Genomic DNA, 57671 nt, shown 5'->3' on the forward strand with positions numbered 1-57671 from the left:
CCTCGTCCGGCGTGGCGTTGTCCACGTCTTTGGTGACCGCGAGATCCGCCGACTGATCATCGTTGGTAATGCTACAGGTAGCCACATCGCCAGCCACTAAATCTACAGAGCCGGCATTAAATGCACTATTAGTTACCGTCCCTATATCACAAGACCAGCTACCTTCGGCGTAGTTGGTAACATCGTCTTCAACCAAGCTGTAGCTGCCAGCTGATACATTGAGAGTATTCGAGGTATAGGTTGTAGTATCACCCGCAACAACGCCCGCTCCGAAAGTCAAAGCACCGGCATTAGTGGTGATATTAAAGTCGGCTACAACTGCTGAGCCGCCATCATCATTAATAACATTTTTAACTATGGTTAAGGAGACGTCGTCATCACTGATGTTGACTGTGCCTTGATCCGTTGCGGTTCCTGAGATGCTGACCGCAGGGTTGTCTGTGCTGGTTAAATCAATGACTACAGTTTCAGAGCTTTCCACAATGCTGTCGTCAATAACATTGACATCAACTAGGACTGAATTTTGTCCAGCTAAGATCGTGGCGGTTCCAGTTAGGGCCGTATAGTCGCTTCCAGCAGTCGCAGTGGACGCTGCATTCACGGTGTAGCTAACGACCGTGTCGGTATTAACTACGTCAGTGCTGGTAATGGTGAAACTACCGTTAGTCGAGGGCTCGCTGGCATCAACCGTTGCAGTGATAGTTACTGTGGCGCCGGTTACGGTAATGGTGGCGATACCGCCTGAAGTTTCATCATCGCAGTTTTCGCCGTCATCCAAGTAAGGGTTTGGCGTGTTGAGGTTTTCACAGATCTTATAAGGGTATGTGTAGACACCTGGAGTGGTGCCTGGAGCGACTGTCACTACCCCAGTCGCAGGGTTCATAGTGATGCTGCCGCTGGCTGGTGTGGGCGCCGTGCCAGGGGTTAAGGTGACCTCACCAATAGCGCCGCCAAGAATTAAGTTTGCGGTAGCGTTATTTAAGGTGTCGTTTAGGGTAACTGGGGCAGTAGAGTCGCCACCAGTAGCGCCGCTAATGGTAAACTTAGCTTCATGCACAGTGCCTGTATCTCCGATTGGCAAAGCGTTGATAAAGGCTTCGGCAACAAACACGGTGGCAATTGCGGAGTCACAGTTTGTAGGATTAGCGACTTCACAAATCGTATAAGGATAAGAGTATTGACCCGCTGTCGTCTGGGCTGAGGCGGTAATGGTGCCATCAGGATTCATAGTGATGGTGCCATTAGCAGGAACAGGTGCCGTGCCAGGCGTTAGAGTTACGTCAGCCGGATCTAAAATAGCGCCATTTAAAGTATCATTTTCAAGTACGCTTTGCGCCGGATCATTTATATCTTGATGGAACACACCGCCTTCATAACCATTAATCGGCGCTGGATTATTGGCTTCATCATTAGCAACAATCGCGTTATCGAAAGTAATGTCTGCCGAAGCAGGATCACTTTGCCCCATACCGGTATCTAAAGCGCCGGCGGGCAATTGGTTAGTATAGGTTCCCGCGGTTGGGCTGGTGACATCGACAGTTATAGTACAAGAACCACCAGGAATGGGTGGTTGTCCACTGGGGATAGTTGCGCCTGCGGCTAAAGTTATACTATTAGCACCACTAGTTGCAGTTAAGGTTGCATTACCACAAGTGGTTGTAGCGTTGGCTGGAGTCGCTACCACCACTGGGGCTGGTAAGTTATCAACAAAATCAGCCTGTAAAGTAGCAACAAAAAAATTATTATTGGTTAGAGTTATTGTTAATTGCGAAGCCTCACCAACGGCCAGGGTTGCTGGGGCAAAGGCTTTGGTCGGTTGGGCAATATTAACATTTAAGTCGTTGGTATCGGTGGCACAAGCATTCTCGTCATCGCTCTCTGCGGCAGTACATTCTTCGCCTGCGGCCGGAGTTCCGTCGGCACTGGCGTTATTGCCAGTATTAGGATCAGTAACCCCACTAGGTAAAGCCACAGTAACCTTATTCGTGACCTTAGCCGGATAGTCAGCTGCCCAAGCTCCTGCACTACACAAAGTTATAAGTACCGCGAAAAGTGGCTTTGCAAATCCCAGTTTAAATCTTGTCATAATCTCTCTACTGCCCAATAAAAGAGTTCAATTGCCTTGCGCCATGACTAACAGGCTTATCGTAATTACATTCTTCTTTTGATGATACCTGTTTGTGTGTACTTACCAACAATAGAACAATCCACAAACAGTGACATTCATCACAACACCTTACATTATATTTCAATTGAACTTATTTACCATAGGTGGTTGATACTATTGGAAAAATGTAAAATCGAAAAAATTAATGCAAATTTGCATTAACTTAATAAAAACAAGGAGTTAAGTCAAATTTGTGACATGAGTCACACTGTTAAAAATTTTACAATTGCTAAAGCCAAAAGCTGGAAAGACAAGAATAGCTGGTCAAACCCCAGTTTTGTTGTAAAGAAAAATGACACTTATTGTCAGTTTTACTAGGAAATACTAAAGAAAAGTTAAAAATTGGTCGGAGCGAGAGGATTTGAACCTCCGACCCCTTGCACCCCATGCAAGTGCGCTACCAAGCTGCGCCACGCTCCGACATTTGAAACTCAGGAATGAGTTTGTGATAGGCATTAAAAATGCGGTGCCAATAGTACCGCATCTTTAAACATTTGCAATAGCTGAAGAGGCTTTAAGCGACTAATAATTCCTTTATTTTTTCCAGCTCTTCGATCAGCTCATCAATTTGGGCTTTGGAAGGGCCGCCGGTTTGCTCGTCCGCTTCGCCATCCAATAGACACTGACGAGCGCCGCCAATGGTATAGCCGTGTTCGTATAAAAGCGAGCGGATCTGGCGCACCACCAACACATCGTCGCGCTGGTAGTAGCGGCGATTGCCGCGCCTTACCGGATCAAGCTGCTCAAACTCCTGCTCCCAGTAGCGCAAAACGTGCGGTTTTACCGCGCACAAATCACTCACTTCACCAATGGTAAAGTAACGTTTCGCCGGGATCGGCGGCAGTTCGTTATTATTGGTCGGTTCCAACATAGTGAGTTACTTTTCCTCGCAGTTTTTGTCCGGGCTTGAAAGTCACTACGCGCCGAGCGCTGATCGCTACTTCTTCGCCAGTTTTGGGATTTCGGCCTGGCCGCGAAGCCTTATCGCGCAATTCAAAATTGCCAAAACCCGAAAGTTTTACATTGTAACCATCTTCCAAGGCATCGCGGATCTCTTCGAAAAAGGCTTCCACAATCTCTTTAGATTCGCGCTTATTTAAGCCCAGCTCTTCGTATAAGCGCTCGGCCATATCAGCTTTGGTTAATGCCATAATTTGCTCCTCTCCTTCGTATCAGCATCTGATCACGAGCGCTAGGCTCGTAATGTCGCTGAGAAGCTTTGCGCTAAGCCATTGATAATTTGGTCAATTAACTGACCGATCTCCGCATCTTCCAAAGTTTTATTGGGGTGCTGAATGGTCATGGCCAAAGCAACGCTTTTCTTGCCAGCTTCTAGGTGCTCACCCTTGTATATATCAAAAATCCGCACATCTGTCACCAAGCCTTGGCCATTTTTTACAATAAAATCAAGTAATTCGCCACCTTTTACCCGATCTTCGACCACTAGAGCCAAATCACGACGAATTGATGGGAACTTTGACAAAGGCGCAAATTTTGGCAACTTTCGGCTGGAAATCGCGTCCAAATCCAACTGGAAGACAAAAGTATCCAACTCCAAGTCCAATTCTTGCTGTAGCGCAGGGTGGAGCTTACCGATATAACCAATGGTTTTGTCCGCAACTTTAACTTGTGCCGACTGGCCAGGGTGTAATATATCCATCTGCACTGTGTCGAACTGGAAATTGGTTTTGGTTAAGGACAAGAGAGCTTCTAAATCGCCCTTTAAATCGTAAAAATCGACCTTTTCGGACTCATTATTCCACTGCTCAGGCAAACGAGAGCCGCAAATCAAGCCGGCGATGGTTGGGATCTGCTGTAATGCTTCACCAGAATTATCAAACCTTAAGCCTAATTCAAACAAGCGAACCCGATTTTGCTGACGGTTAGTGTTGAATTTAGCCGCCTGCACCAACCCTGCTAATAAATTGGTGCGCATCACGCCCAATTCACTAGAAATAGGGTTCATCAATGGCAATGGCTCTTGACCAGGCTGCAATTTCTTTTGCAGTTGTGGCTCGACGAACGAATAGGTAATGGCTTCTTGGTAACCACGCGCCACCAGCAGCTCGCGCATCTGGTTTTTCCAAACGCGATCTTCTGGCTGACGGTACATGGTCATTTCGGCGATAGGCTTGCGCATGGGCAAGTTGTTGTAGCCATAAACCCGCACGAGCTCTTCAATCAACGACTCTTCGTTATCAATATCAAAGCGGAAAGACGGAACCACCAGATCCCAACCTTCATGGTTCGCAGTAAGCTGCAAACCAAGACGAGTTAGAATATCTTCAACTTGCGCATCATCAAAGGCAAAACCCACTAAGCGCTCGATACGTTTACGGCGCAAAACCAAATGGCGCTTGCTTGGCAAATGCTCTTTATTAACGGCCTCGATAATCTCGCCCGCTTCGCCGCCAACAATCTCAAGCATTAATTCTGTCGCCCGTTCCATAGCGGTACGTTGTAATTCAAAATCCACCCCGCGTTCATACCGGTGCGAAGCGTCGGTGTGCAAACCGTATTGACGAGCACGACCAGCAATCGTCACCTGATCAAAATAAGCGGACTCTAAAAAAACGTCTTGTGTATTGGCATTAATTCCTGAAAATTCGCCGCCCATGACTCCTGCAATAGCCAATGGTTTTTTATGATCGGCAATCATCAAGGTGTTATCGGAAAGCTCTACTTCTTGGCCGTCCAGCAGTGTTAACTTTTCGCCTTGCTTGGCCATGCGCACATCAATTCCGCCGTCGATATTATGCAAATCAAAAGCGTGCATAGGGTGTCCCAATTCCAGCAACACATAGTTGGTAATATCCACGACCGGATCGATCGAACGAACACCTGATCGTTCAATTTTTCTAACCATCCAATCTGGAGTTTTAACTTGCGGATTAATGCCTTTAATCACACGACCTAAATACCGCGGGCAAGCTTGCGGCGCTGACAGTTCAATCGGTAAAACATCTGAAATAGTAGCCTTAATCGCGCTCGGAGAAATCTCATTCACTTCTGTTTGAGTTAAGACGCCAACTTCTCGCGCAATACCTCGAATACCTAAACAGTCGCCACGATTCGGCGTTAAATCCACTTCAATTTCGGTATCGTTAAGCTGCATAAACTCAACAAAATCTTGCCCTAGTGGCGCATCAGCTGCTAACTCCATAATGCCATCGTGATCATCGCCTAAATTGAGCTCTTGGGTTGAACACAACATGCCGTAAGATTCTACGCCACGAAGTTTTGCTTTCTTAATTTTAAAATCGCCTGGCAATACCGCGCCAATCATGGCAACCGCAACTTTAATGCCTTGGCGAGCATTTGGCGCACCACAAATAATTTGCAAATCCTGCTCAGATTTGTCGCCAACATTGACGGTGCAAACTTGCAGTTTATCGGCATCAGGATGCTGCTTTGCGGCAAGAATTTCACCAACAACAATGCCGCTAAAGTTGTCACCCAAATAATCAAAGGCATCAACTTCCAAACCGGCCATGGTTAACTTCTCTACCAATTCTTCCGTAGAAATATTTGGATTAACCCACTCTCTCAACCAATTTTCACTAAATTTCATAGCTTATTTCCAATCATAAATTTGGTTATTGCTTCATCATTTTTTGCACATATTAATAGCATTATGTGCGACGAAAACGTGAGGCAAAATCGTTTCAGAAGCGGAGCTTACCTTGTGGTAAGTGAGCAAGCTGAAAATGGTTTTAACAATACAGTTTCTAGCTAAATAACTATTAATTGAACTGACGCAAAAAATTAATATCATTTTCAAAGAAAAGACGTAAATCATTCACCCCATAACGCAACATGGTTAAACGCTCAACGCCCATACCAAAGGCAAATCCGGTGTATTTTTCGCTATCAATTCCCACCGCTTTTAATACGTTTGGATGGACCATGCCGCAACCTAACACCTCTAACCAACCCGTTTTAGAACAAACACGACAACCTTCGCCACCACAGCTGACACACTCTACATCAACTTCTGCAGACGGCTCAGTAAAAGGGAAATAAGAAGGACGGAAACGGGTCTTAACGTCTTTTTCAAAGAATTGCTTTAAAAATTCGTCCAAAATACCTTTTAAGTCGATAAAAGTCGTACTTTCATCAACAAGTAAGCCCTCTACTTGATGGAACATTGGAGTGTGCGTTAAATCAGAATCGCAGCGGTAAACGCGGCCTGGCGCGATAATTCGTAAGGGCGGTTTTTGCTCTTCCATCACCCGAATTTGCACTGGCGAGGTATGAGTTCTTAACAGTCTTTCCGAATCAATATAAAAAGTATCGTGCATGGCACGCGCAGGATGATGATCGGGAATGTTTAGCGCCGTAAAGTTATGGAAGTCATCTTCAATTTCAGGCCCTTCGGAAACCTCAAAACCCATTTGTGAAAAGTAGTTTTCAATTCGCTGCATGGTGCGATTAACAGGGTGGATACCGCCACGCGCCACATTGCGCCCAGCTAGGGTCACATCAATCGTTTCACTGGCCAATTTAGCTGCAATCTGCGCATCTTTGAGTGCTTTTTGCTTGGCTTCAATAATTTTAAACACCGCTTGCTTAGCCTGATTCACCTTAGCGCCAAACTGAGGCTTTTCTTCTGGCGGCAGCTTTGCCATCTGCTGCATTTGCGAGGTAATTAAGCCTTTTTTACCGACAAATCGCGCTTTAACCTGATCGAGCTCAGGTAACTTTTCGATTGCCCCAATTTCTTGTTCCGCTTGCGCAATAATTGCTTCTAAGCTTGTCTCTTGATCAGCCATGGTAGTTCTCAATAGGTTTATAAAACAGTAATTTCTGGTATCAACTAGTATCGAATAAAAAAAAGGAAGGACATCACTGCCCTTCCTTTTTTAAGAACCTAAATTTCAGTATTAAAAATCTAAAACTAAATTAGGATTAAGCTTCTAGGGCAGATTTTGCTTGTTCTGCAAAAGCAGCAAAGGCCACTTTATCAAACACTGCCAACTCAGCTAGCATCTTACGGTCAACTTCAATGTTTGATTTTTTCAAACCATTGATGAACTTGCTATACGACAAGCCGTTTACACGCGCTTCAGCGTTGATACGTGCAATCCACAAAGCGCGGAATTGACGTTTGCGCTGACGACGATCACGGTAGGCATATTGACCAGCTTTGATTACCGCTTGCTTAGCTACACGATAGACGCGCGAACGAGCACCGTAATAACCTTTAGCTTGCTTTAATACTTTTTTGTGACGAGCGTGTGCTGTCACACCACGTTTAACTCTTGGCATCTCTTAAACCCTCACTATTAACCGTTAGGAAGCATACGATCGATTTGCTTTGTATCCGCGGCATCAACTAGCTTGCCGTGGCGCAAATGACGCTTACGCTTAGTGGATTTCTTGGTCAAGATATGACGCAAGTGCGATTGTTTGTGTTTGTAACGGCCTGAAGCTGTTTTTTTGAAACGCTTCGAAGCACCGCTATCGGTTTTCATTTTTGGCATAGTAAAATACTCGCATTAGTTACCCGCTATGGCCATTGCTCGAACCCTCTTTCTACAAGAACGAACTCAATCGTTAGAAGCCATAACTAGTTACAAAAACGGATGTTCCGGCTACAACACCTTTCCATCCAACCTAAATCAAGAAAAAATAATTAAAAACTCTTTTTAGCGTCACGAGCGACTTGATTAGTAGGCAAATGACGTGAAAAATCGCGATTTTACAAGTGTAAATGAGCTATTTTTCGCGCCATTTAACGCCCTAATCAAGAGCGCAGTAGCTAAAAAGTTATTTTTTCTTTTTGGGACCAATCATCATCGTCATCTGACGACCTTCCATTGAAGGACGACTCTCAACAGTACCGTATTCTTCCAAGTCTTTTTCGACCCGCTTCAAAAGCTCCATTCCGAGCTCTTGATGCGCCATCTCACGACCGCGGAAGCGAACTGTGATCTTCGCCTTGTCCCCATCTTCTAGGAAACGTATCAGGTTGCGTAGTTTTACCTGATAATCCCCTACATCCGTCCCTGGGCGAAACTTAATTTCTTTAACGTGGGTTACTTTTTGTTTCTTTTTAGCAGCAGCCTTGGCTTTTTTCTGCTCAAAAAGATACTTACCGAAATCCATAACTTTACAGACTGGCGGTTGGGCTTCGGGTGATATTTCAACCAAATCCAATTTTGAATCTTGCGCCGATTTTAAAGCTTCATCTAAGGAAACAATACCTACGTTTTCACCTTCGGCATTAATCAAACGCACTTCCCGTGCTGTAATCGCGTCATTTATGCGCTGCCTGTTTTTAAAACCGCCGCGCTTGTCGTTATGTCTAATGGTAGTTACCCTCTGTTATTTAATACTTAGCCTTTCTTATGTCTGCTGTTTGCGCCCTTTTAGGGCAATTGCTTTCTCTAGCAGCTCAGCAAAGGCCTCTATGCTCATGCTGCCTAGGTCTTCACCCTCTCGAGTGCGCACCGCAACATGGCCATTCTCGACTTCTCGATCACCCACGACCAAGAGATATGGCACACGTGCCAAAGTCTGACCGCGAATTTTAAAGCCGATCTTCTCATTTCTCAAGTCTAAATTGACTCTAAATCCTTTATTTTTCAATGTTTCGGCTGTTTTTTGGCAAAATTCGGCCTGATTGTCGGTAATATTCATAATTACCGCCTGAGTCGGGGCTAACCAAGCAGGGAATTTACCCGCATATTCTTCAATCAAAATACCGATAAAACGCTCTAATGAACCCAAAATGGCACGGTGCAACATCACAGGCACAGCTTTTTCACCATTTTCCGCTACATATTCAGCGCCTAGTCGGCCTGGCATCGAAAAATCCACCTGCATGGTGCCACATTGCCAATGACGACCAAGACAATCTTTTAGGGTAAATTCGATTTTAGGGCCATAAAAAGCACCTTCACCAGGCAAATATTCAAATTCAATATTACTGGCTTTTAAGGATTCCGCTAAAGCAGCTTCCGCTTTGTCCCAAACTTCGTCGGAGCCTACTCGCTGCTCAGGACGAGTTGACAGCTTAACGATGACGTCGGTAAAACCAAAATCCGCATAAACGTCATACAGTAACTCGATAAATTTCGAGACTTCAGCTTGCACCTGATCTTCGGTACAGAAAATATGGGCATCATCCTGCACGAAATTCCTAAGGCGCATAATCCCATGCAAAGCACCGGAAGGCTCATTGCGGTGACAAGAACCAAATTCCGCCATCCGCAATGGCAAATCTCGATAGGACTTGAGCCCTACATTAAAGATCTGCACGTGGCACGGGCAGTTCATCGGCTTAATCGCATAGTCACGACTGTCCGACTCAAGGGTAAACATGTCATCGCCAAATTTATCCCAGTGGCCGGATTTTTCCCAAAGGGTTCTATCGACAATTTGCGGTGTTCTGACTTCTTGATAATCGTGCTCTTTGAGTCGATCGCGAATGTACTGTTCAAGATTTTTGTAGATACTCCAACCCTTGTCATGCCAGAAGATCATGCCTGGCGCTTCTTCTTGGATATGGAAGAGATCTTGCGCTTTACCAATTTTACGGTGATCGCGTTTTTCCGCTTCTTCTAAGCGATGCAAGTAGTCTTTTAAGTCTTGTTTGTTAGTCCAAGCAGTGCCATAAATCCTTGATAACATGGCATTATTAGAATCACCACGCCAATAAGCTCCCGCCACTTTCATCAGCTTAAAAGCTTTGAGCTTAGCGGTCGAAGGTACGTGCGGACCGCGACATAAATCAATAAAATCGCCTTGCTTGTACAAAGAAAGTTCTTCGCCAGCAGGAATATCTTGGATAATCTCGGCCTTGTATTCTTCGCCCATATTGCGAAAGAAAGCCACCGCTTCATCGCGTCCCATCAGAGTACGCTCAACCTTGATGTTTTCTTTGACGATCTTAGCCATTTCCTTTTCGATCGCTTTTAGATCTTCTTCGGTAAAGGGCTTATCGGTAGCAAAGTCATAGTAAAAACCATCTTCGATTACCGGCCCGATGGTCACCTGAACGCCTTTGTGCAAACGCTGAACTGCCTGCGCTAGTAAGTGTGCGGTTGAATGACGAATAACTTCCAGTCCCTCTTCGTCACGGTCAGTAATAATGGCAAGACTCGAATCTTTATCCATCACGAAGCTGGTGTCCACCATGTCGCCATCGACCTTACCCGCTAAGGCGGCTTTGGCTAAACCGGGGCTAATATTATGGGCAACATCGTATACCGACACGGCATCGTCAAACTCACGTTTGCTACCATCAGGTAAAGTAATGACTGGCATTTTATGTTCTCTCTGTTCTCAATAGCCCTTACCAACGGGCTACATAAAGTTTTGGTAATGATTGCCAAAGGTGCTGACTAAGAATGTCGCCCCTTCTTGAGCAATAGATAGGCCAATTCTAAAGGATCTAGCGCTAGACTCAAGAGTTAATTATCACAACTAGCTAACTGAGCTTACAAAAGCAGCTACGGTCTCGATTTAAACTGGCAATAAGCTGAGTTTTTTGTAACACTTTGATTGTCGATAACCAATGGAGCATGGTCATGAAAATTTCTACCCTTATTATTACTACAATTGTTTTACTGGCTTCGGGAAAGGTGAGCAACGACCCGCTGGCGGAAAAATTTGATGCCTATTGCAAGAAAGTGACGGTCTGTGCCTTAGAAGTAGTTAAAGATCGCGATATTCCCAATGAGTACCGGAAGCTCTTAATGGACGGCATTAAAAACAAATGTGAAGCCGTTAGATTGAGATTTCAGCCTTACGCCCAAGATCCCAATCTGGTCAAAGGCGCAGAAGCTTGCGTCGACAGCTTAAACGCACTGAATTGTGAGCAATTGATGCACATGACCGAAGACACTAAGGAATGCGAAGACGTCAGCCAATTGGTCGAAGGTCCAAAATAATCGGCTGCTTTATCAGACTTAACTAAAAGCGTAAATCCTTAAAACTGATACGAACTTCTTCGTCGGCCATGCGCTTGCTACGGTCGATAAACAGTTGGCTCGGATAACCAAATTGTGGATCGTATTTGACCTCAATCTGCTCGGCTTTATCTAGCGCCTTTTCGATCATAGCAAACACCTGACTCACGGTTTTCGTTGACTGCGCTACTTGCTCCCCAACAGCTTCGGACTTGCTATCCATAACCGTCGTTACCTTACCGTCAGCAATCGTGAGTTTTAGCGGTTGAACAAATTCTCGCGGACAAAAACAACTGCGCTGAAAGTTAACGGAGTAATTTTGTAGAGCATGAGCCTGCCATTTTTGCTGATTGGCAAAAAACGCCTGCCGTGTGGCAGTTCGATCATCGACAAATTTAACACCTGACGCTATGCCTTCAGCTCGACTTTCTTGCTCAGAAGCCTCTTGCGAAACGTTGCTAGCATCAGTTTGTTGCTCTTTCGACGACTGCTCTGTATCGCTTTTAGAGGCTTGGCAGCCACTAAAGCCTACAAAGCTAAAAATTACTAAGCTCAGTGCTAGGCATAACGAGTTATAGCCTATCGTTTTGTTACTACTCAAAATAACGACTCCCTCAATTCTACGGTTTGCGGTAACTAGCGGTTTTAGCAATGCCAAAAATCGACATTAAGACTAGCATTAGCAAAGGAATAGCTCCGCCACCACCGCCACCAGAATCGTCTCCTGTGGCTGGCGGAGGAGTCACAGGCGCCGCTAAACTAATATCCACTTGGTTAGAGGCGGCCGCTTCACCGCCATTATTGTAGGCAATAACTTGGTAACTGTAATCGTTGCCAGCACTGACATTGCTATCGGTATAACTGGTTTGATTGGCGGCTAAGTCGGCTACTTGGCTAAAAGCGCCACCATTGTCACTGCGCTGAACCAAGAAACCGCTCTCATTATCAGAATTATCTTGCCAATTTAGAGCTACATTTGAGCCGCTTTCACTGGCGGTTAAATTACTGACCGCAGCCGGTATGCTTATTTGCGTGACATTAAATTGAGATTGTAAGCTGTTGTTGGATAAGTCAATATCCACTAAATCAGCAGGAGCAAGCACTTCTTGTTCCAGTTCAAAGCCGTTAGTTAAAGGCGTTACATTCAGTTGAAGACTAAAATTGTTTGCGGGATTGTTAACCTGACAGGCGTAAGACTCCGTCGAAGCAGCAATAGAACAAGCAACACCTGCAGCTACTACCGAGTTCAAACGTCCACTATTGCTAGGAATTGAACCATTAACACTCACTTGATTGAGACTAGCGCTGGAAGACACTTGGCTAGCCACACTGAAATTTAAATCGCTGGATTCATCAATAATAAGTTCGCTAGGATTAGCGTTATCCGCACTTAACGATAATTCAACCGGATAATCAAAGCAGGCATTAGGAGTGGTAAGCGAATTAACCGCAGCGTTCATGTCATCCTTTGAACAACTCGAAAATTCCGTGGCAGTACCATTAGAAGTAGCCGCCATAATAAAGCCAGAGCTGGCGCAACTATTACCGTCACCATCATGCTCAGCACCGAAGTTATGGCCGATCTCATGCGCGGCAATTAATGAGGTCGAAGCAAGGTTAGGATTACCATTGCTCGGTAACAACATGGTAGTGCCGGAACTAAAACCACCGCCATTACAAAGAACATCAAGATAAGCCACTCCCGCAGTATTACCATCAAAGTCACGCCCCGTTATAAAATGAAACAAACTTCGATTATTTTTAATAAAGCCGAGCTGCCCCGCGCCCTTTTTACTACGAATATCCGACAGTAAATCTCCTGCATCGGTAGTCGTATCAAAAACCGTAGTTTGTAAGAACTCAACCGTAATCGCATTAAAACGAATATTGAAATCGTTTTCGTAAAAGCCTTCGATCATGTTGATGAGAGCCGTAGTTTGCGCAGCTAGCTGATCATTGGCAAATCGGTTTTGATAGAGTTGATCAAAGGCGAATTCAATTTCCGCAAAAGAGCAAACTCCATTTAGCGGATCATTACAAACCATCTTCTGATTTTTTTGATAATCAATATTACTCGGTTCTGATCTAACTTCTGTTCTCAATTCTGAGTTAATCTCTGTCGCTGCCAGCACTTGAGTCAAGGCGTCTTTTGCAGATGCGATTTCATGAGTTGCGCATTGGTAAGCCACAATAGTTTGATTGACTGGAACCAACTTCAAGCGAACCGTATCAGCTTTGCCTGACACCACCTTTTCCACTTGATAGAGTTGATGATCAATAGATGCAATACCCAACCAGTCTTCACCAATATGGGATAGCCGGACCCAATCAGCCGAGTTTTGCTTAAAATGAGCTTTATAGTGACTCCAGTCGCCAGCTTTAGCCAAAATAGTTTTATTTAATTTAGAGCGCAGCGCCTGGTTTTGCTCCAGAGTCAAGTCGAGGGTTGCGTGTTCAGTTTGTAGCTGTATTGCTTGTGAAAATACTGGACTTGAAACCAAAGCTAGCGCAAAAAAGTTTATAATTATTAGTAAGCGAACATCCATATTGTCAGAGTATGCAGGAAAATGAGCGCTCAATATAGCGAAAATAGCAATTTAAATCATGCAGATCTGACCACAGAGTTCACATCTGTTGGCAAAAAAACTGGGACATAACTAGCAATTTAACGACTTTTTTGCAAAACTGGAGTGAGGATGGATTACCACAAAAACTGGAGTTTTCAATGAAAAAAGCGGTTCTCATGACAATTGCCCTCGGCTGTTCAATGGCTGGCGGATCTGCGCAAAGCTTTGATTTAGATAAGAAATTACTCGATTATTGCGAGAAAGCTAAAGCCTGCACGCTCAAACAAATCGAAACTGAGCAAATTCCTGAACAGTATCGCGATATGGTGATGGCGAATATGAACACCATGTGCGCCGGTGTTAAAGAGCAATTTACACCCTACCTTAAGCAAGAACCGGCAATGCTGGAAAGCGCAGAGCAATGCATCGACAGTTTAAATAAAATGAGCTGTGATGAATTGATGAGCGCTGAAAGGGAAACTAAAGAGTGCAAAACTTTTAACAAAATGCTCGAAGAGAAAGAGCAGCAACCTTAACTTTTGGCAGCTTAACTTTCAGTAACTTAACTGGACGCTAGAAACAGACGGATAATAAAGCCTAGGATCCCCAATGCCAATACTCCAGCTAACCAAAGCCCTACAAACCATAGGGCTTTATGCCAACGATTATGTTTTTCCTTAACCACTAATGGTACGCCTCATTTGGTTTGACCTTGCCGCGGAACACCCAATAAGCGTAGCTGGTATAAGCGATAATGATAGGCAACAAAAAGGCTGAACCCGCTAACAAAAACTTTAAGCTATTTTCTGGCGCAGCGGCCTGCCAAATGCTGATCGAAGGCGGTATTAAATAGGGGAAAAAACTCGCGCATAAACCCACATAACTTAAAATGAATAAACCAATGGAAATTAAAAAGGGGCTGAGCTCTTTTCCTCGAAATATATCGCGAACTAGCCATGCTCCCAAGGTCAGTACTAACAATGGAATCACCATTAATCCGTAAATGGCCGGAGCATTAAACCAGCGCTCAAGGTACTGCTGCTCTATCAGCAACATCCATAAGCTGATCACGCCAATGGCAGCAAGAGTAGCAAAAGCCGCTACACGAGCAATGGCTCTGGCTTGTTGTTGCAAGCGTTCGGTGGTTTTCAAATTCAACCAGGTCGCGCCCAACAAAACGTAACCAACCACCAAGGCAATTCCAGTGGTAATACTAAATGGGGTTAGCCAATCCCACCAACCACCAGTATAAACACGATTTTCGACTGAGATACCCTGCACTAAAGCGCCTAGGGCAATACCTTGGCATAAGGCAGCGATTAGCGAGCCTAAGAAAAACCCACGATCCCATAGGGACTGTAATTTCGTAGCACGCCAGTGAAACTCGAATGCGACACCACGAAAAATCAAACCAATCAGCATCAAGATAATCGGCATATACAGAGCGGGCAGAATTACGGAATAGGCCAATGGAAACACGGCAAATAAACCACCACCACCCAGTACTAACCAGGTTTCATTACCATCCCAAATGGGCGCAATGGTATTCATTGCCGTTTCACGATCCGTTTTGTCTTTGATCAAGGGGAAAAGAATCCCAATGCCTAAATCAAAGCCATCTAAGATGATGTAAGCCAGTACCGCAAAAGCAATCAAACCCGCCCAAATAAGTGCATAATCAATCATCTGTTTGCTCCTTGCTTAAGCTGTTTTGTTGGTTCGGCTTTACCGCCGCTGAAGGTTTTTTATGCGAACGCTGGTAACTGCTATCCATGCGGTTGGATAAGGACACTTTAGCAGTGCTCTTGGGTTCATCAGTAACCGTGTCTTTTGGCGTCACCTTCATCAGCCGTAAGGTGTAAAAAATTCCCGTACCAAACACCAATAAATAAGCCAACACAAAGATTGCCAACGAGGCGGCTACTGCCGGCGCATCCAATGGCGAGGCGGAATCATACGTACGTAGCAGGCCATATACCGTGTAAGGTTGGCGCCCTACTTCCGTCACAGTCCAACCCGCAATAGTCGCGATCACACCCGCTGGCGCAAAAGCCACAGCAACCCTCTTCAGCCCACGGCCCTGATAGAGTTTTTTGCGTAGCCGTGAATACAGCGCCCAGAAGCCTATTGCGATCATTCCAAAACCAATTCCAACCATAATTCTAAATGCCCAAAAGACTATCGGGACATTGGGCCAATCCTCTTTTGGAAATTGATCCAAACCAATCAACTCGCCATCGGGATCATGAGTCAAAATCAAACTTGCTCCGTGTGGAATTTTAATCGCGTAATCGACTTGTTGCGTATCGCTGTTAGGAAAACCAAAAAGGTACAGCGGAGCACCTTTTTGGGTATGGTAATTTGCTTCCATAGCAGCAACCTTTGCTGGCTGATGTTCTAGAGTGTTTAGGCCGTGTAGATCCCCGACAAAAGCTTGTAGTGGCGCAACCAACAAGGCCATCCACATTGCCATTGAAAACATTAAGCGAGCGCCGGCGTTACCGCTATCCTTAAGCAGGTGCCAAGCTGCGACACCGCCAACCAAAAAAGCGGTACTCAAAAAAGCGGCTATAACCATGTGCGCTAAACGGTAGGGAAACGAAGGATTAAAAATCACCTCGAACCAATCCTTGACGATAAATTGTCCGGCCTCATTGATGGCATAACCTACTGGCGTTTGCATCCAGCTATTAACACTTAAAATCCAAAAAGCTGACATCAAAGTTCCAACAGCAACCATCAAGGTCGCAAAGAAATGTAACTTCTTTCCCACCTTATTCATGCCAAATAACATCACGCCCAAAAAGCCCGCTTCAAGGAAAAACGCGGACAAGACCTCATAGCCCATCAATGGCCCTAACACCGGCCCAGTTTTATCTGAAAAAACACTCCAGTTAGTTCCAAACTGGTAGCTCATCACGATCCCAGAGACGACGCCCATACCAAAAATAATGGAGAAAATTTTCAACCAATACTTATAAGTTGCAAGATAAACGGATTTGTTAGTTTTTAGCCAAAGCGCTTCAAGCACCGTGAGATAGGCTGCTAGACCAATGGATAGACCGGGGAAAATAATGTGGAAGGCTATCGTAAAAGCAAACTGAATACGCGCCAGCAGAACAGCATCAAGAAACTCCATCTAGCGACTCCTAACTTTAGGGTTTAGAAAACTTGATTAAGATCTGTTAGTTATACTACTCCTCTGACCAATTTTGGCAATGGATATTTAATAAAGTAAAGCTTAACAAAGGATTACTATTTTTTATGCAAAACAACCTCAAAATCCCTTCTGATTAATACCGCATAACTATTTTTCGATCAGGGTAAAAAGCTTTACTAAGAAGCTACCCAATTCACAAATTTAGTAGCCGCTTTTTGCTAGCATGAAACTATCGAGTAAGAACCTACAAAGACAACAAAATAATGTCAGAAATACTGTTGAGGTAGATATGGCTGCAGCAAACATCAATCAACACGGCTTGCATGGACTCGAGGTCACTATGCACGCCCAGCAAGGCAAAGGACACATCTTAGCTGAACTTATGGTTTTGGCCTCCAAGCGAGTCAAACAACTTACGGGCTGTCGGCTCTACTTGGTACAACAATCTTCTGAAAATACCGATCTAATTTTCGTCAGCGAGGTTTGGGATAATCAAGAGTCCCACCAAGTCTCCTTAACCGATGAAAGGATTGGTGAAATTATTTCACAGGCTCGCCCTTTAATTGTTAATATGGAGTTTACTCCTACTATTCCCGTTTCAGAATAACCAACTTAAGGAATCTTAATGTCCATTACTGCCAGTTGCTTATGCCAAAAGTCGCAACTCCAAGTCGAAACCCTTGCCAAAGAATTTCATGCATGTGATTGCAATATCTGCCGCAAATGGTCAGGGGGACCTTTTATGTCTATGGGTTGCGGTACAAAAGTAAAGCTCACCAAAAAAGACTCTATTCGTATCTATGATTCCTCAGAATGGGCTGAGCGGGCTTTTTGTGGCAACTGCGGAACCCAACTCTTCTACCGTTTAAAGCAAAATCAGGAATACTATATCCCAGTGGATTTATTTGATAAGCCGGTTTCGCCGAGTTTTACCACGCAATATTTTGTGGATCAAAAACCTTCAACCTATGCCTTTGCTGATTCAACCCATAATATGACCAGCGAACAGTTTTATGCACTTTTCGCAAAAGAAGAGTAAGCTTGGTGAAAAAATATAATCGTTGCGGGACGCAGAAAGATAAAACTAACAAAATCCCGCTTTTGTTTTTGATCTATTGAGAACTAGGCTTTAGCTTTAATAAAAATAGATACTGTAAAGATTGCGCGGGCTTAGCCAATTTTTATACCGTTTTAACTCGCGTAGGTCTGGTGTTATTATTATTCTTTTCATTAATTGTAGGCTTATCTAGATGAATAAAAATATTGCTGTAATATTATCCGGCTGCGGTTTTCAAGATGGTGCTGAGATTCAAGAGTCGGTGATGACCTTATTAGCACTCGATCAACAAGCCGCTAGTTATCAATGCTTCGCCCCTGATGTGGAACAATTTAAAGTGCAAAACCACTTAACCGGCGTGCAGGTTTCCGAAAGTCGCAACGTCTTGGTAGAGTCAGCGCGAATTGCACGTGGCGAGATTAAAGCCATGTCAGAGTTTAAGGTGGATGATTTTGATGCTTTGGTGATGCCGGGCGGTTTTGGCGCAGCGTTAAATCTTTCTAGCTTTGCGGTCGATGGTCCAGCTTGTAGCATCAATCCCGAAGTGGAAACTGCCGTTCGAGCTACTTTTGAGGCACAAAAGCCGATTGGCGCCTTATGTATTGCGCCAGTTATTTTGGCCAAGTTGATTCCAAGTGTGAATCTAACCATTGGCGACGATGCCGGAGTTGCCGAGGCGCTAGAATCGCTTGGTGCAAAGCACTCCAACACCAGTCACGGCGAAGTGGTAGTCGATCCCCTTAATAAAGTGGTAACCACACCTTGCTATATGCTTGATGCCAAGGTTTCGGATATTTATAAAGGCGCTGATGCTTTGGTAAGAGAAGTGTTAACTTTAGCCTAACTGCTTAACGGGCTAAGCCACATTCTCGCCAACAACTGCCAGGGATGGCATGAGCGGCGAGCCAAGAAGTGTAGCTTTGTCTGTCTAAGCTTTTGAAAATCGTCCTTGCAAATCGTTTTTTTAAATAATCCTGTCAAAAAGTGCTGCCAAACTGTCACCTTAAATAATCTAAAAATTCTTTAGCATTCAAATAACCGCGCAGTCCAATAAGATACAAAACGAGTAACAAGGATCCTAGGCATTTTAAGAAGCCCGCCAAAGTGAACAAGTCCGCCAGCGAAGCAACCAAGAACAAAGCCACCAATAACGCCAAAATATAGAGAATGGCTCTTAGCATATTCCACAGTTTTCGCCCTTTATACATGATCACCAGCTGGCATAAAAATAGCCCCCCGATAATGGCCGCACTTAAATAGGCCATAAAATATTCGCTTTGCCAATTCATGTACACTTGAAACGCTAAAATTAGCAAGCCAATCATAAGTATGGAGTTAATGGTTAAGACGATTTTGGCACTTTTGGGCATTGTTCTTCTCAGCTTACGATTATGAGATTAGTTCGCTTCGCTCTTAATGACGAGCGTTATTGATTATGTCTATCTTCAAGTAGTTCGATTTTATAACCATCCGGATCTTCCACAAACGCCAACACCGTAGTGCCATGCTTCATGGGCCCCGGCTCACGCGTTACTTTACCACCAGCGGCGCGAATTTTATCACAGGCTTTATAAACATCATCCACCGCAATTGCCAAATGCCCAAAACCCTCACCCAGATTATATGCTTGGGTATCCCAATTATGAGTTAGCTCTAAAACGGTCGCATCTTTTTCTTCGCCATAGCCGACAAAAGCTAGAGTAAAGCGGCCTGATTCGTAATCATGTTTACGAATCAGCTGCATCCCCAAAACGTCGGTATAAAATGCAATCGAACGTTCTAAATCGCCCACTCGGAGCATGGTATGTAATAAACGCATAAATACAGTTCCTAAAATAAAAAGCCCGTCAAAGACGGGCTTAATATACCAAGTTAAAGGCTTAATTATAAGCTAATAACTTGAGTTTGTTTGTTGGCACGATTTTGTTGGAACATCCAAACCATATCACCATTATTAGCCGAAGTTTTGTTAATGGTAATTTTCTCACCACTTTCGATGGTGAAAGCATTGTTATCCACTGTAACTTCATTCGCTAAATCAATCGCTCCTGTTTGTACTGTCGAAATACCAGTAAAAAAGTTTTGAAGTGTCAATTGATAATTAAAGGTGGTATCACCAACTGGCATAAAACCTATCCCCGGGAAATCAGGACCAAGCCCATCAACATCTCTTACAAAAGCACCAATAGCAACGGTGTCATTGTAGTCGTAATCGGCTTGGCCTAAAACCCAGCCAGCAGGGAAGATTTTACGCTCGACAATGCCATCCCAGAAGGCTTGGCCACCGATAAAGCCCAAATCTTCCATGATCACAATGCTTTCATAAATACCATCTTCATCGGCATCCACATCAAGACGCACACGATAAGGCCCTAAAGTGGTCCATGGCTGAGTAGTGCTGACCGCAAATTCTACCGCATCGGTGCCGAAAAGCTGATTACTTCTCCAACCGAAAGACAAAATTGCAGGCTCATCCAATTCCGGATCAACAACACTCGTTCCAGCTAGGGTAAAGCCTTCAACATAACCATCGCTAGCGCCTTTGTTTTTAAAGACGATATCGCCATTGCCTTTTTGACGAACTTTGATGTCCGAAGCTGGATCGGGCACTGCCATATAGCCAACACGCAAGGTTTCATCGCTAAACAAATCTTGCAACTCGAACCAGCCATCCACTTCCGACTGACTGTTGTTAACGCTATCAAATGGAGCTTCATTCGGATTCATTTTAAGCTTCACTTTAATTTTGCGCTTAGATTTGCCCGGAACAAAAACGAACGGCTGCGAAATGTTCACCATCACCCCATCCATAATTTGATTGGGCTCATGATTGATCCAATAGAATTTCGGATAGTAGGACAAGTTTTTAATGGTCAAAGTACGCTTAACTTGCTTACTTTTGTTGGCTTCGATACGACCAAAAGAAATACCGCCAGGTTTAGCAACTGCGCTTAACTGCGCCGCCACATCAGCTTGCACACGCCCCACCCCTTGTAGTGACAATGGGTAAGGTTGGCTCGCGCCACCAGCACCATCTTGATAGGTGGGTGTTGTCGAGTTTTGAATCATCGCCTTAATATCTGCTGATGGTAAATCAGGCCATTTTTGGAGTAACAAAGCAGCCAAGCCCGCAACGTGCGGTGCGGCCATCGAAGTACCACTTTTGGTATTCGGCTCAGTTCCAGTACCAGAACCAGCAGAAACGATGGATTGACCTGGTGCTGCCACATCCGGTTTAAAGGTGTTAGCATCGCCAGGGCCACGCGAAGTAAAGCCGGATAAGGTATCGTCAACACTTGGATCGGTTGGCACTTGAATGGTTGAATCGGCCAGTACAGAAACCGCCGTTGCACCTTCCAAAGCCGCTCGAATATTGTCACCATTATCAAAGCTAATCATCACCCCAGAAATATTTCTATCTCCACTGATCCCGCCCATAACTATAGGCTGAATTCTATCGGCTGCAGTGCCGTCGTTGTAAACCACTAAACCTGTAGCGCCAGCGGCTTCTGCATTGGCATATTTAGCATCGAAGCTACAACCACCGCGAATGATTAAAGCAACCTTGCCATCAAGATCGGTAGGGTTATTTAGAGCGGTACAACCGTTCGCTGGGTCGGCCACCGCCAAATCGCCACTAATCGAATAACCATCACGGAATAAGTTGGCATGGGCGCCTTCTAAGGCTAAAAAAGTACCATCAGCATTAGCATCGTCAGAACTGAAAGTAGCCCCCTGAACAAAGCCACCAGCAACCGAGCTGGCTACCGAAATCGCGCCTTTTGCTACCGCTGGGCCACCATGAATATAAGGCACATTGCCATCGTTGCCCGCCGAAATAACCACAACCGAACCTTCCGCTGCCGCTACATCAGCCGCCATAGCACTGGTTGATTTTAAGGAGCCAAAATTAGAGCCAAGGCTTAAATTCAAAACGTCAGCTCGATCAGATAGATCGCCGTCTTGGTTTGGATCCAATCCCCATAAAATCCCGAGATGGGATACGGTGGTTGAACCGCCATTATCGGCAAACACCTTAATACCATAAAGCTCAGCACCTGGCGCAACGCCAGCGCCAACAGAACCAGGAACGCCATTACCACCAGCGGTACCAGCTACGTGGGTACCGTGTCCATTGATACCGCCTTGGCGCGGATCATCATCTTGAACAAAGCTGCCACTGTTGGCACCCGCAAAATCAATTCCGCCAATGACCTTAGCGGTAGGGAAACTGCCCGCTTCGACCACATTTGGATCGTCATCAGCAAAATCACTGGCGACTCCCGCACCGCCAAAATTCGCATGATAATAATCAATACCGCTGTCAATAACACCAATGGTCACCGGATCCGAACCATAATTTAAAGCGTTATCGCCATTGCCAATCAGACCCCACGCAGTTGGCGCTCCAATCCAAGGAACACTGTTATCATGGTTTAGCGCCTCCTCAACGATATAGGTTACGCTTTTCACGCCTGCCATTTTTTTGATACGAGCAATATCGTCCGTACGAACTTTCCAAGCCGCACCCTTACGGTTAGACAGGGCTTTGAGTTGATGGCCGTGCAAGCCGCTGAGCATACTCTTGACTTGCTGACCTTGAGCACCGACGGAGCTAGCCGCAGATTTTTGAACCAGATTATTGGGGCTCGCCCCTTGTTCGTATTCAATAAACACATCCACTAACGCTTCTTTTTCAAATAGTTGGCTTTGTGTTTTTTGAACATTGAGTTGAGGTTTGGGCTTAACCTGACTGGCAGAGCTGGTGTTGGTCGTTGCGATTGCTAAGGAAGCAGCAATAACAACGGACTTGAGTTTGAAATGATGCATCTAGTACGACTCCTTGATATTCCTTGTTGACTATATTTTCCGACACAGAAAGAACTTTTTACACTGATGTGAGAAGGAGTTCTAGCAAGTGAGGCTTTGAATGTGAACCGTGACGCAGGTGTCAATTTTACTGACAATAGATAAATGGAGCCAAAAGCACTTGAAAAGCATTTTTAATCTGCGCGAATGACCAGTATAATCCCTGCAATTTACAGCTTTAGAATAAGCTTATTGACGGCATTTCTATGACTTCTTCTACAAACAGCATCACCATTACCCAACCCGATGATTGGCACATCCACCTACGCTCTGGCGCCGCCCTGCAACACACGGTTTTAGATGCCGCGCGTCAATTTTCTCGCGCGATTGTGATGCCAAACTTAGTTCCCCCAGTTACTACCGTGGAAATGGCCGAAGATTACTACAAATCCATCAAGCGCTACACGCCTTCGGAGATTTCTTTAGAGCCACTGATGGTCCTGTATCTCACGGACAACACCAGCGTTAAAGATATTGAGCAAGCAGTAGCATCGGATAAGGTCTATGCTTGTAAACTCTACCCAGCAGGGGCGACAACCAACTCCGACTCAGGGTTAACCGACATTGAAAATGCTTACCCCGTATTTGAAAAAATGGCGGAGCTGGGTTTGCCGTTATTAGTGCATGGCGAAGTAACGGATGCCGAAATTGATATATTTGATCGAGAAGCCGTCTTTATTGATACCATTTTAAAGCCATTGTTGGAAAAATTTCCGAATCTGAAATTGGTTTTGGAGCATATTACCACCAAGCAGGCGGTAGAATTTGTGCAAAGCCAAGGCGACAATGTGGCAGCAACCATTACCGCTCATCATTTGCTGCATAACCGCAATGATATGCTAGTCGGCGGTATTAGACCGCACCTCTATTGCTTACCCATCTTGAAACGCATGGAACACCAACAGGCGCTGGTCGCAGCAGCGACTTCCGGTAGCAAGAAATTCTTTTTAGGTACCGATAGTGCCCCCCATTCACAGGATAAAAAAGAAACCTCCTGTGGTTGCGCTGGTGCTTATACCGCCTATGCGGCCATAGAATTGTACACCGAAGCTTTTGAAAAAGCCGATGCACTGGATAAACTTGAAGCCTTTGCCAGCTTTAATGGCCCTGATTTTTACGGCCTACCCAGAAACGAAGGCACTATCACGCTGGTGAAAAAGCAATGGAAAATGCCAAAACAACTGTGTCTTGGTAACAAAACCTTGATCCCGTTTCGAGCGAATGAAAACATCGAGTGGAAACTCAAGAAATAATAACAACTTTTAACAAACGACTTTTAATAAACCATTTACTACAGTCTAAGGATTTTTAGTGGCAGCTTTTGAAATGAAAGATCGCTTTCGTGGCTTCTTCCCCGTGATCGTTGATGTGGAAACAGGCGGTTTTGAGCCGCGCACCGATGCGCTGTTGGAAATCGCAGCCGTCACCACCCGCTTCGATAAACAAGGTCGATTAGAGGTTGCTAACTCCCATCATTTCCACGTCGAACCCTTTGCAGGCGCCAATATCGAACAAAAGGCTTTAGATTTTACTGGGATTGATGTTAAAAACCCCTTACGCGGCGCAGTTGATGAAAAATGGGCACTGCAAGAGATCTTTAAAAAGTTGCGCATCGAACAAAAGGCTTCCGGTTGCAATCGCTGCGTACTGGTAGGCCATAATGCTTGGTTTGATTTAAGCTTCGTAAACGCCGCAGTCGAGCGCACCAACATCAAGCGCAATCCTTTTCACCCTTTCACCAGCTTTGATACTGCCTCATTATCAGCCTTGGTGTTGGGCCATACGGTACTGGCTCAAGCTTGTGAGCTGGCGCATATCCCTTTTAGCCAGAAAGATGCCCATTCGGCACTTTACGATGCCAAGAAAACTGCGGAATTGTTTTGTTATTTGGTCAATAACACCAAAAAGCTATAGCCTCCGCCAAAACTGGCTTAAAAGCTAGACTTAACGCCTGTCGCATCCATCTGCTGCGCCGCATATTCCAGTATCAAGCGCTGTACCATTTGTTTTAGCGTGTGTTTATTGGCCTGGCTCAATTCTTGATAACTGATGACACCAGTGCTAAACAAGCGCCGTAAGGCCTGCCCTGACCAATTGGCAACTACTTTACCGGTTTCATTTTCCACCACCGATAATTCAGGGCTTGGCTTATCAAGCCATGCGTTAATGGTAAAGACCATAGCCGCTCCTTAATAAATTTTCTGTATTTTCAAATTAACCTCAAAACTCAAATGAGAATAATTCTCATTTGGATAAATTGCAAGCATTTTCGAGGTACCACTAGCAAATTTTTTGAAATAGATGAAATTCTAGCAAGGAGTGATTATGCTTAAACAAAAATTCTATACGGAGTTACTGATGAAGCTAACCAAAATACCGCTTTTGCTCATCCTTACCTTTTCCTTGGGGTTATTTAGTTTGATGCTAACGGCCGAATCGCAACCACAACCGCCCCTTGCCGACCCTAATAGCGACCAAGCTATGCCAATCGCAATCGTTATTCACGGCGGCGCTGGCACTATTACAAAAGAAAACATGACGCCCGAATTGGAGCAGCAATACAAAGCGGCGCTGAAACAAGCCTTGGTGGCCGGCTACCACGTTCTAATCAATCAAGGTTCAAGTCAAGAGGCGGTTAAAACGGCCATCGTTATGTTAGAAGACTCACCACTTTTTAACGCTGGTAAGGGCGCGGTTTTTACCCACGATGAAAAGAACTCCTTGGACGCTTCGATTATGGTGGGTAGCGACTTATCCGCCGGCGCAGTTGCGGGGGTTGAAAATATTAAGAACCCCATTTTACTAGCCGACAAGATCCGTACTGACTCGGTACACGTGATGATGTCGGGCAAAGGCGCTGAAGAATTTGCCGCGAGCCATAAGATCGAGCAAGTGGATCCAAAATACTTTTATACCGAACGGCGCTGGAAGTCGTTGCAACAAGCAAAGGCCAAAGATGCAAGCCAAGCTTTAGTGCCTACCGACGAGGCTAATAACTTCAAATTCGGTACTGTTGGTGCGGTGGCGCTGGATGCCAATGGCATCATCAGTGCTGGCACGTCCACAGGTGGCATGACCAATAAACGCTATGGTCGCATTGGTGATTCGCCAATTATCGGCGCAGGCACCTATGCCAATCAAGAGTGTGGTGTTTCCGCGACTGGCCACGGCGAATACTTTATACGCGCCGCAGTAACTCATGATATTTGTGCCTTAATGCAGTACCAAGGTTTAACCATCAATAAAGCCGCCGATCGAGTGATTCAGCAAAAACTCAAAGCCATGGGTGGCGATGGCGGCGTGGTCGGTTTGGACAAGGCTGGTAATATCATGATGAGTTTCAATACCGCAGGCATGTACCGCGCCAGTATAGACACCCAAGGCCAAGTAACCATTAAAATTTACCAACAGCAGAATCCAGCCGATAGCGGATCTGCCGAAAACCAACAGGAATAATTATGAACAATAGCTACTTAATAGCGGTTTTTGTAAGCTTTACATTGCTTGGCGCTTGCTCCGATCAAAAAGCCGCTTCCGATAAATCCAATCATGCAACCGAGTCGGTTGCCGGACAGCAAACCACAGAAACGTTAGATGAAGCCTCCAAGAAAGCACCAAAAGATACCGCCAGCAATGGATCAAAAGTAATGAGCAAGCCGCAAAACTCAACAAAAACTAAAGTCAACGCGACTGAATCCGCTAACAAACTCGCTGGTAATAAAGTTATCGGACTCTATCAATATATGGCCGACGCAGCCATTTTTACCGATTGTGCCACCGGCAAGCGTTATCCAGTCGCATCAGAAGCGGATGGTTTACAACTCGAACGAACCTATTTATCGCTGGTGGAGCAAGTCGGACAAAAAATCATGGTGGAACTCCATGCCGAATTCGCCATGCGCCCAGCAATGGAAGGCGATGATGAGGAACACTTGATCCCGTTAAGATTGATTAAATTTGTACATAAAGATAGCTGTGACTAAAAAATAGTTATGGCTAGAATAACTGCGATTAAACTTTGGTAAGCGTTAAAAAACCAAGGAACTGCTAATGAAAATTTATGGTGATATTATTTCCGGCAACTGCTACAAGGTAGCGCTCACCTGCGCCCTACTCGAGATTGAGCATGAGTGGGTTAGCATGGATTTGCTTAAAGGCGACGCCAGAACTGATGAATTTAAAGCTAAAAATCCCAATGCCAAAACACCAACTTTAGAGCTGGATAGCGGACAAACCTTATGGGAATCTAACGCCATTATTAACTTCCTAGCTCATGACACCGAACTGATGCCAACCGATGCTTGGCAAATCGGCCAAGTCCAACAATGGCAATTTTTCGAACAATACAGCCATGAACCTTTTATCGCGGTTGCTCGTTTTATCAATAAATACCTTGGCCTGCCCGAAGATCGCAAAGCCGAATATGAATCGAAACAAGTAGGCGGTCATAAAGCGCTTCAAGTTATGGAGCAGCAACTTCAGCAAACCCCGCATCTAATTGGCGAACAACTCTCCACCGCCGACATCAGCCTCTACGCTTATACTCATGTCGCCCACGAAGGTGGCTTTGACTTATCAGATTATCCAGCGATTAATGCTTGGATGGACAGAATACAGCAACATGAAAAATATATAGGGATGGAGAAATAAGTTATGACAATGCTTGTGGGAATACATTTGGACAGCTACATAATACTAGCTGCTGATAAAAGGGATGTTCTCTTATTAGATGATAACAGACATGAGGTTCTTTCTGATGAGGTTGAAAAAATTATCGATTGGGGTAATGGTTTTATTACTGCCAGCGGTTATGTACCATTCATCCACGAGCTTAAATTATTTCTGCAGGAAGAAGAAATAATAAATACAAATCAAATTATAGAATACGCTAATTACTTAAAGGACGAACTAATGGCATCTCCAATGCCATATACACATAAAGAGTTTTGGATTAAAACATCTAATTGGATGTTTACTTACACTACAGAAAATGAACAAAATGAAACCATACCTAGATTAGCTATATTAACTGGTCCTGAAGACTATAAGATAGCAATAGTCGAAAAAGGAAGCGCGCAGATCTGGGCCAAAGCAGATGATATGGAAGAGTTGAAGAAAGACTTCCTATCAAATATAACTCCTCTAAAATTTAATGACTTCAATAAGCATAATTTAGAAGAAAATTTTAGTTATCATAAAAGCTTACTACAAAAGCTTTTCATAAAAGTATCAGAAAGTGACCCCACATTTTCTCCCGATTTTTCTTGTGTTGTATATGCATAAACAATAACCGTAGGTTCGGGTGAAGCATAAAGCCTAACAAAGAATAATAGCCGCTATTTCGTTTTGTGCTGGGGTTCGCAAGCTCACCCCAACCTACAATAGAAAATCTTGCCTAAGCAGGAGTCGATTGGGAATTTCTTTAGAGAAACCTATCTTCAATTACACAAACCTCAAAGTGGATTCCTGCTTCCGCAGGAATTTCAAAGATAAAAAAGCCGCAAATTAATGCGGCTTCTTAAATTTCCAATAACGCAGGAAAATTGTTCAAGTTCGCGGCGCGAGAATTATTTTCTACGGAAGCGACCATCTAGGTCGTTGAATACGAAAATATTCTCGCAACAATGACATTGGACAATTTAACTAGTTATTTATAGTTTGTCGGCTTCTTCAGATAAGTATTTTGCTACGCCATCCGGAGTCGCATCCATACCTTTATCGCCTTGATTCCAACCTGCTGGGCATACTTCGCCATGCTCTTCGTGGAATTGTAGTGCGTCAACCATACGTAACATTTCGTCAACGTTACGACCTAATGGTAGGTCATTGACTACTTGGTGACGAACCACGCCTTCTTGGTCGATTAAGAAAGACGCGCGGAAGGCGATACCTTCTGCTGGATGCTCTACGTCGTATGCTTGGCAAATCTCGTGCTTCATGTCCGCTACTAGGGTGTAGCCTACTTGACCAATACCGCCATCATTAATTGCTGTGTTTCTCCAAGCGTTGTGCGAGAAGTGCGAATCGATTGAAACACCGATCACTTCAATACCACGCTTTTGGAATTCGCCAAGGCGCTTGTCGAAAGCGATAAGCTCAGAAGGACAAACGAAAGTAAAATCGAGCGGGTAGAAGAATACTACTGCTGGCTTGCCTTTGGTGGCTTCCGCGAAGTTAAAGTTATCTACGATTTCGCCATTGCCAAGTACGGCTGGAGCTGTGAAGTCTGGTGCTTTACGGCTAACTAATACGCCCATGATAATCCTCCAGTGGATTGTTGAATTTCGATTAAATTAAAAATCTGTGCAAATTTCAGATGGGGATTATAGCCTTGAGTTCAATGAAAATCTTTTAAATTTTTAGTTTACTGGTACTTAGCTATGGCACTAATAGAATATTTCTATTGAATTAGCCTATCCATATTCTCGTAATTTTCTGAATTTTGGCCAACCAAGTTATTGACAATCATTCGCATTTGCGTACAATTCGCATTATCAATTGTGTTCTACCCTAATTTAGTTCGATTTATGTACGTTTGCCTTTGTAAAGCTGTCACCGACAAACAAATCCGCCAAGCTGCCCAAAGCGGCTGCAACACTATGCGCTGTTTGAATAATGAATTAGGCGTTGCGACTCAATGCGGCAAGTGCGCTAAAGATGCGCGACAAATTTTGCGCGATTTTAGGCAAGAGCAGGCGGCGTTAAATTTCGATTTAGCGGTTCCGGCACTCTAACTCCCCAATACTTTTATAAATTTCTGCTTTTTCTGAGCCTTTTCTGAACTTTTTCGGAGCTTTAGGCGCTTTATTGTTGTTATTAGCCATAAATTTGTAGCTTATTAGCCTCTGTTCACTACTGAATCTAAGCTATTCTTATTTGTAAATAAGAATTTGGTACAAATGAGAACCTCTTACATTTATCCTTTAGAATCAACAGGTTATAAGCATTCTTGCTTGTAAAGGCCAATCCTTAGGCGTAAGATAAAATAATAAATCTCATCAAAATAAGGAACTGATATGAAAGGTGATAAAAAAGTTATCGCGTTTTTAAACAAAGTTTTGGGTAATGAGCTAGTTGCCATTAACCAATACTTTTTACATGCTCGGATGTACAAAGATTGGGGGCTAAAAGAACTGGCGGATCATGAGTACAACGAGTCGATAGATGAGATGAAACATGCTGATATGCTTATCGAGCGTATTTTATTTTTAGAAGGCTTACCAAATCTGCAAGATCTGGGAAAATTGCGCATCGGCGAAGACACCGAAGAAATGCTTAAAGCCGACCTAGCGCTAGAGCTGGATGCGCTCCCGGATTTGCGCGATGGTATCGTCTATTGTGAACAAGTTCGCGATTACGTTAGTCGTGATTTACTCAAGCATATTTTAGAAAGCGAAGAAGAACACGTCGATTGGCTTGAAACGCAACTGGGATTAATCGACAAAATGGGTATTCAAAACTACTTGGCAGAGAAAATGCACGAGGATGGTAACTAGATACGTTGGTTTATCATCAGGCGTAAGACAAGACTAATAGACACTGAACATTTTCGCCACTCCCGTGAAAACGGGAATGGTGGATAGTTCCAAGGTTGGGTTAATCCCTTGCTAATTAAGCCCCTTTTGTCTTGGACAGCAAAGACTTTACTCCATCGTATTGACGCCCAAGGTATACGGCTAAAGAACCCCAAGCTGCCGCCACTGCCGCACCGACCAACGAAATCGCAGCCAAACCTAGTCCTAATCCTTCGCTTAAGAATGCAAAGATGGAGCCGCTCACCGCATCGCCGCCACGGTAAACCACAATATCAATCACTGGCTTAGCCTTAAAACGTTCATCAGCACTAACCTCAGTAAATAGCATTTCACGTGCCGGTCGAGTGATGGCATAGTTTCCTGCTCGCCGCGTCACTTGCAGTGCCAGCAAGACTACTATAATCGGCGCAAAAGCCAAAACAATCATACCAATCATTATAATAAACGGAACTAAAGCTAAGGTAGCCGCCATACCAAGTCGCGTGGTTAATCTGCCTGTAACAAAAAAAGCTAAAACAAAGGTTAGGCTATTGGTGATCCAATCGATACCGCCTAAAATCTGCGCCCTGTCGGCGCGCGAATAGTCGGCTAATAAATTTTTCTGCTCGAAATATACAAAAGAGCTAATAAAGACGTACAGCAAAATAAAAGCACTAATCGCCAGTAACGTTTTGTTGGTAGCAATCGCTTTAAAGCCGGTCCACCACTGGGCTTTGAGTTTGGCTTCGCTAAGATCGGCACTAACAGCTTCGTTGTGTAGCTCACTGGACTTAAGTCGGTACATATAAATCACTAACGGCACCACTAAAATTAAACCCATCGCTGCAATTAACATTAAGTTATCCAAGCCCAACCTGTCGGCAAATAAAGTAGGGATCGAAGGACCAACTATCGCACCTAAACTGGCTCCTGCCGCAACAACCGAAAATACTCGTTTGGATTGTTCTTTGGAAAACGTATCGGCCATAAAACTCCAAAACACCGAAACATGGAACAAACTAAAAGCGCTCACCCAAATATAAAAACTTTTTTCGACAAAAGTAGGATCAGAATATAACGGCGTTAAAAAATAAAAGCCTAAAAAGCTTAAGGCGAAAGCACTGTACACCAGCGGTACAACATTTCTGAAATGAATCTTTGAAATGATAAAACCATAAACAGAAACGATTAGAGCGCTGATAAAAAATTGCAAATTCCATAAAAAACTCACTTCGCTATCGGACCAATCGCTGGCCATCGCATCGCGCACTGGCCGCAAGACAAAATAAGACGCCATTAAGATAAATATAATGGCAAAAGAAATAATGGTTGCTTTAAGTTCATTAGGATGAACCTTAGCGATACGATCGATAAAGCGAGTTATGTGATTAGAACTAAAAGTCATTTTATTGAGCAGGGGCTTTTGAGTTTGGCTGCAATTTTCCTAACTCTTGATCTAAAATTTCGATCAATTGATCGCGCGATAAACTAAATTGATGTGCATGATTCATCTGCACCATACGCTTTATCATGCCTCGAAGCGCCCATTCGCCCTCACTTGCAACCGGCACTACCATATAGCGCGTTTTTGGTGTCTCACTAAAAAGTGCATCCATGACAGCTGCGGAAACATCATCTGGCTCTTTAAAACGCGAGCGATCGCCGGTTAAGTATTTTGATAATCCTTGAAACTCTTGTTGGTATAAACTTTTGAAATTTTTCTTGGCATTTTTTTCCATTCGCTTGAGCGCACTGGCCGCAATTTTAGAGTTGTAATTGCCGGGCTCTACCACACTAACGCCAACCCCAAACTTGGCCATCTCTTGTGCTAGAGATTCGGTAAACGCCTCAACTGCAAATTTGCTCATAGAATAAGCACCAAAAAAGCGACTGGCATTGGCGCCTGAAATCGAACCGATAGTACTGATACGACCTTTACTTTCGATAATCATAGGCGCAAAGGCTTTAGTAACGCGGTAAGGGCCAAATAGGTTCACATCCATCTGAAACTGCATATCTTCTTCTGAAATTTCAATAAGTGGTGCAAAAACTCCAACTCCAGCATTATTCACCAGCCCATAAAGTCCGCGCTCTTGTGTTTGAATAAACTCAACCGCAGCATCAATATCACTTTGTTTGGTAACATCCAGTTTTACCGCTTGCACATTGTTAATCGCATTTAAAGCGTCTATATCTTTTTGCTTACGAGCGCCGGCATACACAAAATAACCTTTATCGGCTAAGGTCATGGCAATATTTTTACCAATACCGGAAGTAGCGCCGGTTACCAACACCGCTTTTTGTTTTGCGGCGTTAACTTCTGGAATGGTTTTCTCATCGGCAAAACTGATACTTACGACCATACTGCTAATCGTACTTAGAAATAAACCAGAAATAACTAAGCGCAAAGACTTAACTAGGGAGTTCCAAAACGGCTTCATAATCAATTCCTTTATTTAGTAAAGTGCTTTCACTCTAATCAATTCAACGCTTGCTTACAAACAAAACTGAAACCGCTTTACTTAATCTTTACAGCATATTCATAATTAGCAATAGACCATCAGTCAGCCGGTGCAATATTTATTTACAGTTTGTCATTTGCCGAGTTAGGTCTGAGTTGCTAGGGTTAAACCACCCTTTTCTATGCAGATTATCAGGAAGCGCTTATGTCCAGTCGTCGTCAGTTTATCAAAACCTCGCTTATCACTTCGGCAGGCTTAGCCGCTAGTAGTCAGGCCGCGAACCTTATTCCCAAAAGCCACAAACCACTAAAGATCCTCTTTATGGGTGGTACGGGCTTTCTTGGCCCCCATACGGTTAAAGCGGCGGTTGATGCTGGTCATAAAGTCACTCTGTTTAATCGTGGTAAAACCAAGCCAGTGCTTTACCCAGAATTATTAGCCTCCCTTCCATTGATTAAAGGTGATCGAAAAACGCAGGATATTGAGCAATTAAAAGGCACTCAGTGGGACCTCGTCATTGATACTTCCAGTTACTATCCGCGAGTTGTCAATATGTTACTCGATCAGGTTGGCGAGACTATTGGCCAATACATTTTTATTTCTACCATTTCCGTTTATGGCGATTGGAGCAAGACAAACATGGATGAAACGACAGCGGTTGGTACCATCGACGATCCCTCTACTGAAGATGTCACTGGCGAAACCTACGGCCCGTTGAAAGCACTTTGTGAAAAAGCTGCAGTCGATCGACTCGGTGACAAAGTCACGATTATTCGCCCCGGCTTAATCGTTGGCCCTGGCGATAAAACTGACCGCTTTACTTATTGGCCCGTCCGCATTGCGAAAGGCGGTGACGTCCTGTGCCCTAGCGAAGGTAACGACTTTATTCAAATTATTGATGTGCGTGATTTGGCCGAATGGACCATTCATTTGGCACATAAAAAAGTATCTGGCGTCTTTAATGCACAGTCCAATGGTAGCGATATGACCATTGGTGAGCTGCTGACTAACTGTAAAATGACTTTAAACCCCAAAGCTAATTTGGTTTGGGTGCCAACTCAGTTTCTGGAAAAACACTCCGTTACACCCTGGGGCGAAATGCCTACCTGGTTTCCACCCAAAGGCAACTTTGCGGGCGCCGGCACCATGAGCTCAAAAAAAGCTTATGCAAATGGTTTAAAACAGCGGCCTTTAAAAACCATTATTCAAGATACCTATGATTGGTTTACTACTCTACCTGAAGAGCGACAAGCACAATTGCGCGCAGGGATCAAAGCCGACAAAGAAGCTAAAGTGTTAGCTGCTTGGAAAAAGACTCAAACGTCTTAATCCTTAACTAAATCTTTTTTGTAAACCTTAGCTATAAGGCTTTGATTAAGTCTCGACTAGGATAATCGGTAAAGACTCCGTCAACGCCTAATTGTTGCATACGTTTAATCTCATCCAAAGTATTCACCGTATGCACAAAGAGTCGCATACCGGCGGCTTGTACTTGACGCACCAACTGTTTGTTAACCTCAGCTAAACTTGGATGAAACGAATAAGCGCCAATGTCTTTAGCAAACTCTAAGGCTATTGGCATCCGCTTATCGGCAATCACTGCCAGTTGTAACTCAGGTTCAAGCTGACGAGCTAGATACAATTCCGAAAAGTGATAGGATGAAACGATAAATTGCGATTGTTGTCGCCAAGGATAATGACTATAACCGCAAGGACTTGATTGGTGCAGCTCTTGTTCGTAAGCCAGTAATTTAAGTAGCTTTACGACTAAATTAGCAGTATCTTGCCCTTTAAGCTCGATATTGATAAAGGCCTGATCGCCAATTAAATCCAGTACTTCACGCAAAGTTGGGATCCGTTGCCCAAGCCCCGCATCCAACTGGCGCAATTGGTTAAAAGAATAGTCGCTTAGTCTTCCCTTACCATTAGTGGTCCGCTCCAGAGTTTCATCGTGAAAAACCATCAGCTGCTCGCCAACATTTTGCACGTCAAATTCAATACCATCACAGCCCGCCTCTAACGCCTTGGCAATAGCAAGTAAAGTGTTTTCAGGGTAGTGGCCTGACGCTCCTCTATGTGCAATAACTAACATCGATTATATGGATATGGTTTTCTATTTTTAACTTTAAACCCAATAGCCTTTTGTAAAATTTTGACAAAATAATTATAAAGCATAGCTTGTTCATAGCATCAATTTTATTTACGCCTTATAGTAATAGTCTGAACTCATGGTGATGCTAACTCCTTAAACACGCCTATATGATTATTGTGAATATCAGTACTAAGGTTTGACCTTTTAGCCGATATTGGAGTACATTGATACTAGTTTTTCTGCTAATGATGCTTAAAAAAGAAAAGCTAATTACATAATAAATTAGAAATGGATACTAATAAAAGAAGGAAAAAAAACCTCAATCCAATGGTATTAGCGTACATTGGACTCATATTCTTATGCTCTAATATTACTTCAGCTAATCAATTTGAGACGATTGGAAAACAGATAGATCTTGATGCCACCATTATTTATGACCTAGCCTCAACAGAAGATGGCTATCTTTGGTTGGCGACCAACAATGGCCTTAAGCGCTTGAATGGCGCTCGGACAAAAGATTACAGCCAACTCCCCGGCCTCGATAAGTCGGTTAATTTTATTTTACAAATCTTAAAAGATAAAAACTATTTGTGGCTAGCTACCAGCCGAAATAGCATTCTTCGCTTTGATTATCAGCTTGAAGAAACTGTGGAATACCCTTTAATTACCGACGGTATTCGTAACAAAGTGATCATCAAAAAAATTCTTGATTTTGATCGGAATCAACTGCTTGTTTTTACCGCCAATAACAGGCTTTACTTTCTTGATAAAGAGACCAAAGAATACCGATTAGCTCCAATCGTTAACAGCTTTTTAAGTAAAAGCAAGAAGCCGCGAATTTATGATATCGAACTAGCGGAAAATAGTGTTTACCTATCGACTTCTGAATATGGCGTTATTGAATTAGACCGAAATTTAACTCAAGTACTTAACACATCAATTTCTCCCCTAATTTTTCCACGTTTAAAGTATCATGAAAAAGAGCTATTTTTGGCTGGTAGGGAAGCTTTATACAAATATACATTAGATAGCAAAGAGATTGTTCATCTAGCAGATTACTCATTAGAAAAACAATATGGTCCGGTCATAAGTGTTCTAGATATTCATATAAACACAAAAAAGGATGTTTTTCTGAGCACCTACAGGCATGGGGTTATTCGTTATTATAATAATCAGCTAGTTAATTATACTAAAGATCCTTTGGATCACCTTTCAGTATCTGCAAACACTTACTACAGAATTAAAAAAGACTTACAGGGTAATATTTGGCTTGCTGGGGATGAATCGGCTTTGGAAAGAAAGATCAATTCAAGCTCTAGTGTCACTGCCATAAAAACCCAAATAATTCAAAACCGAACCATTACAAATTATAGTCCCATAGCTTTTATAAGTACTAATAACAGCCTATGGCTGGGAGGCCAGAAAGGATTATTAATCGCTTCTCACACTGAAGGAGTTACTCCTACATTCAAAAAAGTAGAAGGCATAAGCGGTACCATTTTGTCGCTACATCGATTAGATGATCTAATTTATGCAGGAACGGATCATGGAGTTTTTATTACTTCACTCGATGGCTCCTTATTGGGTAGTATCATTTTTGGTGAAAGAGAAATAGCTCACGTCTACGACCTTTTTAAAGATAACTCTAACGTTATATGGCTAGCTACTCACTCGGGAATCTATCATACCAAAACAAAAATCATCCCTAATCAACAAAGCTCTGAGTATACGCTAGTTGCGAATACTCATAATGAAAACTATCTCCAATTAATTGATCTTCAAGATTCAATTCTAGCCATCGGTCTTCATTCATTTATCGCTAAGATTGATAAAAAAACAGGAGTTATTGAACAAAAATCTAATTATAACCACATAGCTAAACGCTTTAATCAAGCCCTACTTAACAATGGCTATTTATGGATCGCAAGTGATAACGGTGTATTACAACTGGATCCCAATAGCCTAGCGGTTTTAGAGCAGCATACATTAAGTCACAAGCATCATCAGATAATAAGACACATTCACTCAGCAACGAAGCACTCTGAGCAAATTTTACTAACGGCTAATGAGGGTGTTTTCTTATTCAACCCTGAAAATTATGCTTATCAAGCCATACCGCTGTTAGAACAATATAATAAACACCAGACTTTTACTAAAGCCTTAAATATGGAGGGTAAAAACTACCTGCTCAAATCCGATGCAGTAATTTCTTTTAATGACAACTCGGTTTTTACTCACTACTCCAAACCCAAAGTTGCATTTGATAATATTATCGTCTATTCAGAGACTCCCTATAACCTGAATCTTAAAAAGAACCAGCCATCCGCTATAGAGTTAGCTTATAACCACAACAACTTAGGCTTAGAAATTAATCCTCTAAATCAACCGTTTTCTCAAGATATAGCCTATCAATACCGTGTTGCAAGCCATGCAAATAAGTGGAGAAATACCACTGGAGCTTCGCAAGCTTTGGATCTGTTCAATTTATCGCCAGGGCAATATCAGCTTGAAGTTAGAGCCAGTTATGATCATAAAAACTGGGGAGATATAGCCCCATTTGGATTTACCATAACGCCTCCTTGGTGGCAAAGTTCTCTAGCTTACTTGGTGTATACATTATTGCTGTTTGGCTTAGTCTACTGGTATATAAGAAGTAAAAAAGAGCACATTGAAATGCTAGAAGAAAATAGTCAACAACTAAAGTTTACTGAGCACATCTTTAATAGTACTTCAGATGCAATATGCATTATTAGTGACGAAGGTGAAGTTGTCGCAGTAAACAAAGCTTATCAGAATATTACCGGATTTAATGAGCAAGAAGCCATCGGACAGGACTTTTCTTTTGCCATTTCCGAATCTCAGTCGCCTCTGTTCAAACAGCGCTTACTAACAGCTCTAGAACGCAAAGGTTATTGGCAAGGAGAAACCTTTACTCAAAGCAAATCTGGTCATACCTTTCCTATCGATATGACCGTTGATCAATTAGAACAACCTCGACACCATTTTGAAAACGAATACGTTTGCACCTTTAAGGATATCTCTCGGCGTAAAAATTACGAAAATCAACTCAAGCAAATGAGCTATTACGACTCACTAACAGGACTTCCTAATCGTGCATTTTTTATCGAGAGATTAAACCTGAGTTTAAAAAATGACCGCTCACAAGAGTTTGCCATTATTTATCTTGATATAGATGACTTCAAAAAAGTGAATGACTTTTATGGGCACCAAATGGGGGATGAGCTACTTAAAAAAGTTGCTTCGCTACTTAACGATGAACTTAACGACGATGAAATAGCGGCAAGGTTTGGCGGTGATGAATTTTGTTTATTTATACCCGTAATCGATTCTATAAACCTAGTCGATTATAGCGAGCAATTGCTCAACAGATTGCTACAGCGATTTAAACACTCTTTCTCCGTGCTTGAACATGAAGTTATCATCTCAGTTTCTCTGGGCATAACATACTACCCAGAACATTCTGATGATATGAGCGAGCTTATTAAATTTGCTGATGCTGCCATGTATCAAGTCAAAAAACGTGGTGCGGCTGGTTATCAAGTTTTTAATGCTGACTTACTCAATCAGCAACATAACCGGGTTGAAATGGAAGTGAGCTTGAAATATGCCATTGATAAAAGACAGATCCATCCTTTCTTACAGCCAATTGTTGATCCACAAACCGGCCAAGTAACCGCGTATGAAGTTCTTGCTCGATGGATAGATGAAGAAGAACAAATGATATCCCCGGCTCAGTTTATGCCTATCGCCGAGCGTTCTGGTCTAATTGACAGTATTTTTCTACAGCAAGTCAAAGCGGTTAAGCCTATGTTTAATCAGCTCAGTAAACAGCCTGGTAGCAGTTTGCAATACTTATCTTTAAACCTATCACCACAACAACTACACCGTCCAAAGTTTTTAACGGATTTGAAAAACATTATTTCGCAGTATCAGATTAATCCTGAAAACATTGTTTTAGAAATCACCGAGACAGCTTTGATTACCAACCCCGTGAGCGCCAACGAGACCATAGTAAAATTAAAAGCCCTTGGTTTTAGGGTCGCTTTAGATGACTTTGGTACAGGTCACTCTTCTCTGACTCACTTAAAAGAGTTTAATGTGGATGTACTCAAAATTGATCGCAGTTTTGTTAGCAATATCCAAAAATCACCCACCGTTTTTTGTATCGTAGAGTCGGTAATTAACTTGGCTCATAAGTTACAAATCAAAGTGGTAGCGGAAGGCGTTGAGTCGCAAACTGAATTGGAAACCATGTGCGATCTAAACTGCCACTTTATTCAAGGCTTTTACTATGGTCGCCCGGAGCCCCTATCCTATTATCTTGAGCAGAGCACAACCAAGCATTAATTCTGCCCACAAAAAAGCCCAAGTAACACTTGGGCTTTTTTATCAAACCAATCGGTAGTAGAGCAACAGCAAACAGTTAGTTTAGCGCTACTATGCTTGCCCTGCCTTGCCGTAAGACTCATCCAGAACCTGTTGCAATTCACCCGCCTGATACATTTCCAAAATAATGTCGCAGCCACCTTGCAACTCGCCATCAATCCACAGCTGCGGAAACGTCGGCCAGTTGGCATATTTAGGTAGTTCGGCACGAATATCAGGGTTTTGTAGAATATCCACATAAGCAAACTCGTGACCACACTGCATCAAAGCCTGCACCGCTTGTGCCGAAAAACCGCACATAGGCAATTTCGGTGAACCTTTCATATAAAGCACCACCTTATTATCAGCAATTTGCTTCTTAATTTGCTCGACAGTCTCGTTTACAGCATTATCACTCATGGTATTCCTCAAAAAATAGTTCTAGATACAACTTAAATAATGGACGCTATTATACGGATTTCAAGCCGTCTGTCGCCTAAAAGTGCCACCACTAAGCGATAAAACCCGCCTTATATTCAGCAGAACTAGGCAACTGCTTGATTGACAGTTACAATAACGGCAAATGATAATCAATCGCACTATTAAGCTAACCTATGCCCCCTGAATTTGTACTCGATTTACAATCGGTAGAGTGTCGCCATGACGAGCAAATGGTGGTCGAAGGTATTAGCCTTCAATTAAAACCTGGCGAAAGCGCTTGCCTACTTGGCCCCAGCGGTTGTGGCAAAACCACCCTATTGCGTGCCATCGCTGGTTTAGAGCCCATTTATCAAGGCATCATCACTATTCACGATCAGGTGTGCTCCAGTCCAAGCGCGATGGTTCCACCAGAGAAGCGCCATTTAGGGTTAGTGTTTCAAGATCATGCTCTTTTCCCGCACTTATCGATTGCTGACAATGTTGGTTTCGGCCTGCGTGAATTATCACGCCATGCTAAAACCCAGCGTATCGAAGAATGTTTAGAGTTGGTCGGTTTAGCCGGTCTTGGGGAGCGCTTCCCGCACCAAATTTCAGGTGGCCAGCAGCAGCGAGTCGCGCTCGCCAGAACCATAGCGCCAAAACCTAAGCTGATTTTACTCGATGAACCCTTTTCGAGCTTGGATACTCATTTGCGCCGAGCACTGGCCCGCGAGCTAAAGCAGCTGCTAAAAGCTCAAGGCATAGCTTCGCTGTTGGTAACGCACGATCAACAAGAAGCCTTTGCCATGGCCGACTATATTGGCGTCATGCACCAAGGCCAGTTATTGCAATGGGATACTCCTTATAATTTGTACCATCAGCCCGCCGATCCGCAGATCGCCAGTTTTATTGGTGATGGCCATTTTATTAGCGGCGTAATTCACAAGGACATGAGTCAAGAAGAACACTCCGAAGATCAAACCCCCATTGTCAGTACGGTTTTGGGTGACTTTCCTATCGCTAATATCGATAACTATTCGTTTACCCATGGCGAAGCCAAGCCTGAGCATCACTCTTTGCCAGAGCAAACCCCTGGCCAATACCAATTTGCTGATCATGAGACGGTTTTAGTGTTGATGCGGCCTGACGATATTACCCCCAATCCTAGCTCCTCTCTGCGCGCTAGAGTGCTGCATAAGGTGTTTCGAGGGGCAATCATCGAATATGAGTTAGAACTCGCCAATAAAGAGGTTCTAAAGGCCCTTTTCGCCAGCCATCACGATTACCCTCTAACCCAAGATATAGGGCTAGATTTAGACGTTAAACACTTGATCGTGTATCCAAACCGCATTGAACTGTAAAATTTTCCGACACTGAAAAATAATTTTTAACGCTTGACAAAACGCCAGACCAAGCCGTTCAAGGCTTTGCGCCCTACTCAATTTTTCCCACAAATTATCCACAGCAAATTCCCCAAGATATGCTCTTGCCAAGGGCATAAAAACGCACTATCTTGTATCTGTGTCATTTTGTAACACCAGATATGGGTATTGTCGAGCATGAGTCCGAGAGTTTCAGTCAAGACGTTATGCTAACTTCTTGATCTTTCGTTACAAAATTCACAACAAGCTTCATTTTTGCTTAAAAAACAGCCTAATTATGCTGGCAGTAAACCAGCATAATAAAAGGATAAAATACCGCTCGCTAACCATATTGAGCAGCATTTAAAGTGGAAAAGCAAAGTGAAAAAGGTGAAGCCAAAAAAATGCAATCCTATAAAAAGCAAAGCTAAAGAGAGAGGTTCGCGGAGGAGCAATGGAAACAGAGGTTGGTAAAGAGGCTGGCAAAGTCACTGAAATGAATAAAGAGCATACTGCACCATTAAGCAGCAATCACCCTGAAATTCAGGCAACCAAGCCCGGGGAAATTCGCGTTATTCGACGCAATGGTAAGGTAACGCCTTATGAGGGGTCCAAAATCGAAGTAGCCATGACAAAAGCCTTCCTCGCAGTTGAAGGCGGCGCAGCAGCAGCTTCCGGTCGGGTACATGAAACGGTTAAAAAGCTAACGGAGATGATCACCGAAGCTTTCAAACGCCGGATGCCTGCAGGCGGCACGATCCACATTGAAGACATTCAAGATCAAGTGGAATTAGCTTTAATGCGTAATGGTGAGCAAAAAATTGCCCGCGCTTACGTTTTGTATCGCGAGCAAAGAGCTAAAGAGCGCGCCGAGCGTGATAGCGCTAAATTGGACGCTATTGTTGGCGATCACCAATATGTGGTCACGGTCGAAGACGGCTCTCAGCGACCGCTAGATGTGCAACGCTTGCATACGGTGGTATTGGAAGCCTGTAAAGATTTAGACGATGTGGATCCTGAAGCCATCATCAAAGAAACCATGCGCAACCTTTACGATGGCGTCGCTATTAAAGACGTTTATCAAGCCATGGTGATGACTGCACGAACCATGATCGAAAATGAGCCAAACTATACCTATGTTACTGCTCGCCTATTGATGGATTCGATCCGCACCGAAGCTTTGCAAGCCTTAGGCGTTGCCAAACGCGCGACCCAAGCGGAAATGGCCAACATCTACCCGCAAGCCTTTAAAGCTTACTTGCAACTTGGGGTAGAGCACGAATTGTTAAGCCCTGAATTGTTATCTTTCGACTTAGAGCGCCTAGCGGCTGCGATTAAGCCTGAGCGCGATATGCAGTTTACCTACCTTGGTATTCAAACCTTATACGATCGCTACTTTATCCATAAAGACGAAACCCGTATCGAATTGCCACAAGTATTCTGGATGCGTGTTTGTATGGGGCTTGCGGTACGCGAAGACGATCGCGAAGCAAGAGCTATCGAATTCTACAACAACCTATCGAGCTTCCACTATATGAGCTCGACGCCAACCTTGTTTAACTCAGGCACCTTGCGTCCACAGCTTTCTAGCTGCTACTTGACCAATGTTCCTGATGACTTAGACGGTATCTACAGCGCCATTAAAGACAATGCCCTTTTATCGAAATTTGCCGGCGGTCTTGGCAACGACTGGACGCCCGTACGCAGCCTTGGTGCCTACATCAAAGGCACTAACGGCAAGTCGCAAGGTGTTGTACCTTTCTTAAAAGTCGCCAACGATACTGCTGTTGCGGTTAACCAAGGCGGCAAGCGCAAAGGTGCAGTTTGTGCTTATTTAGAAACTTGGCACAGCGATATCGAAGAGTTCTTAGAACTGCGTAAAAACACTGGTGATGATCGCCGTCGTACCCACGATATGAATTCGGCTAACTGGGTTCCAGATCTATTTTTAAAGCGTGTCTCGATCGATGGCGAGTGGACGTTATTCAGCCCACACGAAGTACCGGATTTGCACGATCTATATGGGCAAGCGTTTGAAGAGCGTTACGAATACTACGAAGAGATGGCCAAATACGGCAAACTAAAAACTGCCAAGACCATCCAAGCCAAAGATCTATGGCGCAAAATGTTGTCCATGTTGTTCGAAACTGGCCACCCTTGGATCACCTTTAAAGATCCTTGTAACGTGCGTTCACCACAACAACACGCTGGCGTGGTTCACAGCTCTAACTTGTGTACCGAAATTACGCTGAATACTAAAGCGCGAGAAGAAATTGCGGTTTGTAACTTAGGCTCGGTTAACCTGCCTAAGCACATGAAAGATGGCAAGTTGGATTTGGAGCAACTGGAAAAAACCGTGACCACTTCGGTGCGTATGCTGGATAACGTGATTGATATCAATTTCTATCCCGTCGAAACGGCTAAAGCATCCAATATGCGTCATCGCCCTATCGGCCTTGGCATGATGGGCTTCCAAGATGCTTTGTATCTACAAAGCTTGCCTTATTCATCGGACGCAGCGGTTGAGTTTGCCGATCGCGCGATGGAAGCGATTTCTTACTACGCCATTCAGGCTTCGACCGATCTCGCCGAAGAGCGAGGTTCCTATGAAACCTATGAAGGTTCGCTATGGTCACAAGGTATTTTGCCCATTGACTCAGTGCAGAAACTAATTGACGAGCGCGGCAGTGATTTTATCGAAGTCGACCAAAGCCAAACTATGGATTGGGACGGACTGCGCGAACGCGTGACTACCGTCGGAATGCGTAACTCGAACGTGATGGCGATAGCCCCAACCGCAACCATCTCCAACATCACTGGCGTTTCTCAGTCGATTGAGCCGACTTACCAAAACTTGTATGTAAAATCGAACTTGTCAGGCGAATTCACGGTGGTGAACCCTTACATGGTGAACGAGCTTAAAGCCCGTAACTTGTGGGATAAAGTCATGGTTAATGATTTGAAATACTACGAAGGTAGCTTAACCCAAATCGACCGCATTCCTGATGAAGTGAAACATTTATTCTCGACTGCTTTTGAAATCGAGCCGAAGTGGCTCGTCGAAGCAGCCAGCCGTCGCCAAAAGTGGATTGACCAAGCACAATCGCTAAACCTCTACATGAGCGAACCTTCGGGTAAGAAACTGGATATGGTTTATCGCATGGCTTGGTTCCGTGGCTTAAAAACCACCTACTACTTGCGCTCACTGGGCGCCACCAGTACTGAAAAATCCACCATCAGCGATGGTAAATTGAACGCCGTAGCCGCAGCGCCAGTAGGCTCTGCTGCACCACAAGCCTGTTCGATTGACGACCCGGATTGTGAAGCTTGTCAGTAATCTTGGCTATAACAAGAATGACAACTTTATCGATTCGAAAATCGATCCAATAGGCTAAACCGTCCGCCTGGGCTTTTAACAGGCGGGCATAAAACAAAAGAGAAGTAGGCGCGACTAGTTATTAGTCACTAACGCCACGACAACAACGACAGTAAGCACAATAAAAAGTTAGGGGAGACGGTTCTCACTTTAGGGAACTCAAACAATTCTTGAGGGATTTTGTTTGAACTCTCCCCCTCTTTTTTAGCGCTAGTCATTAAATAATCGTAACTGAGGTAATTATGTTCAACTGGGACGACTACAACAAAGACGAACAGCCTGAAACTAAAACGTCAGCCAATCCAGAAGCTGCGCAACAGGCAATACAAGAAACAGTTTCGCAAGCAGAGACTAACGCTGCTCCTTCGGTAGAAGCAACCCCTGCGCCTACGGCGACCAAACCCCAAGCAAGTATCCAAGCTAGCAAGGAAACCAAAGCCGACTATTCCGGTATTGACGATCCAGTAGCTCGCGCCCAAGCCGGCTTAGAAAAGCTAGACGTAGCAGCAGGCTTAGAAGAGCTAGAAATGGGTGCACAGCGTATTCATGTTGATGATAAAAAAATGATCAACTGCCGCGCTGATTTGAATCAATTAGTACCTTTTAAATACGACTGGGCCTGGCAAAAATACCTTGATGGCTGTGCTAACCACTGGATGCCACAAGAAATTAACATGACTAAAGACGTCGCCACTTGGAAAGATCCCAATGGCTTGTCTGACGACGAACGTAAAATCGTAATGCGCTCACTGGGTTACTTCTCAACCGCCGACTCGTTAGTTGCCAATAACTTGGTATTAGCGATTTATCGCTTGATCACTAACCCTGAGTGTCGTCAATACATTTTGCGCCAAGCCTTCGAAGAAGCTATTCACACTCATGCTTACCAATATTGTGTGGAATCTTTAGGGATGGACGAGTCGGAAGTCTTCAATATGTACCGTGAAGTTCCCAGCATTGCCAAAAAAGCTGCTTGGAGCATCGAACACACTAAAGGAATTTCTAACCCCGCATTCCAAACAGGAACTCCAGAATCGGATCAAGAGTTGCTACGAAATCTCATCGGCTTCTACTGCGTAACCGAAGGCATCTTCTTCTACTGCGGCTTTACTCAAATTCTTTCAATGGGACGTCGTAACAAAATGACAGGTGTGGCCGAGCAATTCCAATACATTTTGCGCGACGAATCCATGCACCTTAACTTCGGTGTTGACGTGATTAACCAAATCAAATTGGAAAACCCACACCTATGGACTAATGAGTTCCAACAGGAAGTCATCCAAATGATTTTAGAAGGCACACAGCTAGAAATTGACTATGCCCGCGATACTATGCCACGCGGTGTTTTAGGCATGAATGCTAGCATGATGGAAGAATACCTACACTTCATCTGTAACCGCCGCCTCGCGCAGCTAGGCCTTCCAGAGCAATTCCAAGGTGTATCCAACCCATTCCCTTGGATGAGCGAAATCATGGACTTAAAGAAAGAGAAAAACTTCTTTGAAACTCGCGTCATCGAGTATCAAACGGGGGGAGCGCTATCTTGGGACTAACCCAATAACTAAACTAGAAGGGTTGAATAAACGATAGCACAAATAAGCGGCCAAGCTCGAAAGAGTTTGGCCGTTTTCTTATATTCTCGAAAATATCTTTTGTCGCAAAAACTGACTAAAGTAACTGTCATTACCGTTTAACTTTGTTACAAGTTAGCAAGGCAGTGTTGATGCAATTGAAATACACTGTATAGACGAATAAATAACCATTGGTCACTATGAATTTATTTAAACTAACCCTGCTATTAACCCTAGTGTTTACTAGTCAAATTATTCTTGCCGATAGTTATCTTTTTAAAAACACTAATCTTATCAGTATGAAATCTGATGCTGTTGATTCTAAACAAGACTTGCTGATAGTAAATGGTAAAATCAAAGCGATAGGTAAAACCGGCAGCTTGAAACTTCCCAAAACTGTCCATGTCATTGATGCCTCTAATCACTATTTAATGCCTGGGCTTGCCGAAATGCACGCTCATGTTTTGGGAGAGAGCAATATTCAGACGCGTGATCATTACCTGTACCTTTATTTGATCAATGGCGTCACGACTATTCGCGGTATGCTGGGTGAGCCCTCACATTTAAAATTGCGCGATAATCTAGCAACTAATAACACTCTCGGCCCGCGTCTAATCACTTCAGGGCCTTCTTTTAACGGTAACTCTATTCATTCGGTAAAACAGGCTAAGGAAAAGGTAAAGGCACAAGTTAACGCCGGTTATGACTTTCTAAAGCTGCATCCCGGATTGTCACGCGAGGAGTTTATTGCCATTGCCGATGAAGCTCATAGCCATAACATCACCTTTGGCGGTCATATTCCTGATGAGGTTGGGGTGGATTTGGCCTTAGCTAAAAAGCAAGCCACGATTGATCATTTAGACCAATTTTTTCGTCCTCTTTTTGCCGATATTCATCGCGACAAACAATCGCAAAACCAGCAGTTTTTTGGGATCAATTTCGTTGCCTATGTCGACTCTAATAAAATTGAAGCGTTCGCCAAACAATTTGCCAAGTCGGATTCATGGTTAGTTCCCACTGAAACTCTAATGGATAATTTGGCCAATGATGTTAGCGGTCAAGATTTAGCGGCACGGCCTGAAATGCAGTACGTTAGTGCACAAACCGTTAAGGACTGGATTGACGCGAAAGCAGGCTTTAATGCTCCTAAAACCATACGCCAAGATTTTTTGGACTACCGTGCGCTGTTATTAAAAGCCATTCAGCAACATCATGGAAAGATCCTATTAGGCTCTGATGCCCCGCAAATATTCAATGTACCAGGTTTTTCTATTCATCGAGAATTAAAACTGATGGTAGATAGGGGTCTAACGCCTTATCAAGCCCTAAAAACTGGAACCGTTAATGTTGCCAATTTTTTAAATCTCTCAGATCAAATAGGGACTTTAGAAGTAGGCAAAAATGCTGAAATGATAATGCTCAGCAACAACCCTTTGGACAAGATCGAAAACAGCTATAGCATTCAAGGCGTTTTCCACAACGGCATCTGGACAGATAAGCAAGCCATTTTGCAATACCTCAAAAACTATTTAGCCAAGCACGCTGAATAAATTAGTCGGTCCGCCCTTGCTGATTTTCTACAAACTGCAAAATCGGTACTTCGTTAATTAATAAATCTTCGATAGTGCCTTTACCCTTGCGGATTTTAACCGCGACATAAACTTGATCGTCACTATTTCGGCGAGTACGCTGGCGAACGTTGGTTTCGATGGCATAAGCTTTATTATCTGGCGCATAATAGCGGTCAAAAGGGATATTGATGTGGTATTGATCATTCGAGCTGCGATAGCGAACTTGTAGGCGCAAATAATCATTGCCATTTGATGGCGGCGCTAAAGTTAGACCACTAAACTTAGCAAAACCCTCTTGATCCTTTATCAATTTGGCATACACCCAGTCGTTGCGTTGTAATGGTGGCGAATCTTTTTCACCGTCCAACACAAAAGCATCCCGCTCAGCATCAAAACTCAAAGTTACATAGCGTCCGCGAAAAGGATCGTAGGGGTCTATAGGACGAATTTTAAACTTATAAAGCTCGCCATGTTTAAGAGTTTGCTGCTGTTCAGCAATCATATAGGCTGGTACAAATAGTTGCACTAGAAAGACAATAATAGCCGCGATTAACCAAATTTTTGGTTGCCATAATTTAGTCATCAAACCTTCAACTAGCTTATTCATCGGCGGCTCCTTCGGCTGACAGCTGCTTGTTATGCTGTCGGTTAAACCAGACATTGACTCCAATAAAGGCGCTACCAATAAAGATAAAAGCCATACCTTTACTAAAAATAGACAAGTCGCTATCAAAGAAACGCAATAAGATTAAGCCCGAGAGCCACAAAAGCCCAGCATTAAGTAATAAAGCTCTACCCTGCTCCACTGCGCGGATAATGATTAAACTGGCGGCGACTAGAATAAAAAGATTCATAACCACGCCAAGCCAAGGCAGCCAATTTAGCCATTGCGCAAACTCAAATAGAGCAATAATACCCACCAAACCTATCGCTGCTAGCAATAATTGATAAAGCTGCAAAGATTTACCATAACGAACGACTGCAAAGATTAAAAACGCTAATGCAACGAACAATAAAGCGGCGTCTAAATAGCTGTTAAAACCATCCGATATAGATCTTGTGCGATAGTACCAGCCTAGACCATAAGTGTTGTTTGAAAGTAGTAGACTAAAGCAACCAATGCCAATCGCGCCAAGGCTGACGAGTGGGTTCTTCCAGAAACCATGTTCATCAAACCCAAAAATTAACTTACCTGCTAAATAATAAACACTAGACATCAAAAGCAAGAAAATAAGAGGATAGAGGCTTATCAAGGATTGGCGCCAAATAGCACTGATGATTAATGCCATGGCAAAACCAAAAGCTGCTAACCAAGTGCTCCAATAAAAGCTCGCATTTCGTTCTCGTCGAAAGCTATATAGCCAATACGGCATTAAAGCCAAGAAAAAGAGCCAGTAAGGCTTACCCTGGAAGGTGCAAAGCCATACGATCAAAACCGTTGATAAAATGAGTACCATATTGGAGCGCATCAAATATATCAGTGGCAAACCAAGTAGCAACCAGCTCAACACAAAGCGCTCTAAATCACCGTAAATATGGTAGGTTTGCCCAATTAGGGCGATGCTCGCTGCCACTGCAAAAAAAACTAAGGTAGCAGCCGCTTCTCTCCAACCCACAGCAGTAAATTTTTTGCGGTAAACGTAAAAACAAAGAAGCTGCGCTAAGACTAATGGTAAGAACGAAAAAAGGGTTCGAGCAACCTTACCTAAATGTTCCCAATTATGAGCAAATAACAAAATGACACCGCCGCCGATAAGCAAAGCGCCAATGCTCGCTAAAATTGCGCTGGCTAAGGAACTTTTATGTTCCGGCAGCTGTTTTTGATACAAGCCATTGATGGTTTGTGCTTGTTGCTCATTGATAATGTTTTGCTCTAACCAATATTTACTTTGCTCAAGCAGCCAAGCTTGCTGTTCGGGACCAATACTTTTGTTTTGCATTAATATCTCAATCAAAGACTATCTAGTGACTCTACCATAAAGCCTATAACGCGCAAATTTTTAACTGCAAAGCTATGATTTTATTGCCTTTTATAAGCTAACAACAGGTCTAATTGGATTTTGATTAGTAGTTAGTTATAGTAAGAGTCTGATGTTTTTAAAGGATTAATTATGCTGCTTACTTTCGTCATTTCGCTCTTTTTAATTTTCCTTTGTGTAGCGGTTCATTACGAAGCCTTACACCGCTTCGACGACATCAGCGATAAATTAGCGCTAAAAGGACGTATTAAAGTTGGAGCAGGTTCCGTGTTGGCAATCGCCGCCCATACCGTTGAAGTTTGGTTATTTGGTATTGCTCATTATTTCTTAGTCAACAATACCAGCGATAACTTTATTATGCACAGTAGTGGCAAAGCCGCTCACGGTTTTATGGAATCCATTTACTTCTCCTTTATCTCCTACACCAGCCTAGGCTATGGCGATCTAGTCCCCGAAGGTCCAATCCGTTTCATGGTAGGTACCGAGTGTTTATTAGGACTGGTTCTGATTGCTTGGACCGCCTCTTTTCTGTACCTAAAAATGGAACGTTATTGGAAAGTAAGTGATTAATCCGGAATCTTGCTGATCCGCTCAATAAAAAGGTGGTTGCCAAAACCGAATTTGGCGTCTTGAGCAAAAGAGGTTAGCAAGTCTTCCGCTTCGCCTAACTTTAGATAAAATACTTCTGAATTTTCTTCCGAGTCGGACTTAACAATAGAAAATTGATAACTGCGCTTTAAAGCTTCCAATCGAGAATTGAAACTTTTTTCTGCCTGATTTTTGATCACGATAAACATCTTAAATACCTCCATTTTGAATATTTCATGGTTACAAGCTAGATGATTACCGAAGTTAGAACTGTATCAGGTTCGGCGGTCCCGCTACCTTAGCAAATACTTGCCTTAGGCCGGTGACTTTGCGTCAATGGCTTTCGCCACTTTTGCCGTTTCGTCTAAACTTGTTAAGCTCATACTAGCAAATTTGAACTAATTCACAATATTGGCGTATTCTTGTTTGTATTATTTTACAAGCAACAGCCAGCAATCGATGGTAAACTATTGATATTTATAAACTTTATTGTACTGCTGTTATTTTGGGCTTAATATTTAACGCTACTGAGCAGCTTCAGAAACTGTTTGCAAACACTCAAAATATGACGCAACTCACACAAAAAAAGACATTTTTTGTCACTCCAAGTGCAGCTTTAGAGATGTCAATCCGCAAGAATTTAAGGTGCGAACCAGAATTTAGGTTCGACTTGCTATTAGGCAGCTTTTTTTGTGTAAACACTAATAATCGCCAAACTTTAGCTATGAAATTCAATTTTTAAGCATAAAAAAGGCCCGCTTAGGGGAGCGGGCCAACTCACAATCTCCGTATTAGCTACCCCTCTGACAAGATAGCTTAGGAGAACAATGAACACTTTCATTACAACTGGCTAACACCTTGTTTTCAAAGGGCAAATGTAAAAGATTTGTAAAATGGATAGATAGTGTCAATAAACTTTACGAAACACCTTTCATCAAGCAAGATTTTGAGGCAAAAAGTCCTCGCCATAAAAAAAGCCCTTAGGATTAAGGGCTTCTTCTAGGGTAAATCGGCTTGCTTAAGCGAAATTACTCGCAGCAAAATCCCAGTTAACCAGTTCCCAGAAGTGGTTCAAGTACTCAGGGCGTGCATTGCGATAATCTACATAGTAGGCATGCTCCCAAACATCAACCGTTAACAGTGGCGTCATACCCGCTTCAGTTAATGGAGTCGCTGCATTGCTGGTGTTAACAATTTCCAAGTCGCCAGCAGCATTTTTACACAACCAAGTCCAGCCAGAGCCGAAGTTACCAATAGCACTAGCGGTAAATTTTTCTTTAAAATCAGCAAATGAACCAAATGCAGCATTAATCGCATCAGCTAAAGCGCCGCTCGCTTCGCCACCACCATTTGGGCTTAGGCTGTGCCAATAGAAAGTGTGGTTCCAAACTTGTGCCGCATTGTTAAATACGCCGCCTTCTGAAGTACGGATAATCTCTTCAAGGCTCATGTCTGCCATGTCAGTGCCATCGATCAGCTTGTTTAGGTTAACCACGTATGCATTGTGGTGTTTGCCATAATGATAGTTAATGGTTTCTTCAGAAATGTGGGGGGCTAAGGCATCACGCTCGTAGGGTAATGCTGGAAGTTCAAAAGCCATTTTCATGCTCCTATAAATAATGACGAAATAAATGACGCTAATCTAAAGCCCCAAATTCTAACATGAAGCCCCAAGCTTCCCAATAGGATTGACTTATCTAAATGATTGAAATGTTAAATGTAAACTTGTGTCAGATCCCTAAAAATCGGTATTATTAACTGGTAGGATCTTTTTACCGTAAAGTAAAACAAACAAGATTTGCAGTAAAAAGCAGGAGGGAACGGACTATGGACACACAAATGGAGTCACAACCAACGCCAAAGCCACCAAAAATGTTATTGGACTGGTCAGCGGTAGTTTGGGCGGGTGTTATCACTGGCGTATTAAGCTTACCCCTACTGTTTTTTGTACTTCCTGCTCTAATCAACCTCGACACCAGTAGCATTATCCAGTATTGGGCTTCGATGTTGCTCGGAAGCTCCGTGATTAGCGTTCCTGCCAGCTTCTCCATCGGCCACCTATTGGTCGCTATCGTCACTCATGTCGCGCTAACTTTATTATTAACCACCATTATCGCCAGCATTTTTCATCGCTTTGGAACCTTGATTGGGATCACTGGTGGCGCTTTAGTGGGACTTGCTTACTACCTTATTAACATCTACAGCATGACCTATTTCTTTAGCTGGATGTATTTATTCGAAGGAGCTGCATTCCTACTATTTAATATGCTGATTGGCGGCATGGCAGGATTTTTCTACGAATCCTTAGAAATTGAACAGTGGCAAGACTCTGAAAAGTTCCAACTGAGCTCTTTTGGAACCCATTAACGTGATTTTAACGGACTAAAGGACGCAGGATGCGAATAGGCAATCGCCGCTTTGGACATAAAGCATTCCCACTGAGAAACGCCGGCTTAAGAGGCGCTGGGAAAATTCGTTTAATTATCGCGCTAGCGGTCGGCGGCTTTGCGCTCTTATCCTATTGCTCTTCTGCCAGCTATAACCCAGTCACTGGGGAAAAACAGTATTTAAGCATGACTCCAAGCCAAGAGATCGCGATGGGCTTGCAGGCGGTCGAGCAAATGGCTGCGCGGCATGGCGGCTTGCACCCTGATCCGAGGTTGCAAGAATTTCTCGATTCCGTTTGCTGGCAGATTATTCGCAACAGCCAAGCTGCTGAAACCCAATGGCAGTTTGAATGTCACTTGCTAAGCGATGCCAGCGTAGTCAACGCCTTTGCCTTACCTGGCGGTCAGATGTTTATTACTTACGCCCTGTTTCGTCAATTAGAAACCGAAGGACAGTTAGCTGGCGTGATGGCGCATGAAATTGGCCACGTTGTGGCGAGACATTCAGCTCAACGGATGGCCAAATCTCAGCTAACTCAGGGTATTATACAAGCGGTCATCATGGGCACAGAGTCCGGCGGCATGGGGCAAATGGCTGGTATGGTCGGCAATATGGTCAATATGCAATATGGCCGCGAGGATGAGCTGGAATCAGACTCCATTGGGGTTATGCTGATGGCGCAATCGGGCTATGATCCTAATGCTTTGAAAGGCGTGATGAAAATCCTAGCGGCCGCGAGCCAAGGTCGCTCAGCACCAGAATTTTTTAGTACTCACCCTAATCCGGAAAATCGTATTGAAAAAATAGATAAGGCCATTCAAAGTCAATTCCCAGAAGGACTTCCCAACAATTTAAAGCCTTAAGTTGTATTCTAGCTGACAAAACTAGACAAATTTTTAAGGATTGCGCTGGTGACTTATCCTTAGATCCCCTATGATTGTTAACCAACAAAAATACAACAATCAACCACTCTACTGATAACAACACTTTATGAAAACATTAGTTCTTATCTGCGCCTTTATTAGCGGCTTTTGCATTATGACGGTGGAACTGCTTGGCGGTAAAATTCTCTCACCCTACTTTGGTGGTAGCGTTTACGTTTGGGGCAGTATTATCACCGTTTTTATGCTCGCTCTTTCCATTGGTTATTTACTCGGCGGCAAGCTATCGCTACAACAGCCTTCCACCCAAAAATACGGCAGTCTCTTTATCGCCGCCGCAATCACCATAGTGCCATTAATTTTAGGCCACGAAGCTTTATCCGACTGGGTTTTCGAAAGAATTGATGATCCTCGCTATGGCTCACTAATCTCTTCTGTTGTGTTGTTTTTAATCCCAACCACTATTTTAGGCATGATAGCGCCTTACTCCGTTCGTTTATTGGTTTCTTCAACCGAGTCTAGCGGCCAAACCGCCGGCTTTTTATACTTTGTTTCAACCTTAGGCAGCGCCCTTGGAACCTTGGCAACTTCTTTTTATTTGGTACTCTGGTTTGAAATTGATTCGGTGTTATATGGCGTCGCTGTTACTTTATTAGCTGCGGGCTTGGTGGCCTTTTTATTTCCCAAAAAAGCCGTGCGACTCAATTAAAGAAGGTTTTAGTTAATGAAAAATTCGCTAGTTTTGATACCGCTAATGATCCTAACTGTTTTGACTATGGCCATGCCCGCCAGCGAACTGCAGGCAAAAACTCTCGAACAAAAGCGCTCTCTGTACCAAAACGTTTATGTGATTGAAGAGCAAAATTTGCGCTGTATGCGCTTTCGCAAAAAAAATAAGCACGATTTAAATCAATCCTGTGTTTATTTATCCAAGCCAAAAGAATTAGTGTTCACCTATTACAAACAAGCCTTGGGAACCACCTTTTTCTTAGAGCAGCCGAAAAATATTTTAATCATTGGTTTAGGTGGCGGTATTCTAGCCAATACCTTTGGCGAAATTTATCCTCAGGCGCACATCACCTCGGTAGAAATCGATCAGGTGGTGGCGGATATGGCCGCTAAGTATTTTGACTATGATGATTCAGTTGAGACTAAAGAAACACACGTTAGAGATGGTCGTGTTTTTGTCAAAAGAGCGATAAAAAAAGGTCTGAAATACGATTTAATTCTGCTTGATGCCTTTAACAGTGATTATATTCCAGAGCACATGATGACCAAAGAGTATCTGCAAGAGGTCAAACAATTAGCATCCAAAAATGGCATTATTATGGCCAATACTTTTAGTAGTAGTGAGCTTTTTGATCATGAGTCAGCAACCTACTATGAGGTGTTTGGCGATATGTACCAAATTAGTTTTTACCAAGGCAAAACCAATCGCGTGATTATCGTCAGTAACGAGCCGCTGCCGAACAAAAACCGTCTAGCGCAAAAAGCCCAACAAATGAAAGCAACCTTACAGCAATACGGAGTTGACGCAGAGCAAATACATCAAGCGCTAACCAAAGACGTCAATTGGGATACCGAAGCAAAAGTACTAACCGATCAGTATTCTCCTGCGAACCTGTTAAAGTCACGTTAACGCTCTGACTCCGAAGAGTCTTGTTGCTCTAAATCTATTCCTTTAGCCTTAGCTCGGCTTAACCATTTACGCCGAGCCAGTTGCTGCATATCGTCGACGCGATCCACTTCGTCCATAATTTCAATACCGAGTAAGGTTTCCAGCAAATCTTCCATCGTCACCAAACCTTCGGTAGCACCATATTCATCCACAATCAGAGCCAAATGTTGCTTACGTTCAGCTAACAGCTCGAGCAGTTCATAAAGCTTTTTTGAGGCAAAAACGCAAGTAATCTCACGCCTTAAGTCACTCAAAGGCTGCTCACCCTTATCAGTACTGGCATGGGAAAAAATATCATCTTTTAGCACTAAGCCGCTAACACTATCGATACTCTCCTCAAACAAAGGAAATCGCGAAAAAGGCTCTTTAATCGCAATATCGTAGGCTTGATTTATGGTTAGCTCTTGATTTAAACCACTGATCACGGTTCTTGGCGTCATAATGTCTTTGGCAGTAAAGGTGCCAAATTCAAAAAGTTGCTTAAAAATACGGGATTCGTAATCTTCGATATCACCCGCCTTTTCACCAACACGCGCCATTGCCACAAATTCATCACGGCTGAAAATATCGCCGCCCTTATCTTTCGCGATAAGCTTGGTGACCTTTTCCGAGAGCCAAATCAAGGGATACAACACAATGATTAGCCAATTGATAAAACGTGCCACCGCAGGCGCTAATGGTTTCCAATAAATAGCGCCAATGGTTTTAGGTACTATTTCAGACAACAACAATATTGCCAGCGTCATCAGAGCCGAAAAGACACCAATCCAAGCGCTACCAAACACCTGCGCCGCCTTGGCTCCCGCCACAATAGCGCCAACCGTATGGGCAATAGTGTTTAAGGTTAATATCGCGGCTAACGATTGATCGATTTTATCAATACGAATGCTGGCTAAAAGTTTGGCTTGTTTAGGATTATCGATTTTATGGTTTTCAATATAAGCAGGATTGATGCTTAACAAAACGGCTTCAGCAATTGAGCATAAAAAGGATACGCCTACTGATAGCAGAATAAATAGAACCAGCAAGTATATATCGCTGCTGTTATAGGTAGTAACTGGAGTAGCTAACGCCGTTGACGAGAAAAAGTTCAATCCGCTAAAGATAAAAATATTTATGACGAAATTCTCTTATGGCTTTGATACTATTAATATAGCAAAATATCATGGATTTATAAATTAACGACAAGAATAATTCAGGAGTTTAAATGAGCACTTTTCGTTGCCCAGAATGTAAGGCTAGCGCCCTTTCAAAAGCTAAGATGTATTTTCAAGCTTTGTTCCCCAGATATTTTCACTGCCCGAATTGCCATACTGCTTTAACATTCAAACGTAACCCTGACGACCGCTTAATTAGTGCTTTATTGCCCGAGTTTATTTTCGCCAATTTAGCTTTGTTCGCATTTATCTATTTTGACAGCATAACCGCTACTATCGCTACCTTCTTCATATTCATGCTGTTCAAAGCACTGTACATATATCTTGGCGGCTTTAAAGAAGATGAGAAACTAAACTAGTTAAAGGAAAACAGGCTAAAAGCTAAGACATCTATTTCTAAACAGTCTCAACGAAAAATTAGTAAATTTAGAATTTGGGTTTATTCCGTTCTTGCCACTCCCTCTGCTGCTGTTTAACCAGCTTATAGGCTTGAATAATTTGTTTATGAAATGGGATCATTAAAACAATACCCAACACTATCATAACCCAGGGATAATAAGGCCAGCTTATTATGTCGGTTAAAAAACCAGCGCCAGTTTCATGAATACTGTAGATCTCATAAGCCGCAAACATAATTAACGCCATGCCTAAAATATTCAAGATCATTGCTAGCGGCGATAACTTAAACGCTGCTTGTGGCTGACTTTTATTGTCTAGTGAGCTCATTCGATAAACCCCTGTTCTTTCATCCAATCGTCGTTATACATTTTCGACAAATAACGATTGCCAGTATCGCACACCAAGGTCACTACACGTTTCGGCTCGGTTTGTTCTTGGCAATATTTAAGCGCCGCAGCCAGTAAGGTTCCGGTAGAGGAGCCGCCCATCACAGCTTCTTTAAGCATCAGATCGCGTGCTACGGCCAAAGCCTCTTTGTCAGAAACGTAATAAGCTTTATCGAATAGTTTCATGTCGCAAATATCGGGAATAAAATCTTCGCCAATACCTTCGACTAGCCAAGATCCGGCTTCGACCATTTCACCCGTTTTATGGTAATGCGCCAAAATTGATCCTTCTGGATCTGCCAATACCATTTCAAGATTGGGGTTTTGCTGTTTAAGGTAACGTCCTATACCGGTTACGGTGCCACCTGAGCCAACCCCAACCACCATTGCATCAATCTTGCCACCCATCTGTTGCCAGATTTCAGGGCCGGTGGTTTCGAAATGTGCTTTAAAGTTATCCGGATTGCCGAACTGATTGATGTAATACCAACCGTTTTCTTGAGCCAAACGCTGCGCCATATCTTGGTAGTATTCTGGATGTCCTTTCATCACATCGGAGCGAGTCCACATCACTTCCGCGCCAAGTGCTTTGAGGTTATAAGCTTTCTCGATACTCATCTTGTCGGGTAGGACGATTTTCAGCTTGTAGCCCTTTTGGGCGGCGACTAAAGCCAAGCCTAAACCGGTGTTGCCCGCGGTAGCCTCGATTAAGGTATCGCCGGGCTTA

General features: G+C 43.5%; 53 protein-coding genes, 1 tRNA gene, 1 pseudogene and 1 riboswitch (1 of these 56 running past the window's edge). Of the genes and pseudogenes, 24 read left to right on the forward strand and 31 right to left on the reverse strand.

Annotation, left to right across the window (positions count from 1 at the left end; all coding sequences use genetic code 11):
• The 10 genes from NFS34_RS00005 to thrS form a co-directional block, all read right to left on the reverse strand.
• Nucleotides 1–2086: Calx-beta domain-containing protein (locus NFS34_RS00005; RefSeq protein WP_251357783.1), on the reverse strand; the 2086-nt coding region annotated here is incomplete at its 3' end.
• A gap of 424 nt (nt 2087–2510) precedes the next feature.
• Nucleotides 2511–2587: transfer RNA gene (locus NFS34_RS00010), tRNA-Pro, on the reverse strand.
• Nucleotides 2588–2681: 94 nt separating this feature from the next.
• Nucleotides 2682–3038, reverse strand: coding sequence for a MerR family transcriptional regulator (locus NFS34_RS00015; RefSeq protein WP_251357784.1), 357 nt, complete (start codon nt 3036–3038; stop codon nt 2682–2684).
• On the reverse strand, nt 3019–3318 hold the full coding sequence (locus tag NFS34_RS00020; RefSeq protein WP_376707926.1) for an integration host factor subunit alpha: 300 nt from the start codon (nt 3316–3318) through the stop codon (nt 3019–3021). The genes NFS34_RS00015 and NFS34_RS00020 overlap by 20 nt, the downstream gene beginning before the upstream one ends.
• A 41-nt stretch (nt 3319–3359) precedes the next feature.
• Nucleotides 3360–5738, reverse strand: coding sequence for a phenylalanine--tRNA ligase subunit beta (pheT, locus tag NFS34_RS00025; protein WP_251357785.1), 2379 nt, complete (start codon nt 5736–5738; stop codon nt 3360–3362).
• A 172-nt stretch (nt 5739–5910) separates the two neighbouring features.
• Nucleotides 5911–6939 (reverse strand): phenylalanine--tRNA ligase subunit alpha, encoded by a 1029-nt coding sequence (pheS, locus tag NFS34_RS00030; protein WP_251357786.1) that lies wholly within the window; start codon nt 6937–6939, stop codon nt 5911–5913.
• 136 nt (nt 6940–7075) lie between these two features.
• Nucleotides 7076–7435 carry a 50S ribosomal protein L20 gene (gene rplT, locus NFS34_RS00035; protein WP_251357787.1) on the reverse strand — a complete coding sequence of 120 codons (360 nt, stop codon included), beginning with the start codon at nt 7433–7435 and terminating at the stop codon, nt 7076–7078.
• Between the two features lie 17 nt (nt 7436–7452).
• The gene (gene rpmI, locus NFS34_RS00040; protein ID WP_251357788.1) at nt 7453–7650 is read right to left on the reverse strand and encodes a 50S ribosomal protein L35; all 198 of its coding nucleotides are present in this window, start codon (nt 7648–7650) and stop codon (nt 7453–7455) included.
• A gap of 286 nt (nt 7651–7936) precedes the next feature.
• The gene (gene infC / locus NFS34_RS00045) at nt 7937–8479 is read right to left on the reverse strand and encodes a translation initiation factor IF-3 (protein ID WP_285834467.1); all 543 of its coding nucleotides are present in this window, start codon (nt 8477–8479) and stop codon (nt 7937–7939) included.
• Between the two features lie 36 nt (nt 8480–8515).
• The gene (thrS, locus tag NFS34_RS00050) at nt 8516–10438 is read right to left on the reverse strand and encodes a threonine--tRNA ligase (protein WP_251357790.1); all 1923 of its coding nucleotides are present in this window, start codon (nt 10436–10438) and stop codon (nt 8516–8518) included.
• A gap of 263 nt (nt 10439–10701) precedes the next feature.
• Between thrS and NFS34_RS00055 the strand changes: the two genes are divergently transcribed.
• Nucleotides 10702–11064 carry a hypothetical protein gene (locus tag NFS34_RS00055; protein WP_251357791.1) on the forward strand — a complete coding sequence of 121 codons (363 nt, stop codon included), beginning with the start codon at nt 10702–10704 and terminating at the stop codon, nt 11062–11064.
• Between the two features lie 22 nt (nt 11065–11086).
• Here the strand turns inward: NFS34_RS00055 and NFS34_RS00060 are convergent, their stop codons facing one another.
• Together NFS34_RS00060 and NFS34_RS00065 are read right to left on the reverse strand one after the other, a co-directional pair.
• A complete protein-coding gene (locus tag NFS34_RS00060) occupies nt 11087–11683 on the reverse strand; it encodes a DUF6174 domain-containing protein (protein WP_251357792.1) in 597 nt (198 codons plus the stop codon).
• 19 nt (nt 11684–11702) lie between these two features.
• Entirely contained in the window at nt 11703–13628 is a 1926-nt protein-coding gene (locus NFS34_RS00065; RefSeq protein WP_251357793.1) for a M12 family metallo-peptidase, read from the reverse strand.
• 179 nt (nt 13629–13807) lie between these two features.
• On the opposite strand from NFS34_RS00065, the gene NFS34_RS00070 reads away from it, so the two are divergent.
• A complete protein-coding gene (locus tag NFS34_RS00070; RefSeq protein ID WP_251357794.1) occupies nt 13808–14185 on the forward strand; it encodes a hypothetical protein in 378 nt (125 codons plus the stop codon).
• 26 nt (nt 14186–14211) lie between these two features.
• On the opposite strand, the gene NFS34_RS11610 is transcribed toward NFS34_RS00070, so the two are convergent.
• Genes NFS34_RS11610 through NFS34_RS00080 form a run of 3 tightly spaced genes read right to left on the reverse strand, consistent with a single transcriptional unit; the run spans nt 14212 to nt 16788 of the window.
• On the reverse strand, nt 14212–14334 hold the full coding sequence (locus NFS34_RS11610; protein ID WP_376707927.1) for a DUF2474 family protein: 123 nt from the start codon (nt 14332–14334) through the stop codon (nt 14212–14214).
• Nucleotides 14334–15335 carry a cytochrome d ubiquinol oxidase subunit II gene (cydB, locus tag NFS34_RS00075; RefSeq protein ID WP_251357795.1) on the reverse strand — a complete coding sequence of 334 codons (1002 nt, stop codon included), beginning with the start codon at nt 15333–15335 and terminating at the stop codon, nt 14334–14336. Before cydB ends, NFS34_RS11610 begins: the two co-directional genes overlap by 1 nt.
• Complete coding sequence (locus NFS34_RS00080) at nt 15328–16788, reverse strand: cytochrome ubiquinol oxidase subunit I (protein WP_251357796.1); 1461 nt, start codon at nt 16786–16788, stop codon at nt 15328–15330. Before NFS34_RS00080 ends, cydB begins: the two co-directional genes overlap by 8 nt.
• A 244-nt stretch (nt 16789–17032) precedes the next feature.
• Here NFS34_RS00080 and NFS34_RS00085 point away from each other — a divergent pair, with 244 nt between their 5' ends.
• The 3 genes from NFS34_RS00085 to elbB all read left to right on the forward strand — a co-directional run bounded on the left by NFS34_RS00085 (nt 17033) and on the right by elbB (nt 18710).
• Nucleotides 17033–17416, forward strand: a complete 384-nt coding sequence (locus NFS34_RS00085) for a putative quinol monooxygenase (RefSeq protein WP_251357797.1) — start codon at nt 17033–17035, stop codon at nt 17414–17416.
• An 18-nt stretch (nt 17417–17434) separates the two neighbouring features.
• A complete protein-coding gene (locus tag NFS34_RS00090; protein ID WP_251357798.1) occupies nt 17435–17848 on the forward strand; it encodes a GFA family protein in 414 nt (137 codons plus the stop codon).
• Nucleotides 17849–18059: 211 nt separating this feature from the next.
• Nucleotides 18060–18710, forward strand: a complete 651-nt coding sequence (elbB, locus tag NFS34_RS00095; protein WP_251357799.1) for an isoprenoid biosynthesis glyoxalase ElbB — start codon at nt 18060–18062, stop codon at nt 18708–18710.
• Nucleotides 18711–18864: 154 nt separating this feature from the next.
• Here the strand turns inward: elbB and NFS34_RS00100 are convergent, their stop codons facing one another.
• The 3 genes from NFS34_RS00100 to NFS34_RS00110 form a co-directional block, all read right to left on the reverse strand.
• Complete coding sequence (locus NFS34_RS00100; protein ID WP_251357800.1) at nt 18865–19236, reverse strand: hypothetical protein; 372 nt, start codon at nt 19234–19236, stop codon at nt 18865–18867.
• Between the two features lie 56 nt (nt 19237–19292).
• The gene (gloA, locus tag NFS34_RS00105; RefSeq protein ID WP_251357801.1) at nt 19293–19685 is read right to left on the reverse strand and encodes a lactoylglutathione lyase; all 393 of its coding nucleotides are present in this window, start codon (nt 19683–19685) and stop codon (nt 19293–19295) included.
• 65 nt (nt 19686–19750) lie between these two features.
• The gene (locus NFS34_RS00110; RefSeq protein ID WP_251357802.1) at nt 19751–22696 is read right to left on the reverse strand and encodes a S8 family serine peptidase; all 2946 of its coding nucleotides are present in this window, start codon (nt 22694–22696) and stop codon (nt 19751–19753) included.
• A 245-nt stretch (nt 22697–22941) separates the two neighbouring features.
• Between NFS34_RS00110 and pyrC the strand changes: the two genes are divergently transcribed.
• Together pyrC and rnt are read left to right on the forward strand one after the other, a co-directional pair.
• On the forward strand, nt 22942–23988 hold the full coding sequence (gene pyrC / locus NFS34_RS00115) for a dihydroorotase (protein ID WP_251357803.1): 1047 nt from the start codon (nt 22942–22944) through the stop codon (nt 23986–23988).
• 73 nt (nt 23989–24061) lie between these two features.
• Entirely contained in the window at nt 24062–24649 is a 588-nt protein-coding gene (gene rnt, locus NFS34_RS00120; protein WP_376707943.1) for a ribonuclease T, read from the forward strand.
• A 17-nt stretch (nt 24650–24666) separates the two neighbouring features.
• Here the strand turns inward: rnt and NFS34_RS00125 are convergent, their stop codons facing one another.
• Entirely contained in the window at nt 24667–24915 is a 249-nt protein-coding gene (locus NFS34_RS00125) for a hypothetical protein (RefSeq protein ID WP_251357805.1), read from the reverse strand.
• Between the two features lie 145 nt (nt 24916–25060).
• Here NFS34_RS00125 and NFS34_RS00130 point away from each other — a divergent pair, with 145 nt between their 5' ends.
• The 4 genes from NFS34_RS00130 to NFS34_RS00145 all read left to right on the forward strand — a co-directional run bounded on the left by NFS34_RS00130 (nt 25061) and on the right by NFS34_RS00145 (nt 28018).
• Nucleotides 25061–26191, forward strand: coding sequence for an isoaspartyl peptidase/L-asparaginase family protein (locus NFS34_RS00130; protein ID WP_251357806.1), 1131 nt, complete (start codon nt 25061–25063; stop codon nt 26189–26191).
• A 2-nt stretch (nt 26192–26193) separates the two neighbouring features.
• Nucleotides 26194–26718 (forward strand): hypothetical protein, encoded by a 525-nt coding sequence (locus tag NFS34_RS00135; protein ID WP_251357807.1) that lies wholly within the window; start codon nt 26194–26196, stop codon nt 26716–26718.
• Between the two features lie 67 nt (nt 26719–26785).
• Nucleotides 26786–27385: a glutathione S-transferase family protein gene (locus NFS34_RS00140; RefSeq protein ID WP_251357808.1), complete on the forward strand. Its 600-nt coding sequence runs from the start codon at nt 26786–26788 to the stop codon at nt 27383–27385.
• A gap of 3 nt (nt 27386–27388) precedes the next feature.
• Nucleotides 27389–28018 (forward strand): hypothetical protein, encoded by a 630-nt coding sequence (locus NFS34_RS00145; RefSeq protein WP_251357809.1) that lies wholly within the window; start codon nt 27389–27391, stop codon nt 28016–28018.
• Between the two features lie 368 nt (nt 28019–28386).
• Here NFS34_RS00145 and NFS34_RS00150 read toward each other — a convergent pair whose 3' ends face one another.
• Complete coding sequence (locus tag NFS34_RS00150) at nt 28387–28992, reverse strand: peroxiredoxin (protein WP_251357810.1); 606 nt, start codon at nt 28990–28992, stop codon at nt 28387–28389.
• 270 nt (nt 28993–29262) lie between these two features.
• Between NFS34_RS00150 and NFS34_RS00155 the strand changes: the two genes are divergently transcribed.
• Together NFS34_RS00155 and bfr are read left to right on the forward strand one after the other, a co-directional pair.
• Nucleotides 29263–29469: a bacterioferritin-associated ferredoxin gene (locus tag NFS34_RS00155; RefSeq protein WP_376707944.1), complete on the forward strand. Its 207-nt coding sequence runs from the start codon at nt 29263–29265 to the stop codon at nt 29467–29469.
• Between the two features lie 282 nt (nt 29470–29751).
• Nucleotides 29752–30231, forward strand: coding sequence for a bacterioferritin (bfr, locus tag NFS34_RS00160; protein ID WP_251357812.1), 480 nt, complete (start codon nt 29752–29754; stop codon nt 30229–30231).
• A 115-nt stretch (nt 30232–30346) separates the two neighbouring features.
• On the opposite strand, the gene NFS34_RS00165 is transcribed toward bfr, so the two are convergent.
• Both NFS34_RS00165 and NFS34_RS00170 read right to left on the reverse strand, forming a co-directional pair.
• Nucleotides 30347–31654 (reverse strand): NTP/NDP exchange transporter, encoded by a 1308-nt coding sequence (locus tag NFS34_RS00165; protein WP_251357813.1) that lies wholly within the window; start codon nt 31652–31654, stop codon nt 30347–30349.
• 1 nt (nt 31655) lies between these two features.
• Nucleotides 31656–32690: an SDR family oxidoreductase gene (locus tag NFS34_RS00170; protein ID WP_251357814.1), complete on the reverse strand. Its 1035-nt coding sequence runs from the start codon at nt 32688–32690 to the stop codon at nt 31656–31658.
• A 225-nt stretch (nt 32691–32915) separates the two neighbouring features.
• Between NFS34_RS00170 and NFS34_RS00175 the strand changes: the two genes are divergently transcribed.
• Nucleotides 32916–34040, forward strand: coding sequence for an NAD-dependent epimerase/dehydratase family protein (locus NFS34_RS00175; RefSeq protein WP_251357815.1), 1125 nt, complete (start codon nt 32916–32918; stop codon nt 34038–34040).
• A gap of 31 nt (nt 34041–34071) precedes the next feature.
• Here NFS34_RS00175 and NFS34_RS00180 read toward each other — a convergent pair whose 3' ends face one another.
• Complete coding sequence (locus NFS34_RS00180) at nt 34072–34803, reverse strand: glycerophosphodiester phosphodiesterase family protein (RefSeq protein ID WP_251357816.1); 732 nt, start codon at nt 34801–34803, stop codon at nt 34072–34074.
• Between the two features lie 288 nt (nt 34804–35091).
• Between NFS34_RS00180 and NFS34_RS00185 the strand changes: the two genes are divergently transcribed.
• Nucleotides 35092–39171: an EAL domain-containing protein gene (locus tag NFS34_RS00185; protein WP_251357817.1), complete on the forward strand. Its 4080-nt coding sequence runs from the start codon at nt 35092–35094 to the stop codon at nt 39169–39171.
• Nucleotides 39172–39261: 90 nt separating this feature from the next.
• Here the strand turns inward: NFS34_RS00185 and grxD are convergent, their stop codons facing one another.
• Nucleotides 39262–39609: a Grx4 family monothiol glutaredoxin gene (gene grxD, locus NFS34_RS00190; protein WP_251357818.1), complete on the reverse strand. Its 348-nt coding sequence runs from the start codon at nt 39607–39609 to the stop codon at nt 39262–39264.
• A gap of 194 nt (nt 39610–39803) precedes the next feature.
• Between grxD and NFS34_RS00195 the strand changes: the two genes are divergently transcribed.
• From NFS34_RS00195 to NFS34_RS00210, 4 genes are all read left to right on the forward strand, one after another.
• The gene (locus tag NFS34_RS00195; RefSeq protein ID WP_251357819.1) at nt 39804–40970 is read left to right on the forward strand and encodes an ABC transporter ATP-binding protein; all 1167 of its coding nucleotides are present in this window, start codon (nt 39804–39806) and stop codon (nt 40968–40970) included.
• Between the two features lie 454 nt (nt 40971–41424).
• A complete protein-coding gene (locus NFS34_RS00200) occupies nt 41425–44307 on the forward strand; it encodes a ribonucleoside-diphosphate reductase subunit alpha (protein WP_251357820.1) in 2883 nt (960 codons plus the stop codon).
• A 281-nt stretch (nt 44308–44588) separates the two neighbouring features.
• Nucleotides 44589–45899, forward strand: coding sequence for a ribonucleotide-diphosphate reductase subunit beta (locus NFS34_RS00205; RefSeq protein WP_251357821.1), 1311 nt, complete (start codon nt 44589–44591; stop codon nt 45897–45899).
• Nucleotides 45900–46117: 218 nt separating this feature from the next.
• On the forward strand, nt 46118–47467 hold the full coding sequence (locus NFS34_RS00210; protein ID WP_251357822.1) for an amidohydrolase family protein: 1350 nt from the start codon (nt 46118–46120) through the stop codon (nt 47465–47467).
• A 1-nt stretch (nt 47468) separates the two neighbouring features.
• On the opposite strand, the gene NFS34_RS00215 is transcribed toward NFS34_RS00210, so the two are convergent.
• Nucleotides 47469–48095, reverse strand: a complete 627-nt coding sequence (locus NFS34_RS00215) for a GDYXXLXY domain-containing protein (protein ID WP_251357823.1) — start codon at nt 48093–48095, stop codon at nt 47469–47471.
• Entirely contained in the window at nt 48088–49428 is a 1341-nt protein-coding gene (locus NFS34_RS00220; RefSeq protein ID WP_251357824.1) for a DUF2157 domain-containing protein, read from the reverse strand. Before NFS34_RS00220 ends, NFS34_RS00215 begins: the two co-directional genes overlap by 8 nt.
• Nucleotides 49429–49599: 171 nt before the next feature.
• Here NFS34_RS00220 and NFS34_RS00225 point away from each other — a divergent pair, with 171 nt between their 5' ends.
• The gene (locus NFS34_RS00225) at nt 49600–50037 is read left to right on the forward strand and encodes a potassium channel family protein (protein ID WP_251357825.1); all 438 of its coding nucleotides are present in this window, start codon (nt 49600–49602) and stop codon (nt 50035–50037) included.
• On the opposite strand, the gene NFS34_RS00230 is transcribed toward NFS34_RS00225, so the two are convergent.
• Together NFS34_RS00230 and sodB are read right to left on the reverse strand one after the other, a co-directional pair.
• A complete protein-coding gene (locus NFS34_RS00230) occupies nt 50034–50264 on the reverse strand; it encodes a hypothetical protein (RefSeq protein WP_251357826.1) in 231 nt (76 codons plus the stop codon). The genes NFS34_RS00225 and NFS34_RS00230 overlap by 4 nt on opposite strands.
• Before the next feature lie 71 nt (nt 50265–50335).
• A riboswitch (cyclic di-GMP riboswitch) is annotated at nt 50336–50422 on the reverse strand.
• A gap of 651 nt (nt 50423–51073) precedes the next feature.
• Nucleotides 51074–51655 (reverse strand): superoxide dismutase [Fe], encoded by a 582-nt coding sequence (gene sodB / locus NFS34_RS00235; protein ID WP_251357827.1) that lies wholly within the window; start codon nt 51653–51655, stop codon nt 51074–51076.
• A gap of 227 nt (nt 51656–51882) precedes the next feature.
• Here sodB and NFS34_RS00240 point away from each other — a divergent pair, with 227 nt between their 5' ends.
• The 3 genes and pseudogenes from NFS34_RS00240 (at nt 51883) to NFS34_RS11560 (ending at nt 54963) form a co-directional block, all read left to right on the forward strand.
• Nucleotides 51883–52422 carry a hypothetical protein gene (locus tag NFS34_RS00240; RefSeq protein WP_251357828.1) on the forward strand — a complete coding sequence of 180 codons (540 nt, stop codon included), beginning with the start codon at nt 51883–51885 and terminating at the stop codon, nt 52420–52422.
• A gap of 29 nt (nt 52423–52451) precedes the next feature.
• Nucleotides 52452–53306: a M48 family metallopeptidase gene (locus NFS34_RS00245; protein ID WP_251357829.1), complete on the forward strand. Its 855-nt coding sequence runs from the start codon at nt 52452–52454 to the stop codon at nt 53304–53306.
• A gap of 127 nt (nt 53307–53433) precedes the next feature.
• Nucleotides 53434–54963: pseudogene (locus NFS34_RS11560) on the forward strand (fused MFS/spermidine synthase).
• On the opposite strand, the gene NFS34_RS00260 reads toward NFS34_RS11560, so the two are convergent.
• The gene (locus tag NFS34_RS00260) at nt 54960–56030 is read right to left on the reverse strand and encodes a CNNM domain-containing protein (protein ID WP_251357832.1); all 1071 of its coding nucleotides are present in this window, start codon (nt 56028–56030) and stop codon (nt 54960–54962) included. The pseudogene NFS34_RS11560 and the gene NFS34_RS00260 overlap by 4 nt on opposite strands.
• A 179-nt stretch (nt 56031–56209) precedes the next feature.
• Between NFS34_RS00260 and NFS34_RS00265 the strand changes: the two genes are divergently transcribed.
• A complete protein-coding gene (locus NFS34_RS00265; RefSeq protein WP_251357833.1) occupies nt 56210–56518 on the forward strand; it encodes a hypothetical protein in 309 nt (102 codons plus the stop codon).
• A gap of 67 nt (nt 56519–56585) precedes the next feature.
• Here the strand turns inward: NFS34_RS00265 and NFS34_RS00270 are convergent, their stop codons facing one another.
• Both NFS34_RS00270 and NFS34_RS00275 read right to left on the reverse strand, forming a co-directional pair.
• Nucleotides 56586–56885, reverse strand: coding sequence for a hypothetical protein (locus NFS34_RS00270; protein WP_251357834.1), 300 nt, complete (start codon nt 56883–56885; stop codon nt 56586–56588).
• On the reverse strand, nt 56882–57671 hold the 3' portion of the coding sequence (locus NFS34_RS00275) for a PLP-dependent cysteine synthase family protein (RefSeq protein ID WP_251357835.1). 179 nt of this gene lie beyond the right edge of the window; 790 of the gene's 969 nt are visible here — the last part of the coding sequence; its start codon lies beyond the right edge, outside the window — the gene reads right to left on this strand; its stop codon occupies nt 56882–56884. Before NFS34_RS00275 ends, NFS34_RS00270 begins: the two co-directional genes overlap by 4 nt.

The sequence above is a fragment of the Kangiella sp. TOML190 genome (assembly GCF_023706045.1).
In the GTDB taxonomy this organism is placed as follows: Bacteria; Pseudomonadota; Gammaproteobacteria; order Enterobacterales; family Kangiellaceae; genus Kangiella.

What these genes read in the sequence shown, in the direction of transcription:
- rpmI (WP_251357788.1), bottom strand. Translation starts at nt 7,650, where the DNA reads ATGCCAAAAATGAAAACCGATAGCGGTGCTTCGAAGCGTTTCAAAAAA.
- NFS34_RS00100 (WP_251357800.1), bottom strand. Translation starts at nt 19,236, where the DNA reads ATGCCCAAAAGTGCCAAAATCGTCTTAACCATTAACTCCATACTTATG.
- cydB (WP_251357795.1), bottom strand. Translation starts at nt 15,335, where the DNA reads ATGATTGATTATGCACTTATTTGGGCGGGTTTGATTGCTTTTGCGGTA.
- NFS34_RS00210 (WP_251357822.1), top strand. Translation starts at nt 46,118, where the DNA reads ATGAATTTATTTAAACTAACCCTGCTATTAACCCTAGTGTTTACTAGT.
- NFS34_RS00230 (WP_251357826.1), bottom strand. Translation starts at nt 50,264, where the DNA reads ATGTTTATCGTGATCAAAAATCAGGCAGAAAAAAGTTTCAATTCTCGA.
- bfr (WP_251357812.1), top strand. Translation starts at nt 29,752, where the DNA reads ATGAAAGGTGATAAAAAAGTTATCGCGTTTTTAAACAAAGTTTTGGGT.
- elbB (WP_251357799.1), top strand. Translation starts at nt 18,060, where the DNA reads ATGAATAAAAATATTGCTGTAATATTATCCGGCTGCGGTTTTCAAGAT.
- pyrC (WP_251357803.1), top strand. Translation starts at nt 22,942, where the DNA reads ATGACTTCTTCTACAAACAGCATCACCATTACCCAACCCGATGATTGG.
- NFS34_RS00135 (WP_251357807.1), top strand. Translation starts at nt 26,194, where the DNA reads ATGAACAATAGCTACTTAATAGCGGTTTTTGTAAGCTTTACATTGCTT.
- NFS34_RS00145 (WP_251357809.1), top strand. Translation starts at nt 27,389, where the DNA reads ATGACAATGCTTGTGGGAATACATTTGGACAGCTACATAATACTAGCT.
- pheS (WP_251357786.1), bottom strand. Translation starts at nt 6,939, where the DNA reads ATGGCTGATCAAGAGACAAGCTTAGAAGCAATTATTGCGCAAGCGGAA.
- NFS34_RS00265 (WP_251357833.1), top strand. Translation starts at nt 56,210, where the DNA reads ATGAGCACTTTTCGTTGCCCAGAATGTAAGGCTAGCGCCCTTTCAAAA.
- sodB (WP_251357827.1), bottom strand. Translation starts at nt 51,655, where the DNA reads ATGGCTTTTGAACTTCCAGCATTACCCTACGAGCGTGATGCCTTAGCC.
- NFS34_RS00015 (WP_251357784.1), bottom strand. Translation starts at nt 3,038, where the DNA reads ATGTTGGAACCGACCAATAATAACGAACTGCCGCCGATCCCGGCGAAA.
- NFS34_RS00200 (WP_251357820.1), top strand. Translation starts at nt 41,425, where the DNA reads ATGGAAACAGAGGTTGGTAAAGAGGCTGGCAAAGTCACTGAAATGAAT.
- NFS34_RS00220 (WP_251357824.1), bottom strand. Translation starts at nt 49,428, where the DNA reads ATGCAAAACAAAAGTATTGGTCCCGAACAGCAAGCTTGGCTGCTTGAG.
- NFS34_RS00240 (WP_251357828.1), top strand. Translation starts at nt 51,883, where the DNA reads ATGGACACACAAATGGAGTCACAACCAACGCCAAAGCCACCAAAAATG.
- NFS34_RS00080 (WP_251357796.1), bottom strand. Translation starts at nt 16,788, where the DNA reads ATGGAGTTTCTTGATGCTGTTCTGCTGGCGCGTATTCAGTTTGCTTTT.
- NFS34_RS00155 (WP_376707944.1), top strand. Translation starts at nt 29,263, where the DNA reads ATGTACGTTTGCCTTTGTAAAGCTGTCACCGACAAACAAATCCGCCAA.
- NFS34_RS00205 (WP_251357821.1), top strand. Translation starts at nt 44,589, where the DNA reads ATGTTCAACTGGGACGACTACAACAAAGACGAACAGCCTGAAACTAAA.
- thrS (WP_251357790.1), bottom strand. Translation starts at nt 10,438, where the DNA reads ATGCCAGTCATTACTTTACCTGATGGTAGCAAACGTGAGTTTGACGAT.
- NFS34_RS00170 (WP_251357814.1), bottom strand. Translation starts at nt 32,690, where the DNA reads ATGAAGCCGTTTTGGAACTCCCTAGTTAAGTCTTTGCGCTTAGTTATT.
- NFS34_RS00125 (WP_251357805.1), bottom strand. Translation starts at nt 24,915, where the DNA reads ATGGTCTTTACCATTAACGCATGGCTTGATAAGCCAAGCCCTGAATTA.
- pheT (WP_251357785.1), bottom strand. Translation starts at nt 5,738, where the DNA reads ATGAAATTTAGTGAAAATTGGTTGAGAGAGTGGGTTAATCCAAATATT.
- NFS34_RS00140 (WP_251357808.1), top strand. Translation starts at nt 26,786, where the DNA reads ATGAAAATTTATGGTGATATTATTTCCGGCAACTGCTACAAGGTAGCG.
- NFS34_RS00090 (WP_251357798.1), top strand. Translation starts at nt 17,435, where the DNA reads ATGTCCATTACTGCCAGTTGCTTATGCCAAAAGTCGCAACTCCAAGTC.
- rnt (WP_376707943.1), top strand. Translation starts at nt 24,062, where the DNA reads ATGAAAGATCGCTTTCGTGGCTTCTTCCCCGTGATCGTTGATGTGGAA.
- NFS34_RS00245 (WP_251357829.1), top strand. Translation starts at nt 52,452, where the DNA reads ATGCGAATAGGCAATCGCCGCTTTGGACATAAAGCATTCCCACTGAGA.
- NFS34_RS00130 (WP_251357806.1), top strand. Translation starts at nt 25,061, where the DNA reads ATGCTTAAACAAAAATTCTATACGGAGTTACTGATGAAGCTAACCAAA.
- NFS34_RS00270 (WP_251357834.1), bottom strand. Translation starts at nt 56,885, where the DNA reads ATGAGCTCACTAGACAATAAAAGTCAGCCACAAGCAGCGTTTAAGTTA.
- NFS34_RS00085 (WP_251357797.1), top strand. Translation starts at nt 17,033, where the DNA reads ATGAAACTATCGAGTAAGAACCTACAAAGACAACAAAATAATGTCAGA.
- NFS34_RS00055 (WP_251357791.1), top strand. Translation starts at nt 10,702, where the DNA reads ATGAAAATTTCTACCCTTATTATTACTACAATTGTTTTACTGGCTTCG.
- NFS34_RS00165 (WP_251357813.1), bottom strand. Translation starts at nt 31,654, where the DNA reads ATGACTTTTAGTTCTAATCACATAACTCGCTTTATCGATCGTATCGCT.
- rplT (WP_251357787.1), bottom strand. Translation starts at nt 7,435, where the DNA reads ATGCCAAGAGTTAAACGTGGTGTGACAGCACACGCTCGTCACAAAAAA.
- NFS34_RS00225 (WP_251357825.1), top strand. Translation starts at nt 49,600, where the DNA reads ATGCTGCTTACTTTCGTCATTTCGCTCTTTTTAATTTTCCTTTGTGTA.
- NFS34_RS00150 (WP_251357810.1), bottom strand. Translation starts at nt 28,992, where the DNA reads ATGGGCGTATTAGTTAGCCGTAAAGCACCAGACTTCACAGCTCCAGCC.
- NFS34_RS00215 (WP_251357823.1), bottom strand. Translation starts at nt 48,095, where the DNA reads ATGAATAAGCTAGTTGAAGGTTTGATGACTAAATTATGGCAACCAAAA.
- NFS34_RS00195 (WP_251357819.1), top strand. Translation starts at nt 39,804, where the DNA reads ATGCCCCCTGAATTTGTACTCGATTTACAATCGGTAGAGTGTCGCCAT.
- NFS34_RS00175 (WP_251357815.1), top strand. Translation starts at nt 32,916, where the DNA reads ATGTCCAGTCGTCGTCAGTTTATCAAAACCTCGCTTATCACTTCGGCA.
- gloA (WP_251357801.1), bottom strand. Translation starts at nt 19,685, where the DNA reads ATGCGTTTATTACATACCATGCTCCGAGTGGGCGATTTAGAACGTTCG.
- NFS34_RS00070 (WP_251357794.1), top strand. Translation starts at nt 13,808, where the DNA reads ATGAAAAAAGCGGTTCTCATGACAATTGCCCTCGGCTGTTCAATGGCT.
- NFS34_RS00020 (WP_376707926.1), bottom strand. Translation starts at nt 3,318, where the DNA reads ATGGCATTAACCAAAGCTGATATGGCCGAGCGCTTATACGAAGAGCTG.
- NFS34_RS00180 (WP_251357816.1), bottom strand. Translation starts at nt 34,803, where the DNA reads ATGTTAGTTATTGCACATAGAGGAGCGTCAGGCCACTACCCTGAAAAC.
- NFS34_RS00110 (WP_251357802.1), bottom strand. Translation starts at nt 22,696, where the DNA reads ATGCATCATTTCAAACTCAAGTCCGTTGTTATTGCTGCTTCCTTAGCA.
- NFS34_RS00065 (WP_251357793.1), bottom strand. Translation starts at nt 13,628, where the DNA reads ATGGATGTTCGCTTACTAATAATTATAAACTTTTTTGCGCTAGCTTTG.
- grxD (WP_251357818.1), bottom strand. Translation starts at nt 39,609, where the DNA reads ATGAGTGATAATGCTGTAAACGAGACTGTCGAGCAAATTAAGAAGCAA.
- NFS34_RS00185 (WP_251357817.1), top strand. Translation starts at nt 35,092, where the DNA reads ATGGATACTAATAAAAGAAGGAAAAAAAACCTCAATCCAATGGTATTA.